Source organism: Chryseobacterium sp. KMC2 (assembly GCF_016756935.1).
GTDB lineage: Bacteria > Bacteroidota > Bacteroidia > Flavobacteriales > Weeksellaceae > Chryseobacterium > Chryseobacterium rhizosphaerae.
The window spans coordinates 57,672-115,342 of record NZ_JAESIT010000013.1 but is presented as its reverse complement, the minus strand read 5'-3'; the positions used below and the strand labels follow the sequence as shown (position 1 = coordinate 115,342).

At 35.5% G+C, this 57,671-nt stretch carries 56 protein-coding genes and 1 other RNA gene (1 of these 57 only partly in view); 14 read left to right on the top strand and 43 right to left on the bottom strand.

Annotated elements, in window-relative coordinates; all coding sequences use genetic code 11:
* From JML65_RS16010 to JML65_RS16000, 3 genes are all read right to left on the bottom strand, one after another.
* On the bottom strand, positions 1 to 516 hold the 5' portion of the coding sequence (locus JML65_RS16010; protein WP_084083972.1) for a leucine-rich repeat domain-containing protein. Its footprint begins 384 nt before the window's first position; only the first 516 of its 900 coding nucleotides appear in the window; its start codon is at positions 514 to 516; its stop codon lies beyond the left edge, outside the window.
* Between the two features lie 50 nt (positions 517 to 566).
* Positions 567 to 2,720, bottom strand: a complete 2,154-nt coding sequence (locus JML65_RS16005) for an alkaline phosphatase PhoX (RefSeq protein WP_084083970.1) — start codon at positions 2,718 to 2,720, stop codon at positions 567 to 569.
* Positions 2,721 to 3,020: 300 nt separating this feature from the next.
* Positions 3,021 to 4,853, bottom strand: coding sequence for a cytochrome-c peroxidase (locus tag JML65_RS16000; protein ID WP_202271396.1), 1,833 nt, complete (start codon positions 4,851 to 4,853; stop codon positions 3,021 to 3,023).
* 229 nt (positions 4,854 to 5,082) lie between these two features.
* Between JML65_RS16000 and JML65_RS15995 the strand changes: the two genes are divergently transcribed.
* Positions 5,083 to 5,544, top strand: coding sequence for a hypothetical protein (locus JML65_RS15995; RefSeq protein WP_202271395.1), 462 nt, complete (start codon positions 5,083 to 5,085; stop codon positions 5,542 to 5,544).
* A gap of 18 nt (positions 5,545 to 5,562) precedes the next feature.
* Positions 5,563 to 6,417: a nucleoside phosphorylase gene (locus JML65_RS15990; RefSeq protein WP_047495721.1), complete on the top strand. Its 855-nt coding sequence runs from the start codon at positions 5,563 to 5,565 to the stop codon at positions 6,415 to 6,417.
* A gap of 127 nt (positions 6,418 to 6,544) precedes the next feature.
* Here the strand turns inward: JML65_RS15990 and JML65_RS15985 are convergent, their stop codons facing one another.
* The 3 genes from JML65_RS15985 to JML65_RS15975 all read right to left on the bottom strand — a co-directional run bounded on the left by JML65_RS15985 (position 6,545) and on the right by JML65_RS15975 (position 12,261).
* Entirely contained in the window at positions 6,545 to 7,075 is a 531-nt protein-coding gene (locus JML65_RS15985) for a DUF1697 domain-containing protein (protein WP_202271394.1), read from the bottom strand.
* A gap of 117 nt (positions 7,076 to 7,192) precedes the next feature.
* Complete coding sequence (locus tag JML65_RS15980; RefSeq protein WP_202271393.1) at positions 7,193 to 8,686, bottom strand: hypothetical protein; 1,494 nt, start codon at positions 8,684 to 8,686, stop codon at positions 7,193 to 7,195.
* An 89-nt stretch (positions 8,687 to 8,775) separates the two neighbouring features.
* Positions 8,776 to 12,261, bottom strand: coding sequence for a DUF2723 domain-containing protein (locus tag JML65_RS15975; RefSeq protein WP_202271392.1), 3,486 nt, complete (start codon positions 12,259 to 12,261; stop codon positions 8,776 to 8,778).
* Between the two features lie 221 nt (positions 12,262 to 12,482).
* Here JML65_RS15975 and JML65_RS15970 point away from each other — a divergent pair, with 221 nt between their 5' ends.
* From JML65_RS15970 to JML65_RS15950, 5 genes are all read left to right on the top strand, one after another.
* Entirely contained in the window at positions 12,483 to 13,520 is a 1,038-nt protein-coding gene (locus JML65_RS15970) for a PLP-dependent cysteine synthase family protein (protein ID WP_047495732.1), read from the top strand.
* 81 nt (positions 13,521 to 13,601) lie between these two features.
* Entirely contained in the window at positions 13,602 to 14,873 is a 1,272-nt protein-coding gene (locus tag JML65_RS15965; RefSeq protein WP_174772376.1) for an aminotransferase class I/II-fold pyridoxal phosphate-dependent enzyme, read from the top strand.
* Positions 14,874 to 14,947: 74 nt separating this feature from the next.
* Positions 14,948 to 15,838, top strand: coding sequence for a DMT family transporter (locus JML65_RS15960; RefSeq protein WP_202271391.1), 891 nt, complete (start codon positions 14,948 to 14,950; stop codon positions 15,836 to 15,838).
* A 344-nt stretch (positions 15,839 to 16,182) separates the two neighbouring features.
* On the top strand, positions 16,183 to 16,794 hold the full coding sequence (locus tag JML65_RS15955) for a hypothetical protein (protein WP_202271390.1): 612 nt from the start codon (positions 16,183 to 16,185) through the stop codon (positions 16,792 to 16,794).
* Positions 16,795 to 16,898: 104 nt separating this feature from the next.
* A complete protein-coding gene (locus JML65_RS15950) occupies positions 16,899 to 19,088 on the top strand; it encodes a B12-binding domain-containing radical SAM protein (protein ID WP_202271389.1) in 2,190 nt (729 codons plus the stop codon).
* Positions 19,089 to 19,426: 338 nt separating this feature from the next.
* Here the strand turns inward: JML65_RS15950 and JML65_RS15945 are convergent, their stop codons facing one another.
* From JML65_RS15945 to atpD, 3 genes are all read right to left on the bottom strand, one after another.
* Entirely contained in the window at positions 19,427 to 20,245 is an 819-nt protein-coding gene (locus JML65_RS15945) for a hypothetical protein (RefSeq protein WP_047495750.1), read from the bottom strand.
* Between the two features lie 81 nt (positions 20,246 to 20,326).
* Positions 20,327 to 20,608 carry a FoF1 ATP synthase subunit delta/epsilon gene (locus JML65_RS15940; RefSeq protein WP_047495753.1) on the bottom strand — a complete coding sequence of 94 codons (282 nt, stop codon included), beginning with the start codon at positions 20,606 to 20,608 and terminating at the stop codon, positions 20,327 to 20,329.
* An 89-nt stretch (positions 20,609 to 20,697) separates the two neighbouring features.
* Entirely contained in the window at positions 20,698 to 22,206 is a 1,509-nt protein-coding gene (atpD, locus tag JML65_RS15935) for a F0F1 ATP synthase subunit beta (protein WP_047495756.1), read from the bottom strand.
* A gap of 205 nt (positions 22,207 to 22,411) precedes the next feature.
* Between atpD and JML65_RS15930 the strand changes: the two genes are divergently transcribed.
* Positions 22,412 to 23,332, top strand: coding sequence for a bifunctional riboflavin kinase/FAD synthetase (locus tag JML65_RS15930; protein ID WP_047495759.1), 921 nt, complete (start codon positions 22,412 to 22,414; stop codon positions 23,330 to 23,332).
* Positions 23,333 to 23,378: 46 nt separating this feature from the next.
* Here the strand turns inward: JML65_RS15930 and JML65_RS15925 are convergent, their stop codons facing one another.
* Together JML65_RS15925 and JML65_RS15920 are read right to left on the bottom strand one after the other, a co-directional pair.
* On the bottom strand, positions 23,379 to 23,882 hold the full coding sequence (locus JML65_RS15925; RefSeq protein ID WP_237390906.1) for a YbaY family lipoprotein: 504 nt from the start codon (positions 23,880 to 23,882) through the stop codon (positions 23,379 to 23,381).
* A 99-nt stretch (positions 23,883 to 23,981) separates the two neighbouring features.
* Entirely contained in the window at positions 23,982 to 24,338 is a 357-nt protein-coding gene (locus JML65_RS15920; RefSeq protein WP_047495765.1) for an MmcQ/YjbR family DNA-binding protein, read from the bottom strand.
* A 140-nt stretch (positions 24,339 to 24,478) separates the two neighbouring features.
* Here JML65_RS15920 and JML65_RS15915 point away from each other — a divergent pair, with 140 nt between their 5' ends.
* Complete coding sequence (locus tag JML65_RS15915; protein WP_202271388.1) at positions 24,479 to 25,135, top strand: NAD(P)H-binding protein; 657 nt, start codon at positions 24,479 to 24,481, stop codon at positions 25,133 to 25,135.
* Positions 25,136 to 25,162: 27 nt separating this feature from the next.
* On the opposite strand, the gene JML65_RS15910 is transcribed toward JML65_RS15915, so the two are convergent.
* The 13 genes from JML65_RS15910 to JML65_RS15850 all read right to left on the bottom strand — a co-directional run bounded on the left by JML65_RS15910 (position 25,163) and on the right by JML65_RS15850 (position 36,765).
* The gene (locus JML65_RS15910) at positions 25,163 to 25,678 is read right to left on the bottom strand and encodes a VOC family protein (RefSeq protein ID WP_317194080.1); all 516 of its coding nucleotides are present in this window, start codon (positions 25,676 to 25,678) and stop codon (positions 25,163 to 25,165) included.
* A gap of 77 nt (positions 25,679 to 25,755) precedes the next feature.
* Entirely contained in the window at positions 25,756 to 26,331 is a 576-nt protein-coding gene (locus JML65_RS15905) for a glutathione peroxidase (protein ID WP_084083954.1), read from the bottom strand.
* Between the two features lie 36 nt (positions 26,332 to 26,367).
* On the bottom strand, positions 26,368 to 27,030 hold the full coding sequence (locus tag JML65_RS15900; RefSeq protein ID WP_202271387.1) for a histidine kinase: 663 nt from the start codon (positions 27,028 to 27,030) through the stop codon (positions 26,368 to 26,370).
* 147 nt (positions 27,031 to 27,177) lie between these two features.
* A complete protein-coding gene (gene kdsB, locus JML65_RS15895; RefSeq protein ID WP_202271386.1) occupies positions 27,178 to 27,900 on the bottom strand; it encodes a 3-deoxy-manno-octulosonate cytidylyltransferase in 723 nt (240 codons plus the stop codon).
* A gap of 138 nt (positions 27,901 to 28,038) precedes the next feature.
* A complete protein-coding gene (locus JML65_RS15890) occupies positions 28,039 to 29,019 on the bottom strand; it encodes a phosphatase PAP2 family protein (protein ID WP_202271385.1) in 981 nt (326 codons plus the stop codon).
* Between the two features lie 204 nt (positions 29,020 to 29,223).
* The gene (locus JML65_RS15885) at positions 29,224 to 29,568 is read right to left on the bottom strand and encodes a four helix bundle protein (RefSeq protein WP_317194081.1); all 345 of its coding nucleotides are present in this window, start codon (positions 29,566 to 29,568) and stop codon (positions 29,224 to 29,226) included.
* Positions 29,569 to 29,597: 29 nt separating this feature from the next.
* The gene (locus tag JML65_RS15880) at positions 29,598 to 30,851 is read right to left on the bottom strand and encodes a pyridoxal phosphate-dependent aminotransferase (protein ID WP_202271384.1); all 1,254 of its coding nucleotides are present in this window, start codon (positions 30,849 to 30,851) and stop codon (positions 29,598 to 29,600) included.
* A 28-nt stretch (positions 30,852 to 30,879) separates the two neighbouring features.
* Complete coding sequence (locus JML65_RS15875; RefSeq protein ID WP_202271383.1) at positions 30,880 to 31,776, bottom strand: hypothetical protein; 897 nt, start codon at positions 31,774 to 31,776, stop codon at positions 30,880 to 30,882.
* Between the two features lie 17 nt (positions 31,777 to 31,793).
* Positions 31,794 to 33,509 carry a phospho-sugar mutase gene (locus JML65_RS15870; RefSeq protein WP_202271382.1) on the bottom strand — a complete coding sequence of 572 codons (1,716 nt, stop codon included), beginning with the start codon at positions 33,507 to 33,509 and terminating at the stop codon, positions 31,794 to 31,796.
* A 194-nt stretch (positions 33,510 to 33,703) separates the two neighbouring features.
* Positions 33,704 to 34,405, bottom strand: a complete 702-nt coding sequence (locus JML65_RS15865) for a GIN domain-containing protein (RefSeq protein WP_047495796.1) — start codon at positions 34,403 to 34,405, stop codon at positions 33,704 to 33,706.
* A gap of 207 nt (positions 34,406 to 34,612) precedes the next feature.
* Positions 34,613 to 35,002 (bottom strand): lipocalin family protein, encoded by a 390-nt coding sequence (locus JML65_RS15860; RefSeq protein WP_202271381.1) that lies wholly within the window; start codon positions 35,000 to 35,002, stop codon positions 34,613 to 34,615.
* A gap of 198 nt (positions 35,003 to 35,200) precedes the next feature.
* Complete coding sequence (locus JML65_RS15855) at positions 35,201 to 36,151, bottom strand: glycosyltransferase family 2 protein (protein WP_047495800.1); 951 nt, start codon at positions 36,149 to 36,151, stop codon at positions 35,201 to 35,203.
* Between the two features lie 17 nt (positions 36,152 to 36,168).
* Positions 36,169 to 36,765, bottom strand: a complete 597-nt coding sequence (locus JML65_RS15850; RefSeq protein ID WP_047495803.1) for a DUF4199 domain-containing protein — start codon at positions 36,763 to 36,765, stop codon at positions 36,169 to 36,171.
* 132 nt (positions 36,766 to 36,897) lie between these two features.
* On the opposite strand from JML65_RS15850, the gene ffs reads away from it, so the two are divergent.
* Positions 36,898 to 36,995, top strand: an RNA gene (gene ffs / locus JML65_RS15845) — signal recognition particle sRNA small type.
* Between the two features lie 99 nt (positions 36,996 to 37,094).
* On the opposite strand, the gene JML65_RS15840 is transcribed toward ffs, so the two are convergent.
* From JML65_RS15840 to gyrA, 8 genes are all read right to left on the bottom strand, one after another.
* A complete protein-coding gene (locus JML65_RS15840) occupies positions 37,095 to 37,781 on the bottom strand; it encodes a metal-dependent hydrolase (RefSeq protein ID WP_202271380.1) in 687 nt (228 codons plus the stop codon).
* A 118-nt stretch (positions 37,782 to 37,899) separates the two neighbouring features.
* On the bottom strand, positions 37,900 to 38,187 hold the full coding sequence (locus JML65_RS15835; protein WP_202271379.1) for a hypothetical protein: 288 nt from the start codon (positions 38,185 to 38,187) through the stop codon (positions 37,900 to 37,902).
* A gap of 5 nt (positions 38,188 to 38,192) precedes the next feature.
* On the bottom strand, positions 38,193 to 38,459 hold the full coding sequence (locus tag JML65_RS23880) for a hypothetical protein (protein WP_237390905.1): 267 nt from the start codon (positions 38,457 to 38,459) through the stop codon (positions 38,193 to 38,195).
* Positions 38,460 to 38,474: 15 nt separating this feature from the next.
* Entirely contained in the window at positions 38,475 to 38,639 is a 165-nt protein-coding gene (locus tag JML65_RS23875; protein ID WP_237390904.1) for a hypothetical protein, read from the bottom strand.
* A gap of 18 nt (positions 38,640 to 38,657) precedes the next feature.
* Positions 38,658 to 39,587 (bottom strand): 1,4-dihydroxy-2-naphthoate octaprenyltransferase, encoded by a 930-nt coding sequence (menA, locus tag JML65_RS15825; RefSeq protein ID WP_047495814.1) that lies wholly within the window; start codon positions 39,585 to 39,587, stop codon positions 38,658 to 38,660.
* An 88-nt stretch (positions 39,588 to 39,675) separates the two neighbouring features.
* Positions 39,676 to 40,512 (bottom strand): 1,4-dihydroxy-2-naphthoyl-CoA synthase, encoded by an 837-nt coding sequence (locus JML65_RS15820; protein WP_047495817.1) that lies wholly within the window; start codon positions 40,510 to 40,512, stop codon positions 39,676 to 39,678.
* A 154-nt stretch (positions 40,513 to 40,666) separates the two neighbouring features.
* Positions 40,667 to 41,692 (bottom strand): tetratricopeptide repeat protein, encoded by a 1,026-nt coding sequence (locus JML65_RS15815; protein ID WP_047495819.1) that lies wholly within the window; start codon positions 41,690 to 41,692, stop codon positions 40,667 to 40,669.
* 28 nt (positions 41,693 to 41,720) lie between these two features.
* Positions 41,721 to 44,306: a DNA gyrase subunit A gene (gyrA, locus tag JML65_RS15810; RefSeq protein ID WP_047495822.1), complete on the bottom strand. Its 2,586-nt coding sequence runs from the start codon at positions 44,304 to 44,306 to the stop codon at positions 41,721 to 41,723.
* A 148-nt stretch (positions 44,307 to 44,454) separates the two neighbouring features.
* Here gyrA and JML65_RS15805 point away from each other — a divergent pair, with 148 nt between their 5' ends.
* Complete coding sequence (locus JML65_RS15805; protein WP_047495825.1) at positions 44,455 to 44,769, top strand: DUF4286 family protein; 315 nt, start codon at positions 44,455 to 44,457, stop codon at positions 44,767 to 44,769.
* Between the two features lie 111 nt (positions 44,770 to 44,880).
* Here JML65_RS15805 and JML65_RS15800 read toward each other — a convergent pair whose 3' ends face one another.
* The 4 genes from JML65_RS15800 to JML65_RS15785 all read right to left on the bottom strand — a co-directional run bounded on the left by JML65_RS15800 (position 44,881) and on the right by JML65_RS15785 (position 46,788).
* Positions 44,881 to 45,108, bottom strand: a complete 228-nt coding sequence (locus JML65_RS15800) for a hypothetical protein (protein ID WP_047495828.1) — start codon at positions 45,106 to 45,108, stop codon at positions 44,881 to 44,883.
* Between the two features lie 132 nt (positions 45,109 to 45,240).
* Entirely contained in the window at positions 45,241 to 45,732 is a 492-nt protein-coding gene (locus JML65_RS15795) for a GNAT family N-acetyltransferase (protein ID WP_047495831.1), read from the bottom strand.
* A gap of 5 nt (positions 45,733 to 45,737) precedes the next feature.
* Positions 45,738 to 46,250 carry a DUF421 domain-containing protein gene (locus JML65_RS15790; RefSeq protein ID WP_047495833.1) on the bottom strand — a complete coding sequence of 171 codons (513 nt, stop codon included), beginning with the start codon at positions 46,248 to 46,250 and terminating at the stop codon, positions 45,738 to 45,740.
* A 118-nt stretch (positions 46,251 to 46,368) separates the two neighbouring features.
* Entirely contained in the window at positions 46,369 to 46,788 is a 420-nt protein-coding gene (locus JML65_RS15785; RefSeq protein WP_202271378.1) for a DUF6640 family protein, read from the bottom strand.
* A 175-nt stretch (positions 46,789 to 46,963) separates the two neighbouring features.
* Here JML65_RS15785 and JML65_RS15780 point away from each other — a divergent pair, with 175 nt between their 5' ends.
* A complete protein-coding gene (locus JML65_RS15780) occupies positions 46,964 to 47,317 on the top strand; it encodes a winged helix-turn-helix transcriptional regulator (RefSeq protein ID WP_237390903.1) in 354 nt (117 codons plus the stop codon).
* 158 nt (positions 47,318 to 47,475) lie between these two features.
* Positions 47,476 to 48,021 carry a DUF3828 domain-containing protein gene (locus tag JML65_RS15775; RefSeq protein ID WP_202271377.1) on the top strand — a complete coding sequence of 182 codons (546 nt, stop codon included), beginning with the start codon at positions 47,476 to 47,478 and terminating at the stop codon, positions 48,019 to 48,021.
* A 33-nt stretch (positions 48,022 to 48,054) separates the two neighbouring features.
* Here JML65_RS15775 and JML65_RS24140 read toward each other — a convergent pair whose 3' ends face one another.
* From JML65_RS24140 to JML65_RS15745, 7 genes are all read right to left on the bottom strand, one after another.
* Entirely contained in the window at positions 48,055 to 48,189 is a 135-nt protein-coding gene (locus JML65_RS24140; RefSeq protein ID WP_081989218.1) for a bacteriocin-like protein, read from the bottom strand.
* Between the two features lie 149 nt (positions 48,190 to 48,338).
* Entirely contained in the window at positions 48,339 to 48,743 is a 405-nt protein-coding gene (locus JML65_RS15770; protein ID WP_047495847.1) for a hypothetical protein, read from the bottom strand.
* A 312-nt stretch (positions 48,744 to 49,055) separates the two neighbouring features.
* A complete protein-coding gene (gene uvrA, locus JML65_RS15765; protein ID WP_202271376.1) occupies positions 49,056 to 51,887 on the bottom strand; it encodes an excinuclease ABC subunit UvrA in 2,832 nt (943 codons plus the stop codon).
* 218 nt (positions 51,888 to 52,105) lie between these two features.
* Complete coding sequence (locus JML65_RS15760) at positions 52,106 to 53,035, bottom strand: DUF6845 domain-containing protein (protein ID WP_202271375.1); 930 nt, start codon at positions 53,033 to 53,035, stop codon at positions 52,106 to 52,108.
* A 22-nt stretch (positions 53,036 to 53,057) separates the two neighbouring features.
* Positions 53,058 to 54,941, bottom strand: a complete 1,884-nt coding sequence (locus tag JML65_RS15755) for a type VI secretion system baseplate subunit TssF (protein WP_047495862.1) — start codon at positions 54,939 to 54,941, stop codon at positions 53,058 to 53,060.
* Between the two features lie 28 nt (positions 54,942 to 54,969).
* A complete protein-coding gene (locus JML65_RS15750; RefSeq protein WP_047495934.1) occupies positions 54,970 to 55,410 on the bottom strand; it encodes a GPW/gp25 family protein in 441 nt (146 codons plus the stop codon).
* 163 nt (positions 55,411 to 55,573) lie between these two features.
* Positions 55,574 to 56,983, bottom strand: coding sequence for an APC family permease (locus JML65_RS15745; protein WP_047495865.1), 1,410 nt, complete (start codon positions 56,981 to 56,983; stop codon positions 55,574 to 55,576).
* 142 nt (positions 56,984 to 57,125) lie between these two features.
* Between JML65_RS15745 and JML65_RS15740 the strand changes: the two genes are divergently transcribed.
* On the top strand, positions 57,126 to 57,626 hold the full coding sequence (locus tag JML65_RS15740) for a DUF4920 domain-containing protein (RefSeq protein WP_047495868.1): 501 nt from the start codon (positions 57,126 to 57,128) through the stop codon (positions 57,624 to 57,626).
* Positions 57,627 to 57,671 lie beyond the last annotated feature (45 nt).

Below are 57,671 nucleotides of genomic sequence, written 5' to 3'. Positions count from 1 at the left end.
ACGGTCTCTAATAAAACTGATCTGATTTCCCTGGAGATTGATTTCTTCTAATGTCGGAATTTCCATCAATGCTTCCGGAAAAACATTCAGGTTATTGGCATCAAGATGAATGGCTTTTAAATTTTGAAGTTTGGCTACATTAGGATTAATGCTTGTCAGGCTATTCAAATTGATAGAAAATGTAGTGAGCTTTGTAAGTTGGCCAATTTCATCCGGAATATATTTAATACTGTTTTCATTAACATTCAAAATCTCCAGTTCTTTGAGTTCAAACAGCTCCTGATCCATTTTTTCAAATTTATTACCCATTATATTCAGAAAAAATATTGAATTCAGTCTGGTAATCTCAGGAGGCAGATTAAATAATCCTTTTTCCCTGAAACTCATACTGTAAACTACTTTTTTGCTATTTAAAGCATCTTCAATATTCGTGAAGGTAGGATATTTAACGGGATCGATCTGGGCCTTTGCCAGAACGAGAGAGAAAATGGAAATAAACAGTATCGATTTTTTCATAGATAAAAATGTCTGCCGGCAATACTACCGGCAGACAAAAGTTTAATAATTTATTTCTTTAAAAGTTTTACCGTCTTCTGGAATCCTCCTTCTGCTTCAATATTTAAAATTAAAACACGGGATGCTTCCAGCTGTGATGTGAAGTCAAGGTCCAATACTTTGTTTAACCCGTTAAACTTCTTTGTATAAACAATTTTTCCGTCCATACTGTAAGCGGTCACGGCAATATCTTTCAATCCTTTTTCAGAGTTTATTTTAACAATTCCTGAAGTAGGGTTTGGAGCTACGTTTACTGTAGTTTCTGCAGTTTTATTCTCTATAGTTCCCAAAGATCCTTCTATTCCTAAGTTTTCTTTAAGTGCAATCACAATTGTTGCAGATTTTCCTTTATAGTTGATTGTATTTCCAGTCGCGTCAATATCTGTAGAAATAGTAGAATCCGGATGCTGGATAGAGAAGAATCCAAATTTGTGATCAGGTGTGAATGTAAGCCCTGTAGGTTCTGAACCAGACGGCATAGAAGCAAAGAGTTTTACTTTAGGATTAGCCTGTGTATGGTCAGGAGCAATAACCCAGATATAGTTTTTCCCACCATCCTGAAGAACCCAAAGGTTTCCAAGCTCATCAAAGGTAAGGTTATCATTTCCGTCTCCCCAAGCTTCAGACATTGTTCCCTGAGCTGTATTGAAAGAATATGATGTAGAAGCTCCTCCTACAAATGTTTCCACCTGAGAAGCTGTAGTTCCGTTATCCTGTAAACGGTATACTTTGTCTAATCCTTTTGCTGTAAAGTAAATCTTACCGTCTAATGGGCTGATATCTACATCTTCCACTCCATTGAATTTTGTTCCTCCATATGTTTGTGCAAGATTATTGGTATTGTTCTGGTCAGCCTTAGTTTTGTTTGGGATCTGAACCCATGTTGCTGTAGTGCCCACAGGGTCTCCCGATGTACTAAGTCCCTGATCTAATTTCAATACATAAAGGTTTCCTGAAGCCAGGTTATTCGGAGTATCCATTACATATTTGTATACCATGTGCGTTCCTCCATCTTCTCCGTAATAAGCAACAGTTCCGGCAGTATTGATCACAACATTTTCATGGTTCATGATTCCCATCTGCCAAAGTTTACCTTTAGTTCCATCCTGATTTTTAGAAATCACCTGAGCTGTGGCAGGATCAATTTCCACAAGCCATCCGTAATCTTTATATCCGTCATTGTTCACATCACTGGAAGTAACAGATTCTTCAGCTGTAACCACTGTTCCCCATGGGGTAATTCCTCCTGAACAGTTTCTGATCGTCTGTACCAGACTAGGATCTGAAAAACTTACAGCTCTGGATTTTGTCAGCTGCCAAAGTTTGGTAGAAGCATTATAGTTGATTTCAGCCATAGTAACTCCTCCCGGATTAGTTTCATGGTTTACTGAAAGATATCCGTTTGTACTGCTTCCGGTTTTTGGAACATAAGCTGTAAAGTCATTCTGTCCTCCTACGAATCCTCCTCCTTCAGTATAATTATCTCCTTCTTTCAGGATAAGCTGGTACTTATGCGCTGTAGGAATAATAAGCTTGTTGGTTTGTGCTGTAGGAACGATAGATGTAAAACAGCTGATATGGGTTCCGTTACAAGTGGTAGCGGCAGGTATTGTCTTTAAATAAGCATCAATTCTAAGATCAGAACTTCCTGTGCTTCTATTGTGTAACTCTACAGAAATTCTGTTCACTCCATTTACAAATTTCGACTTTGGAATAGAGAAAACATTGTATACACTTTCTGCAGCACCATCAACGATTGTACTTGAAAGTGTATTAAAAGTGATAGCACCAGCAGGCATATTATCTCTTACGACTTCTTCACCATTAAGATATACTACAATCCCGTCATCTCTCATTACCCCCAATTCCATATGATCAGAAAGCGTAGATAAATCAACGGTGAAATCTTTGGCAAAATAAGCCGTAGTAAGCCCTGTAGCACCATTATGTATGGTAGTGGTTACAGGATCACCATATCCTAAAGGACCATTTCCTGTGGCCCATGAAGAAATATCATATGTTTTAGTTTTCCATGCATCCGGCTGAGCCTGATCAAGGTCTTTATAGCTCCAGGACGAGTTTTTATTAAAAACAAAAGTCTGGGCCTGAACAGAGGAACCGGCAAGTAAGGCCAAAGCTCCCAATGTGAGTAATTTTCTCTTCATTTTAATTTGATTTATTAGACGTTGCAAAACTATTTTTTTAGAACTACCCTTCTGTTAATAGGACTTTAAATATAGTTCCGTCAATATTAATTAATCAATAACCCAATGTTAAGGGAGTTAAATTATCGTTAAATAATGCGGGAGATGAGTCTCGGGGGAGCGGGTTGCGAGATGCAGGATAAGGGGTTATGGGGTAATCGTTTTGCTAAACCCTATAGGTTTTTGAAACCTATAAGGTTATGGACTGTACTAAATACTAACGATCAAGATCTTACAACTTTTACCCCGAGCTTCAAACCCTTATTCTTTCGCTTTACTCACATCAGTAAGAGCGTTCAGGAAAGCAATAATCTGTTTAATTTCTGTCGGGGTAAGATTCAGTTTATCAGGAGCTAATGTTTGATTTTTCATTTTTAATCCTAAGCCTTCTCCTCCACCTTCGTTATAAAAATCGAGAACTTCTTCCAGCGTACTGAAAGCCCCATTATGGAAATAAGGCTTGGTAAGGGCAATATTTCTTACTGTAACAGTCTTGAATGAATAATCATAAATCCATGATTTCTCTTTTTTCACCGGGCTTTTTCCTCTTCCAAGATCGGAGTCTAATTCTATAGGAAGCTGATTAACATGTTTTGTTGTGATTCCTAATACTTCAGATTCATTTTCATTGAAAAGCGGTGGTACCAATCCTGAAAAATGAGGGGCAAAATGACAGGTCGCACAATTGGCTTTCCCCATAAATAAATTAAAACCTTTTTTAACATCTTCGGAAACCTCTTTTTCATTTCTCATAAAACGGTCAAAATCACTGTCAAAAGAATATAGCGAAGCCACATAAGAGCTTAAGGCTTTTGAGAAATTTTCTTTATTGATTTTACCGTCTTTAAAAGCATTACGGAATTTCTTTTTGTATTCAGGATCTGTTTTTAATTTGCTGATGATATTTTCATAGCTGGTATTAAATTCTTCTTCATTATAAATGACATGTTCAGCCTGCTGTTCAAGATAAAAAGCCCTAAGGTCATAGAAAAATCTTTTGGCAAAAACAGCATTATAAAGAGAGGGTGAATTTCTTAAGACTGTTTTTCCTTCGATATTGCTTGGAGATTTTGCCTTAAGGTCTGTAAACGCATTGTCCTGAAGATGACAGGTGGCACAGCTCATTTTTCCGTTACCACTAAGGTTCTGATCATAGAAAATGGATTTTCCAAGGTTTCTAAGGGAAGGATTGTCTTCCGAAGATTTTAATAAAGTATAGAAATAAGGATCTAAGAAATCACTGCTAAAGAGGTTTTTGTTGCCTACATTCCAGCCTGAGAATTCTTTCAGATCGTCGGGTCTTCCGTCCCATCTTCCCAATTCTTCATATAAAGGCTGTATATATTTTTTGTAAAATTCTATCCTGTCAAAAGTTTCGAAATCTTTATGGGAAGACAGATAGCTGATCCCTTCAGCCAGAATCTGATGGGCTTTCTCTGTATTGTAATTTTTAAAATAGAGATCGTCACTGATATATTTTTTGATTCCCCAAAATGCTGAACGGGCTTCTTCAGAAGTATTTAAAGAACCTGGAGTATCAAATCCGGTCACTCCCAATGTATAAATTCTGATCAGCTCTATACGCAAAGGCAGGGTTTTATTATTTCCTCTGCTAACTCCATTTTTAACGGTACTCAGATAGAAATTTGAGTAGCTATTGTATAAAAAGTCAGTAATGGTTTTGATTTTTACTTTTTCACTCCCAGCATCTTCGGAGAATATAAGTTCATCCAAAACCTGCAGTCCTTCCGGCGGAAGTGTATAAGCCGATGTCCCAGCTGCTTCAATATGGAATAAAGGCGCTGCGTTAAGGTGAGTTTTTGTATATTCAGGGTAATGATAGGCAATATAAAATTCTATTTCTTTGAATGAATTTCTGGTACTGCTCAGAGATTTCTGCAGTTCCTCAAGGGAAATCTTATCTTCTGAAAACCGGTAAACATCTGATTTCAACTGTTCCAGCTTGCCTTTAAAGTCTGTTAAACCTTTATTGATAAATGTATTTTCGTTTTCCTTTCCTTTGTAAACCGGATTAAAAGACATTACTGCAAATCCTATTAAAAGGATCACAACAAGCAATGGGTAAGATCTCATTAATTTTTAACGGCAAAGCTATTAATCAAATATTATCTTAACTTTAATAGGAGATTAAAAAATGTTTATATTTTAGATAACGGATTTTTTACTAATTTTAAACCCCGAAATCAAATTCATTATTCTAAGGAAGACGGTTTATTCTAAAAAACCGGTAAAAAATAATGGTGAAGGTTATTGGGAGAGGATTTTTTAATTTAATTCAACAAATCAAAACTAAAATAATAATATGAAAACAAAGTTATTGTTTGCTTGTATGGCCAGCCTGCTTTCTCTTTCTGCTTTTTCGCAAAAGAAAAAACAACAGGAGATGGCTGTGTATGCAGAGAAGAAAGGTAATGATTATTACCTGGTCCGTCTGGAACAAGGCAAAGATATTCCCAATGTCTATGTTTATTCAAATGGAATCACAAAACCTTATAAAAATTATACTGAACTAAAAGATGTTGTTATGGAATTTCCCGGAATGATGGAAACCAACAACTCAACTAAGGAGGAACTCGTTTCTGTCCTCAAAAAAGATGATCATTTCTATGAGATTACCTCACAAAGGAAAGATCCTAAAAATTTTGAGAAAACAATTATTACGGTATACGAAGTAATTCAGGGGCAAAAAAGAATCGTTGAAGAATATGATACGATCTTCGATCTTGCCGGGTCTCCTTATAAAGACGCAATTTTCATTAATTAAAATATAAAAATATACATTATGCTCAATAAACTTGCTGCCTCAGAACTTGTTCTGAATGAAGACGGAAGTGTATACCACTTGAACCTTTTACCTGAAGATATCGCTGATAAAATCATCCTTGTAGGTGATCCCGACAGAGTAGCGAAGGTTTCAAAATATTTTGACACAGTAGAAATCAAAAAAAATAAGAGAGAATTTTATACGCATACAGGAACTCTTCGCGGAGAAAGAATTACAGTAATGTCTACAGGTATCGGAACTGAAAACATCGATATCGTGATGAACGAACTGGATGCTTTGGTTAATATCGATCTTAAAAATAAAGAGTTCAAAACTGAACACAAAGCTCTTGAATTATTCCGTATGGGAACTTGCGGAAGTGTAAACCCGGATGTGCAGGTTGATAATATGCTGGTTACCCAAAATGTAGTGGGACTAGATGGATTAATGCATTTTTACCAGGATTACAACTTTGAAAATGAGTTTTCTAAAAGCTTCATGGAAAAATTCCCTTATGAAAAAATTAAGCCAATGCTTTATTTCTCAGACTGGGCAGAAGAAATGGGAGACTATTATAAAGATGCCAAATATCACGGAAATACAGCTACATTCCCGGGGTTCTATGCTCCACAGGGAAGACAGCTTCGTTTAAAAGCAGTAGATGACAAATTCCTAGAAACTTTAAATGATCTGGGAATCACGAATTTCGAGATGGAAACTTCTGCCATCTATGCGCTTTCAAAATTATTAGGCCATAAAGCCATTACAGTAAATAACGTAATTGCTAACAGAAGACGTGGAGAATTCTCCGCAGATCACCATGCTTCTGAGAAAAACCTGATTGAATGGGTATTGGAAAGAATCATTAAATAGTTAAGATTATAACTATCATACATACAGAAAGCTATTCTCATTGAGGATAGCTTTTTTATTTTTATCAGGTTTAGGCTAAAGCTTTCTTTGGTAAACGGGCAAAGGTCCGTTTCTATTGAATACACTCTTATCCGTTCATCTTCTTCAGGATTTTTTCAAAAGTATTGGTATTCCTGCTTGTAAACCGGTCTTTAAGGCTTTTTTTGCCTAAAACCTTTCCAAAAGTAGAATCTAAGGTATTTCCTTTTGGAACCTGCCAGTAAAATATACTGTTGATAATTTCTGCCTTTTCATCTTCAGTATGGGAAGCTTTTTGAAATTCTTCCATCAAAACATCTTCCACACCCGAAACGCCCACAAAGGCATAAATATGAAGGTTCTCATTCTTTTCAAAAGGGATACCACTCCAGAATAATTCTACTTCCTCCTTTGCTTTAACAAACAGAAAAGCTTCATAAGAAAAATGTCCGGACATAGCTTTTTCCAGAATTTCCTTTAATTCTTCAACAGCCTTATCTGAAGAGAAAACAATATTTCCGGAAGCAAGTATGGAATTTACCTCTTCCATTTCGGCATCTTTAAAAACCTGGCATACATCAGCCATTTTCATGTTTGTTCCTTTTACATTGACACCACGGAGAAAAGCACAGTATTTCATAGATTAGATTTTAGAGAGTAGGTTGCAGATACTGGGTTGGAGGGTTGGAGAGTCGGAGGGTTTTGGAATTTGAGTACGTCTACCCTTTCAACTTCTTTATTCTTTATTCTTTATTCTTTATTCTACCTTAATATATAAATTATAATCAGTTCCGGAAGGCTTCAGCTTATAGATTTTTTCCAGTATTTTATGGTCACTTTTCAGATGATCTTTCACTCTGAACTCTTTCAAAAGTTTATAGTGAGTCTGATAATACACAGCATTAGCATCATTCCCCTCATATAAATTTTTATAAGAGAGAAGATATTTCGGCTTTCTTGTTTTTACGGTATTGATCCAATAATTCACTTTATCCTTTTTGATTTCTTCCTGAATCTGTTTATCTACCAAACCTACTTCATCAATGGTTTTTAAGCCTGAGAAATAAGGGACATAGCCCGCCGGTTCCAATAAGATCCATTGATTTTTATCTTTTTCATATTGGTTTAAAAATACACCGATTGTTCTGCGGTAATTCCATTCTCCGTTTCCTGTAGCAATAGCATGAATGGTTTGAAAGGCAAGCATGGGAACAATATAAAATATAGTTAATAATGACAGCCACAGGTTTCTTTTCTCTTTCTGCTCTAAAATAAAAATAAGAACAGGTACGAAAAGCAGAAGCTGCGGAACCCAGTAATACCAATCGAATAAACTCTTCTGAGAGATAAAAAGAATCTGTTTTACCCATCCGAAAATAAAGATCATCCACAGGAAATAATTTCTGTTATTTCTCTGTCTGATCAAATAAATAAAACACAGGACTTCAAAAATCAGTACAACAACCGTTACGGGATTAAAATTCCCGGGTACTTTAAGCATTCCCCAGAAATTTCCAAAACTCACAAAGAAATAACTGATGTGCTGCTGCAATGTAAAACTTTGCTCATATAGTAATTTCTTTGCTGTGATGGTATTATTAACAAGTTCACCAAAGTAGAACCAGTTGAAAGCCACAGTAAATAAAACACCCCAAATTCCCCCAAAAACATAAATCCATCTGATTTTTTTATTCCAGAAAAGGTCAACCAGAAAAACAATTCCCAGGAAGATCACCGTGTCTATTCTTGTGAACATGATCAGAACAGGAAGCAGGGCCAATACCCATTTTTTTCCTTTGTAAAAACCATAATACAGTAATGACATCTCCAGAAAAAATAATAATCCATACTCCATTCCAAGGATTGAAATTTTAATGGAAGGAGGAAGAATACCTATTAAAAAGATGAAAATAGCTTTATGCCAGGGATTTTTAAGAACCAAATGAGAAAGAAACAGTGTCCCTATTGTAAATAGCAGGGAATTGAAAATCAAAAGAGGTTCAATAAAGTTTTCTTTTCCAAAAACAAAGTTGAAAATATAGGATACAAAAACATACAGATGAGTGGTAGAAGCTGAGATTTTAGTATCTCCGTTGAAACCGATCACTCCGTAGTCCAGTAAATTCTGGGCAACCCTCCAGGTGATAAATGCATCTTCCTGAATATAGTGCGTTAATAAAAAAAGGAGTTTAAAAAGTACTGTAAAAATTACAGCATAGATGGGGAACCTGCTATTCTTTGTTTCAGACATTCTGTATTTTTAGTTTCACAAATATAATCTTAAAATTCAGGATTCCCAATAATAAAAAAACGGAACCGAAGTTCCGTTTTTAAAATATTTTATTGTGTTACCTTGATAATTGCTGTGGTAATCTGATTTTCTTTTTCTTTCGAATAGGTAGAATCAAAAGGTTCCATGATATCAAATAGGTACTGATAGAATGGAGTGATCTGTTGAACATTTTCAGATTCCTTCATTGCTTTGTCTTTACCCATCTGCTGAAGTTCTTTTACAAAAACATTGAATTTCTTATCAATAGGTTCAATGGATTTTACCAGATAAGCATATGCTTTTTCTTTCTGTCCTATTCTTGTATAAGCATCCGTAACCGCAGAAACTACAAGAGAATATTCCATAGGTTTTGTTCTCATCTGTCTTCTCAGATAGCTCTGATCTGCTTTTGAAAGGCTTAAATAATAATCATATTCTTCAAAAATTCCTTTTTTAAGCACTTCTGCTAACTGAAGACCTTTCTGCTCCTGCCCTGCAATAATGTATCCTGATACAATTGAACTTAGGGAACGGGGATCATTATATTTTTCTGCAGGAATTTCTTTAGCTGCAAGATCCAGAATTTCCAATGCCTTCGCTTTCTGATTGTTCAATGCAAGTGCTGAAGCAGCTCTGCTTGCTGACATTCTGTAGCTGATAATATTGGATGTAGCCGTCTCATCAAAGTGAGCATTTAAGTTTTTAAAGTTCCCCCATCTGAAGTTTTTCACTACGTTATAAAGAGAATTAGGATCTACTCTTCCCATATCTCCATCCGGAGTCTGAGGGGTGTGAATTGGTATTAGCCTGTAGCTGAATCCGTCAAACTGAAGATATTCGTTAAGGTAAAAAATATTTTCACTGTCATAGATTCCTCCTGAAGAGAAGTTAATCGGACGTTTCCAGTCGAAGTTTGCCAATAGATCTAACAGGATCAGATTGTTCTTATAAAGAGTGTTTCCTTTGTAAGTGATCATAATCTGATTCGCTACATTCGGAAGATCTTCCGGATTGATGATTCCTGCTTTCAATGCGTTATCTTTATTGACAGGAAGGATAAATTTGTTAACCGGAAGAATATTATATTTTTCATATTTCTCCTCTCCGAAATACATTTTTAAAAGCTGGTCTTTTTCAGGAGACTTGAATTTAATAAACTCAATAGCCTGCTTCAATGTTAAAGAATCCTGTGTAAGATATTTTCTGAATGACTGGAATTCTGTTTCCGGAGCTCCCTGTTCTTTCAACATAGAGAAAACACCTTCCCAATCTTCTTTCTTCATCATATAGATCTGGTCATTGACACCATCTCTGTAATCATCATGTGTTAACTGACTTGGGATCCCCATTGCATTATACGTTCTTCTTTTCACCTGATCTAAGTTCCATGGTGTAGAAGCCAGGGTAAAGTTAACTACTTTCACATCATCTCTGAATCTCTCCGTTTCCTGAATCGCCCAAACCGGGTAAGTATCATTATCCCCATATACAAAAAGGATATCATTCTTAGGCAGTGATTTTAATACAGAATAAGCATAGTCATACGCGGTATATCTATCGCTTCTGTCGTGAACATTATAGTTCTGGAAGCCCATCATAAATGGTACTCCCAATAAAACAACTCCTAATGCTATATTAGCTCCGTTAGATTTTATTTTGGATTGTAAGAACCACAGAATAGCTCCTGCTCCCAACCCTATCCAGATGGCAAAAGCATAGAATGAACCTACCATGGCATAATCTCTTTCTCTCGGTTCAAAAGGTTTTACTCCTGTATAGAAAACAATTCCTACACTGGTTAAAATAAATAAAGATAACAAAGCATAGAATCTTCCGAAGTCTCTGTTCAACTGGAAAAAGAATCCAATCAATCCTAAAATCAATGGAAGGAAGAAGAATGCTACGGTACTTTCATTTTTAAACTTAGCAGGCATTTTATCCTGATTTCCTACTAATGCATTATCTATAAAAGGAATCCCTGAAATCCAGTTCCCTTTTGTGCTTTCCATATTTCCTTCAAGATCATTCTGTCTTCCCACGAAGTTCCACATCAGGTATCTTACAAAGTAATATCCATTCTGGAAAGAAATGAAATAATCCATATTCTGAAGTAATGAAGGCTTTTGAACATTGATCAGGTTATATGGTTTTACTTTCAGATAATCTGCCGCAGTAATTGATTTGTCTTCATATTTTGTTCTCATCTCATCGAAGATCTGCTTAGCCTGTGGGTTATCAGCAACATCTTCATTTCCGTAATTGAATGTAAAATCAGGAGCTCCGTACATAGCAATATAATTGGCCATTACATCTTTATCCTCACTAAACATTCTCGGCATTAAGCTTATCTGAGACTTATTGAATACATAATTGAACCGGTCTCCGGTTTTTCTATAGGTTCCAGTTTTTTCATCTTTTTCGTAGATTTCACCGGTTTTCGTTGTTTTAAAACTTCCGTCTTCATTTTTCTCAATACCGTTAGCATCAAGAAATGCCGTATAGTTTTGTCCGTAGATCGTTGGCCAGTCACCATACTGCTCTCTGTTATAATAATCCAACATACCAATAGCGGTATCAGGATCATTAAGGTTCATCGGCGGATTGGCATTTGCTCTGATGGGAATAACCATCCAGCAAGAAAACCCTATCATCATAAAAACCACAGATAAAGCTACCGTCTGGTATACGTTTTTCTTTGCTCTTCTTGCATATTTAATAATAAAATAGCAGATCGCTACCATTATGATAAATGCAACAATAGTTCCTGAGTGGAAAGGAAGTCCAAGCCCATTTACGAAGAAAATCTCCAGTCTTCCGAACATTGTCATGATCAAAGGGAAAATAATTTTGAAAACAATAATCAAAATTCCCAGGGTAATAAGGTTTGCCCAGATAAAGTTTTTCCAGGTAAACTTATAATTTCGTGCATAGTATACAAGACATACTGCAGGAATCGCCAGCATACACATCATGTGTACCCCAACAGAAAGTCCTAAAATAAAGAAAATAAGGATAATCCATCTCTCACTGTCAGCTGCTTTATACTCATTTTCCCATTTTGTGATCAACCAAACCAGAAGTGCGATAAACATAGAAGCCATTGAATACACCTCTCCCTCTACTGCAGAAAACCAAAAGGTATCTGAGAAAGTAAAGCAAAGTGCTCCTATTGCTCCAGCAAATAAAATAGAGATTTCCTGATGTTTAGTAATCTCTTCAAAGTCTTTGTTTAACAGTCTTCTTACAAAATGTGTAATGGTCCAAAACAAAAATAAAATAGTCAGCGCACTGAACAATGCAGACATCGCATTAATTACGATAGAATAATTTTCGCCTTTTCCTAATGCAAAAATGGCTGCCACGGCACCCACAATCTGGAATAAAGCCGCTCCCGGAGCGTGCGTTACTTCAAGTTTTACTGCAGAAGAAATGTACTCCCCACAATCCCAAAAACTAAAATTGGGTTCTATCGTGGACAAGTACGTAAAAAACGCAATGACGAAAATCACCCATCCTAAAGCGGTGTTCCATTGCCTAAAAGTCCAATTTTTCATAGTATTAAATCAATTATGCGAAAATAAGGCTTTTATATTATTTTATATTGTTTTTAACAAAATTTAAAAATTTGGCGTGGAATTTGCGATCGTACTCCTGCTAAAACTGTAAATAAGAAAATAGGTTTTCTAAAATAGACTCCTAGAATTCAAACAAAAGTTTAGTAATTATTTATTTTTTTGTATTTTTGCAGTCAGATTTTTATTGAAAATAACAAGTAATGAGTAATGTTTACGATAATATTCTTGGCCTGATAGGACATACTCCTATGGTGAAGCTAAATACCGTCACAAAAGATATTCCAGCAACCGTTTATGCCAAGTTAGAATCATATAATCCTGGACATTCCACCAAAGATAGAATTGCACTACATATTATAGAAAATGCAGAGCAGAGAGGTTTATTAAAAGAAGATTCTGTAGTTGTAGAAACTACTTCCGGAAATACCGGATTTTCTATTGCAATGGTATGTATCATCAAAGGATATAAATGTATTCTCGCAGTAAGCGACAAAACGAAGCCTGAAAAAATTGCTTATCTAAAAGCTTTAGGAGCAACGGTATATATATGTCCGGCCAATGTAGCAGCGGATGATCCAAGATCATACTATGAAGTAGCTAAAAGAATCGCTCAGGAAACCCCTAATTCCATTTATATCAATCAGTACTTTAATGAACTGAATATTGATGCCCATTATCAGACTACAGGTCCTGAGATTTGGGAGCAGACAGAAGGTAAGATCACTCACCTTTTTGCATGTACAGGAACAGGTGGTACCCTATCAGGTTCCGCGAAATTTTTGAAAGAGAAAAATCCGGATATTAAAATTATTGGGGTGGATGCTGATGGATCTATATTAAAAAGCTATCATGAGACGGGAGAAATCCATAAGGAAGATGTACATCCTTATCAGATTGAAGGTATGGGAAAAAATTTAATTCCTTCTGCCCTTCTTTTCGATAAAGTAGATGAGTTTGTAAGAGTAAATGATGAGATGGCCGCGTACAGAACCCGCGAAATTGCTTTAAAAGAAGCCATTATGGGTGGTTATACTACAGGAGCTGTAACGCAGGGATTAATTCAATATGCCCAATCTCACAACCTTACTGAAAATGACGTCATTGTTTTAATCTATCCTGACCACGGTTCAAGATATATTACTAAGGTATACAGTGATAAATGGATGGCTGAGCAAGGATTTGTTAATAATTGTGTTCACAATTATGATGAAGTCTTCAAGACAGAGTTTATCAAATAATAATATATAATCACAATATAAATTAAGCCTTTTGCGTGTTCTACAACAAAGGCTTTTTTACTTAAAAATTACGATATAATGTTGGATATTTTTGAAAGAATAAAAGAAAATCCAGGACCTCTTGGACAATTTGCAGATTATGGTGAAGGATATTTTATTTTCCCAAGGTTGGAGGGCCCAATTGGTCCGAGAATGCAGTTTCAGGGTAGAGAAGTAATTTTCTGGAGTGCCAATGACTATTTAGGTCTTTGTAATCATCCTGAAGTGAAAGAAGCGGATGCCAATGCAGCTGCAGAATATGGAATGTTTTATCCAATGGGTGCAAGGGCAATGTCCGGAGAGACAGATCAGCACCTTCAGCTGGAGAGAGAATTAGCAGACTTCGTACAAAAGGAATCAGCATATTTATTAAACTTCGGTTACCAAGGAATGGTGTCTACTATTGATGCTTTGGTCAACAGAAATGACGTTATTGTTTATGATGTAGACTCTCATGCCTGCATCGTGGATGGAGTAAGACTTCATTCGGGTAAAAGATTTACCTACAGACATAACGATATGGAGAGTCTTGAAAAAAACCTTCAGAGAGCTACCAAAGTTGCTGAAGAAACAGGAGGCGGTATTTTGGTAATTACCGAAGGAGTTTTCGGGATGAGAGGACAGCAGGGAAAAATTAAAGAGATCTGTGACCTTAAATCAAAATATAGCTTCAGACTTTTAGTAGATGATGCACACGGATTTGGAACACTAGGTACAACAGGTGCCGGAGCAGGTGAAGAACAAGGCTGTCAGGATCAGATTGATGTATACTTCTCCACTTTTGCCAAATCAATGGCTGGTTTCGGAGCATTCCTTGCGGGGGACAAAGAAATTATCAGATACCTGAAATTCAACCTGAGATCTCAGATCTTTGCCAAGTCTCTGACTATGCCAATGGTTATAGGAGGATTGAAAAGATTGGAGCTTTTAAGATCGAAACCTGAGATCAAAGCTAAACTTTGGGAAAATACCCACAAATTACAGAACGGATTAAGAGAAAGAGGATTCAACATCGGTGATACCAATACTTGTGTAACTCCGGTAATGATGCAGGGAACTCCGGTAGAAGCTACCCTTCTTGTAAAAGATTTAAGAGAGAATTACGGTATCTTTACATCAGTGGTGGTATACCCTGTAATTCCAAAAGGAATGATTCTATTAAGGTTAATTCCTACTGCCTCTCATACGGATGCAGAGATTAATGAAACTCTGACCGCATTTGAAGCTATTCATGATAAATTAGTAAGTGGTTACTATAAAGAGCAGGAACAGCTATTACTGCAGGAACAAGGATTAAGTTTTAAACCGATTTAATCATCAACATAAAAAAACCACTGAATTACTTCAGTGGTTTTTTATTTAAAAACTATAAAAGCTATAAAAACGAAATGAAACTCAAAGGATATATGTTAGGAACACTGTCAGCTGTTTCCTATGGATTGATTCCTATTTTTATTCTGCCCATCAAACAAGCGCATTTTTCAGTAGATGTAACCTTATTTTACAGGTTCTTCTTTTCTGCTTTACTGGTAGGTGGATATCTCCTTTACTCCAATGAGAGTTTCAAAATCAATAAGAAAGAAACACTTGTATTAGCTGTACTGGGAATCTGCTATGCATTATCTTCAGAATTTTTATTCTTAGGCTATGACTTTCTTACTCCGGGTATTGCTTCTACTGTTTTATTCATTTATCCTGTTATTGTAGCTTTGATTATGTTCTTTTTTTATAAAGAAAAACTCAATAGACTGTCTATAGTATCCTTACTTTTTGCCTTTGCAGGAGTTATTGTTTTATGTTTAAAAGGAAGTGGCCTGGAAATCAATTTTACGGGGTTGGGGATCGTGATGCTAAGTTCTCTTTTTTATGCATTATATATGGTTATTGTCAACAAATCAGATCTTAAGATTTCCGGATTTAAGCTGTCTTTTTATTCCATGCTTTTTACATCCCTGTTTTTTATGACAAAGACAGGTCTGGAGGGACAGTCTTTAACGATACCTTCCCTGTCTCTATTTTTTAATTTTCTCATTTTTGCTTTTCTGACTACTGTTATTTCCAGCTTATGCCTGGTATATGCCATTAAATATATAGGATCTACCCCCACAGCAATACTTGGAGCTTTGGAACCTGTAGTTGCCGTAATGGTAAGTGTGTTAATGTTCCATGAAAAGTTCACCCCCAATCTGTTCATTGGTATTACGCTAATTCTTTTAGGGGTTACGCTTAATGTGATTGCAGACAACAGGAAGGCGAAACTTAATCAATGCACAAGCTAGAAATAGCCGACTAATCCTTAGTAGTTCATAACAAAATTTTTATACTATATTTACCCAACAAATTGATGGGTACATATAATATGCAAATTATTCCAAAGATCATTTTTTCTCTTATTACAAGAATCTTCTTATGTCTAGTTTTATTGTTCTCAGAACCGGTATCATGGCAATTTAGATTTCTATGTGTGATTATTTTTTGTATTCCCTGGATCAGATTTTTCATGAATGACAGCGACAGGAAAAATATCGATCAGTCTATTTATTACAAGCTTTTATCTCTTACCACACCTATATTATATATTTTTATAGTTTGGAAAATCTTTGAACTGTATCATTTCAGTTTAATGACGCAGTTAGTTTTATTCTCTTTACCGGTAATAGCAGGACTTGTTATAGAATCGAAAGATAAAGATATGTCAATCAACACTCAACATATCTTACAGACCATGAGTTTCTATTCTATCCTTTTCTTTTTAGCGGTTAATGCATCTTTTGATTTTTCCAAGCCATTATCCAAAGGATATTTAATTACCGATAAAGCCATTTCTACAGAAGAAAAAATGGATTCGGATGGTTACTCTGAAATTACAAACTATCAGTTTAAGACAATTCCCAAGGAAAAAATGAACCCGGTTCCATTTTGGAAGCAAATATCAGCAGCGGAACATGCGGACATATATCCAAAGGCAGATCGTTACAATCCCTCCAAAGTATTTCTTAACATTCAAAATAAGAAATATGAAATTCTTGCCAGAAAATTTAAAATTATCCGGGATAAAAATAATGATGGATATTTACGCTTATACTATCTCAAAGAATATACAAAGCCTGATGTAATGAATGTAAGCCGCAAAACTTATAATCAATTTGGAAAAGGAGATTATCTCGATATTGAAACTTATTCCGGATTATTTGGTTTGGAATGGACCTACAATCACTGGAAACATAATCATTGATATGAATAAGGTATAAAAAAATACTTTTGAAGTTTTCGTCAAATAATCAGTAAAAATCTTTGCTCTTTTAGATTTAAAACTTATAACTTTGCAAAAATTTTCTGTTGAAAGATCTGCTTCTTATCACCCCACCTTTTACCCAACTCAATACTCCTTATCCCGCAACAGCTTATATCAAAGGATTTTTGAATACCAAAAATATTTCCAGTTATCAGCTTGATCTGGGAATTGATGTTATTTTAGAATTATTTTCAAGAGACGGGCTTCAAAAGGTTTTTGATAAAAAGATTGACCTTCCGACGACTACTGAAAATACACAGAGAATATTTGCTTTAAGAGAAGAATATTTAAAAACCATCGATCAGGTAATTTCTTTTTTACAGGGCAAAAATCCAACGTTAGCCAGACAGATCTGCAGCATGAATTTTCTGCCTGAAGCTTCCCGTTTCAACCAACTGGATGATATGGATTTTGCTTTCGGAAATATGGGTTTACAGGATAAAGCTAAACATTTGGCTACCTTATATCTGGAAGATATCTCAGACTATATTATCGAAAATAATGATGCTGATTTCGGGTTTAGCAGATATGCGGAACGCCTGGGGAAAAGTGCGAATTCTTTTGACGAGCTCTATTCAAAATTAGCAGGCCCACAAACATTTATCGATGATTTTACATTAAAAATTCTTCAGGATAAAATAGAAAATATACAACCTAAACTGGTTTGTTTTTCAATACCTTTTCCCGGAAATTTATACTCTGCTTTTAAGTGCGCTCAGTTTATAAAAAAGAACTTTCCTCACATCAAAATCGCCATGGGAGGTGGATTTCCCAATACAGAATTAAGAGAGGTCAAAGACCAGAGAGTTTTTGAATTTTTTGATTTTATCACCTTAGATGATGGTGAACTTCCTATTGAGTTACTATGTCAAAGTGTATTGTATCCCACAGATGAATTGGAATACAAAAGAACTTTTTTACTTGAAAATCAAGAAGTTGTTTATAAAAATAATTCTAAAAGACATGATTATAAGCAGGCTGAAATTGGTACTCCGGATTATACCGATTTAAAATTAGATCAGTATATTTCCGTTATTGAAATCGCCAATCCCATGCACAGTTTATGGAGTGACGGGAGATGGAACAAACTGACAATGGCTCATGGATGCTACTGGGGTAAATGTACTTTCTGTGATATTTCTTTAGATTATATTAAAATCTATGAACCCATCTCTGCCAAAATTTTGGTAGACAGAATGGAAGAGCTCATCAAAACAACCGGCGAAACCGGTTTTCATTTTGTAGATGAAGCAGCTCCTCCAGCTTTGATGCGGGAAGTTGCCCTGGAAATTCTCAGAAGAAATCTTGTTGTAACATGGTGGACCAATATCCGTTTTGAGAAAAGTTTCACCAGTGATTTATGCTATCTCTTAAAATTATCCGGATGCGTTGCCGTTTCAGGAGGTCTTGAAGTCGCCAGTGATCGTTTGTTAAAATTAATTGATAAAGGAGTTTCTGTAGAGCAGGTTGCCAAAGTAACAAAAAATTTTACTGAAGCAGGAATCATGGTTCATGCCTATCTGATGTATGGCTACCCTACCCAAACTGTTCAGGAAACAATAGACTCACTGGAGATGATTCGTCAAATGTTTGAAATGGGAATTCTTCAAAGTGGATTCTGGCACCAGTTTGCAATGACTGCCCATTCACCTGTAGGAATCAATCCCGAAGATTTCGGAGTTATTCCGGTGAAACAGGAAATTCTATTCGCAAACAATGACATCGACTTTAAAGATAAAACAGGAATCGATCATAATAAATTCAGCTTCGGATTAAAAAAATCCCTCTTCAATTATATGCATGGAATTAATTTTGAAATTCCCCTTCAGGAATGGTTCGATTTTAAAATTCCAAGAACAACAATTCATCCTGACCATATTCATGACTGTCTTTTAGAAGATGACGCATTTGCTTTTAAAGGAAACTCAAAAATTGTATTTTTAACCAAAAATGTAATCGCTGAGAATCGCGTAAAAACAAAAAAGAAATATTCTGGTACGTACACTTTAATTACATTCCATTTAAAAACCAATATTGTGAAGATCGAGCTGGAGCAAGATAAAGCAAACTGGTTACTGAATGTATTGGAGCAGAACTCTATAGAAAATCCGAAAAAGATTACAGCTCAACAACTTAAGAATCATTTCGAAGAAAATTTTGAGGATTTTGAACTATTCTGGTTTTCAAAACCTATGCAGCAACTAAAGGAAAATGGGGTGATTTTAAGTTTATAAAAATTTTTAGTTTTTTCTCAGGGATTTTAAAAATTCCACAGATTTTCCAATTGTCAATTAATTTTTGAAATTATTAACGAACGAACTACATTCCTATTGAATACAACTTTTGCAGATCAAGCAGTTTTTTTATTACATCATAAAAACGCTTAGTTTGTCATTCCGGAGGAATCCAGATTTTTTTTTATAATGACGTTGAGATTCCTACAAAATGACAAAGGCTCCGGTAGGTTTTGGAAGAAGTTCAATTTTTACTGAAGATAATATGCTCGCAAATTTTGCGGAGCATGCTGATCTTTTTTATTATACGATAAAAACCTGTTTCTATTGAACGTTTTCTAATTAGATGTATCTTTTACAACAGGGCCAACAGATACTTTTTCCTGAGTTTTAATAAAATTGGGATCCATAATAGCCATGCGTTCTGCAAGTGCTTTATAAGTTGGGAATTTTAAAATAGAGGCTCTGCCAGACATTTCTCGGTAAATCGTAAAAGATTTACCGCCAGCACTTTTCAATTGCTTTGTAGTTGTAATATACCGTCCGATATATTTACTTTTGGCATCGTAGATTTCGATATCTATAAAAGTTTTATCCATGATGGTATCATCCGACCCGAAACTTACTGGCAAATTAGTAAAATACCCCACCGGAACACCATTACTTAGGATCTCGCCTACTTTATTGACCTCAATATTCAGCTTATCAATCTTTTTTCTGATGGCATAAGCTTCTTTTGTCTTACTGTCCAGCTTTCTTTTCGGCATGTTCGAAAACAGCTCATCGAGATTCTTTACATTGATCCCTTTGTTATCAATTATTTTAAGACCATTCACGGAAGTATAAACGGCAGATTTTTCTTCCCCGGAAAATGCCGATGGTGAAATATAATCCAGTTCTATTACTTTATCCCTGTTATATACTCTATTAATTTCTATATAGCTGTCTCTCACAGAATCAACAATACTTTTATCTATAAATTTTATAGTATATAATGGTGTCTCCTTTAAATCCATAAAAGTATAATTACTGGATTTATTGGAGAGTTTTGCTACCGGGATTCCGTCTAAGTTGATAATTCCTCTTTTGGTCTTAATATTCTGGGCATTGAGGAAAACTCCCAGAAGTGTAAAGAATATAATAATACTTTTCTTCATAGAACCAGCCTTTTACATAAAATAAAAAAAGTGTAACACAAAGTTACACTTTCTTGAAAATATATTTAGCTTTTCATTTAATTATTCACAAAGGATAATTCCTTTATTATGATTAAATTCTACAACACCGCTTTTGATAGAATAAGAAAAAACAGAGTCTTTCTCATTTTCTTTAGCAAAGTTTTTAGCAAAAGCATCATCAATTGAATTAGCAAAAAGCTTTACTTTACCACCGACTAAAGAAGAAACAATTCCTGCGTGGTTTTGCATGATGTGAAATTCACCATTTTTTCCAGGCAACAATACTGAGTTTACTTCTCCTTCAAAAACTACGTATTCTGGTGTTAAAATTTTTATATTCATTTTAATTTAGATTTGAAGATTTCAGATTTCAGATTTCAGACAACCTTAAAGTCTCATGTCTAGTATCTGATATCTTTATGTCTAATTTATTAAGCGTTTTCAGCTAACATTTTTTGTCCTGCTTCGATAGCTTCTTCGATTGTTCCTTTCAAGTTGAAAGCAGCTTCTGGTAAGTGATCTAATTCACCATCCATAATCATGTTGAAACCTTTGATAGTATCTTTGATATCTACCAATGATCCAGGAATACCTGTAAACTGTTCTGCTACGTGGAAAGGCTGAGATAAGAATCTCTGAACTTTTCTTGCACGGTATACTACAGATTTATCTTCTTCAGAAAGTTCTTCCATACCAAGGATTGCAATGATATCTTGAAGCGCTTTATATCTTTGAAGAATTTCTTTTACTCTTTGAGCACAGTCATAATGTTCGTGACCGATAACTTCCGGAGCAAGGATTCTTGAAGTAGAAGCTAGAGGATCTACCGCTGGATAAATACCTAATGAAGCAATCTTTCTGTCAAGTACCGTTGTTGCATCTAAGTGAGCAAACGTTGTTGCAGGAGCCGGGTCAGTTAAGTCATCCGCAGGTACGTATACCGCCTGTACTGAAGTAATTGAACCATTTTTAGTTGAAGTAATTCTTTCCTGCATCGCTCCCATCTCAGAAGCAAGAGTTGGTTGGTAACCTACCGCTGATGGCATACGACCAAGAAGTGCAGATACCTCAGAACCAGCCTGTGTAAAACGGAAGATGTTGTCTACGAAGAAAAGTACATCTCTACCTTGTCCGCTTTCACCACCATCTCTATAATACTCAGCCAATGTAAGACCAGAAAGCGCTACTCTAGCTCTTGCACCTGGCGGCTCGTTCATTTGTCCGAAAACGAATGCTGCTTTAGAATCTTTCATAGCTTCTAAGTCTACTTTAGAAAGATCCCAACCTCCGTTTTCCATAGAGTGCATGAAATCATCACCATACTTGATAATTCCTGATTCCAACATCTCTCTTAAAAGGTCATTTCCTTCTCTCGTTCTTTCACCTACTCCAGCAAAAACTGAAAGACCTCCGTGTCCTTTTGCAATATTGTTAATCAACTCCTGGATCAATACTGTTTTACCTACACCGGCACCACCGAACAAACCAATTTTACCTCCTTTTGCGTAAGGTTCAACTAAGTCGATTACTTTAATACCTGTAAATAAAACTTCTGCAGAAGTTGAAAGTTGATCAAATTTTGGAGCTTCTCTGTGAATTGGAAGTCCTCCCTCTTTAGAAATATTCTGAAGTCCGTCGATAGCATCACCAACAACGTTGAATAGTCTTCCGTTTACAGCCTCTCCGATTGGCATAGTAATAGGATTTCCGTATCCAATTACTTCTTGACCTCTCTTAAGACCATCAGTAGCGTCCATTGCGATACATCTTACTGTATCTTCGCCAATATGTTGTTCTACCTCTAAAACTACTTTTTCACCGTTTTCTTTTGTAATTTCTAACGCGTCATAGATGCTAGGAACAGATTCCACATCTGTGAAGACAACGTCGATTACCGGACCAATAATTTGAGAAATTTTACCTTTAATTTGGTTTGCCATTGCTAAATTTTTTCTTGGTGCAAATATAGTGATTCTTCATAAACCTACAATTGGTAAAAAAAAGATTTTTATCATGCTTTTTTCAGTCATGTAGCAATATAACATTTTAGCAATGTAACAATATTTATCATTGAAATTATTGATACACTGTTATATTGATAGATTGGCACATTATTTCTATATTTGCAGTCAAAATTTTTCCGTTTTGAAAGTTTTCAAAAATTTTACAGATTATTCTTCTCAAAAGCCTTTAGCATTGTCTTTAGGTATGTTTGACGGGGTACATCTTGGGCATAAAAGCATCATTGATGAATTGATAACAATAGGTACAGAAAACAATCTGGAAACAGCGATTCTTACTTTTTGGCCACATCCCAGGTTTATTTTTAATCCTAATGAAGATCTAAAGCTTCTGAATACATTAGAAGAAAAGAAGCAGCTTATTGAAAAATATGGTATTGCTCATTTATTCCTGAAAGAATTTGATGAAGAGTTCAGAAATTTAACCGGCGAAGAATTTGTGCGTCAGATTTTAATTGACAAACTCAATGTTAAGTACCTGATTATAGGTTATGACCATTCTTTCGGAAAAAATAAAAGCGGAAATTTTGAATTGCTTCAAAAATTATCCAAAGAACTTGATTTTGAGGTTGAACAAATGGAAGCAATCAATATTCACGAAAATAATATCAGTTCAACGAAAGTACGTAATGCTCTTTTAACCGGACACATTAAAGAAGCCAATGAAATGCTGGGGTACTCCTACTCTGTTTCCGGAACTGTAGTTCACGGAAAAAAGATCGGAAGAACCATTGGTTATCCCACAGCCAATATCGACACAGAATCAATCAAGCTATTACCTAAAAAAGGAGCTTATATTGTTGAAGTTGAAGTAAAAGGAAATCAATATAAAGGGATGTTGAGCGTTGGAACCAACCCAACGGTAAACGGAGAAAAGTTAACTGTTGAAGTGTATATCCTTGACTTTGACGGAGATATTTATGATGAGAAAATTACAGTCAGGTTCAGAGACTTCCTTCATGATGAAATAAAATTTGAAGGACTGGAAAAACTGATTGAAAGACTGGATGAGGATAAAAGATTAACCGAAGAATTTAATTTTTAAAATAAAAACTGTTTCATACAATGTGCATGAAACAGCTTAATAATTTTTATTTTAGTATTTTTAAATAGACCTTTTGTGGTTCACCGTTCAATTTCACATTGGGGAATTCTTTATCATGGTCTATATAGATATCTCTTTTTTCACCTGCTTTACCGTTTCCGTCAGAATCCCATTCTATTGAGACATAATATTTCATACCTTCTGCAGCTTTGGGGTCAATACGGCTTGCAGCATCTTTAGGTATTGGCAGGTCAATAGTGAAAGGAACTGATGTTTGCTCATACTCTTTTTCTGTAATTAATGTAGCGGGAGCATCAGCTAAAAGTGGATCATGGGCATATAAACTCACCTTCAATTTTGGGTTTTTTATGGTAAAATGATCTGTACCCGTAAATTCTAATTTTAAGTTTTCCTGATTATCAGACGGATTTGATTTTTCAGATTTTGCCTCAGTATTCTCAGAAAGAGGTTTCTTATCACTCTTATTACAACTGAATAGTGTAACGGATAATACTCCTGCAGCCATTAGTAATGTAAGATTTTTTTTCATTTAAATTTTATTTTGTGAATATGATTTTCAACTATTTACTGGGAAGCAGACAACAAAATGCATGCCTTAAAAAGAATATTGGACACCTTATTCTCCGTCTTATAAAGACTCATTAATTGCATTCTGAGCCTTCTTGGTTAAAGATTTAAATACCAATTCATAGGAATGATCTATTAACTTTAAGATGAGTTCTCTCTTTAAGCCATCTAGTGAAACGGAATTCCAATGGGTTTTATTCATATGATAAGCCCCTGTAATCTGAGGATATTGCTCACGAAGCTCTGCACTCCACTCAGGATCTGTTTTCACATTAATGGCTAATGGCTGTCTTTCAAGTCCCATAAGCAAAAACATTTTAGTGTCCACTTTCATCACAAGAGTTTCGTTATCAAAGGGAAAACTTTCCGTAACTGCTTTTTTGGCAAGACAATAGTCTAAAATTTCGTTGGCATCCATGTTTTTCGTTTATAGGTAGCAATATAATAAAAATGATGATGTTCTGAGATGTTGTTTAATAACAGAAAAAATATATAAACTTTAAATCAAATTTAGTAAATTTAAGAAAGGAAAATACCATCACCTCAAAATAGATTGTTATGAAAGCTCTAGTAATCGGTGCTACAGGCGCTACAGGAAAAGATTTAGTCAATCAGTTACTCAATGACAAGGATTTTGAGGAAGTGGATATTTTTGTGAGAAAACCTGTTGATATTGAAAATGAAAGGCTTAAAGTTCATGTTGTCAATTTTGAAAAACCTGAGGAATGGAAAGAAATGGTGAAAGGAGATGTTGCATTTTCCTGCCTGGGAACTACTTTAAAGGATGCAGGAAGCAAAGAAGCCCAGAAAAAGGTAGATTTTGATTATCAGTATGAATTTGCCAAGGCAGCCAAAGAAAATAATGTAGAGGATTATATTTTGGTTTCTGCTTATGGAGCTAGTCCTAAGTCTAAAATCTTCTATTCCAAAATGAAAGGAGAGCTCGAAGAAGCTGTAAGGCAATTACATTTCAATAAAATTACCATTTTTAAACCCGGAATGCTTGAAAGAAAAAACTCTGGAAGAACGGGAGAAGTTTTGGGCAGCAGAATTATAAAGTTCGCTAATAAACTTGGATTATTGGAAAGTCAAAAGCCCTTGCCTACGGATATTCTGGCAAAGGCAATGATTAATTCTTCAAAGATTAAAAGTAATGGGTACTCTAGTATAAAACTGGGCAATATTTTTTGTTTCGCAGAGAAAACTAATGAATAGCGATTGTTAATTGAGGAGTCTTACGCATTACTTTGTCGTTTTACTCTTCATCTTTTGCCCCAATTTTTCATATTCAATGTCGTTAGGTTCCCAAAGTTCTATTTTATTTCCTTCAGGATCCATGATATGAACAAACTTACCGTATTCATAGGTCTCCATCTTATCGACGATTGTTACATTTTCTTTTTGAAGCTCTTCCACGAGTTTTTCAAGATTTTCTACCCTGTAATTAATCATAAAGTCTTTTTCCGAAGGTTGAAAATAGTTAGTTTTTTCATTGAAAGGACTCCATTGGCTAAATCCTTTTTTAGAGTTATCAGCTCCCTGATACCACTCAAAAACAGTTCCATATTCATTGGTTTCAAAACCCAAATGATCTTTGTACCAGTCTCTCATTTTTTTAGGATCTTTGGATTTAAAAAAGATTCCGCCGATACCGGTCACTCTTTTCATATGATCAGATGTATTTTCTGTACCTGCTTTAAATGCAAATCCTAACATAAAGGAAGCCAGGATAGAAATGATAAAGATTATTTTTTTCATGGAAGTATAAATTTATTTTAAAATAAAAAAAGTGGATGTTAACTAAACATCCACTTTGTAAATATACTTTTTTATCTTTATTTCAGATACTTTGTAATAGCATCATCTGTAGGTTTTGTAGTACTTACAAAAGTATCTACTAACTTTCCATTTTCATCAATTAAGAATTTTGTGAAGTTCCAGAGAATACTTGTATTTTTCACTCCATTTAATTCTTTTTCTGTCAAATATTTAAAGATAGGCGCCGTATCATCTCCTTTTACAGAAACTTTTGCTGCCAATGGAAAAGTTACTCCATAATTTTTCTGGCAGAAAGCACCGATTTCCGTATTGGTTCCCGGTTCCTGACCACCAAAATTATTGGCAGGAAAACCTACGATTACCAATTTATCTTTGTACTGCTCATATACTTTTTCCAGATCCGCATACTGTGGGGTAAAACCACATTCTGAAGCTGTATTGACAATAAGGATTTTTTTTCCTTTGAAATCTGCAAAATTAATTTCTTTGCCATCCAGACTTTCTACTTTGAAGTCATATATTGTTTTTCCCATAAGTTCTTTGGTTTTAGCTTGAGAAAGTTCGCTTTTTTGATTCGTGCAGCTTTGCAGAAATGCTATAAAAGAAAGCATTAGTAAAAAAATATTTTTCATTTTTTATAGATTTTTTTGCAGCTAAACTGCGTTAATTTAAAACTTAAAAATATTAGCAGGAAAAACTTTGTTGATATCAATTTTATTAAGCAACATCACATAATCTCCATCTTTTTTAGAACTTGAAGATTCTATTTTGAATGGCATTGTAAGATTTCCTACTTTTTTATAATCTGAATACACCATCGTTTCATCTTTTTTAACTTCTTTTAGAAGCATATAAGTTTTTGCATCAAAATAATACATATTCTTATTGACATTCTTTGTAAGCTCAACTTTATGACAGTAGATCTCTCCTACTTTTTCTTTTCCAAGGTATTTAGCATCAAAACCTTTGCTTTCCCAATCAATGAAATCATTATCAAAACTTTCAGAAACATATTCAGGATATTCCTGAAGTTTGTTGGTCGCATAGTTCATTGCATACCCTTTATTCCCATCAAACCCTTCTATTGCCGTATCTTTTCCGTTGATGGTAATCACTGTTTTGGTGAGATTTGGGCGCTGTTGATAAATCTTTATAGCATATTCATCTTTAATTCCCAAAACTACTTTTCCCTGAAGCAACACTGAGTTTAAAAGTTTCCAATTGGTTAATCCTCCGGACAATTCAATGTTTTTATCTATAATTTCTTTTGCGGTCTGCGCAAAAGTAAAATGCGAGAATATCAGGGCAAATACAAAAAGTAATTTCTTCATTAATTTTATTTATAAATTCAAATATAAGGGGATTTGACCGAAAAAGCAAGAAGCCCAATAAAGCAGAGAAAGTGAATCAACTCATTGGGAATTTACTAATCCGCTGGTTTTCTTTATTCACTTTTAAAATGACTCGATTCTCAAATTTTAAATTAATTTTCTCGCTTTTTCCAAATCTTCAGGAGTATCAATGCCTACTCCAATGAAGTTGGTTTCTATCATTTTAATCTTCATTCCGTATTCAAGATAACGGATACATTCAATTTTTTCTGATATTTCAAGAGGTTTCATCTCCAGTTTTGAAAACTGCAACAGCGCTTCTTTCCGGAATGCATATACTCCGATATGTTTAAAATAATCTACGTGATAAGAAGTTTCTCTGTGAAAAGGAATTACAGATCGGCTGAAATACAAAGCAAAACCTTTATTGTCTGTAATTACCTTTACATTATTGGGATTTTCAATTTCCTCTTTTTCCAGTAATTTTATTTTTAAAGATGCTAATGAGATTTCATGCTGATCATCATTTTTAAAGACCTCGATCAATTGCTGTAAAGGTTCCAGTTTTAGGAAAGGTTCATCACCCTGGACATTGATTACAATATCGCAATCAATAGTCTGTACTGCTTCTGCAATACGGTCGCTTCCCGTCTCATGCTGTCCTGTCATTACAGCTTTTCCTCCATTTTTTACAATTTCATCAAGGATAATTTGAGAATCAGTTGCTACAAATACCTCATCAAACAGACCTGTCTCCACAACATTCTGATAGGTTGTGATAATAACGGTTTTCTCTCCTAAATTCTGCATTAATTTTCCCGGAAAGCGGCTTGCTTCATATCGGGCAGGAATGACAGCGATTATTTTCATTAAGTAAACAATTAAGTATTATTAAGAAGTTACGATCTCCCTTCTCAAGGAGGAAGAATAATAGTTTATATTCTGATCAAAAGTAATAAAAAACTTTCTTATGGCACTGTTTTTATGCAATAACTCAGCTTTATTAAATCAAAAAGAAACTTTCACTCCTACCATATTATATTCCCATTGGCGGGATGCAAGAAAATCGAGTTTATATCTTGTATTTTTAGCATGAGGATCCGAAACTGTAAATCTGCTTCTTGAAATTGTTTTTCCGATGAAATACCCCATCAATAAGGCTAAAGGATAATCTGAGGCCCAGTGAACCTTACTCTGCATCATTTGAAAACATAATGCTCCTGCTAAAGTATATCCTACAGGCTTTATCCATTTTGCATCGGGATAATTGTCTGCAATAACCGTTAACCCGGCCATAAATGTCGTTAAATGCCCGGATGGCATTGCATCGTAGTTTGAGGTATTTTTTCCAAATGCTGAAAAACTTGGAAAAGGATTCCAGGCACCTCCTTTATTGCCATTTGCTTCTGCTATAAAGGGGCTTTCTCTTCCGGTAACTCTTTTGATCGTTTGGGTAAAGACTCCTGAGAGGATTAAACTTTCCATTAACCCGCTTGCCGTAGCCTGAGCCCGGTAATCATTTTTGATTACACCATAAACTCCAAAACCAATCCCGGCCAATACTACCGTAGACCCATTTCCTATCAGATATAAGGTAGATCCAATATCTTTAGGAATTTTAAAAACACCCCCTACTTTGCTGTAGGTATTATCTTCGCTCATCCCCCATTTCTCGGCAATTTCTCTCGAATTATCCGTTAATTTCTGATCCACAGGTATCAGAATCAGGGTTGCTGCAAGTGCCCCCCCTAAATAATAGGCATGATCTTTTGCGACAAAGTCTTTATTGGTATTGAGAAAATTTCGGGGTAATTTGGTTACAAAATCCAGCAGTTTAGGCTTTGGATAGGTTCTGACAGAACCGTCTTTTAAAGTATACGTTTGAACTTTTGGCTGTTCTTCAGGCAATTCCTGAATTTTTAAAGTATCAACCTCTTGTGAGCACACCCATATTGACGCCGGTAATAGCAGAAATCTCAGTTTTTTCATCTTTGTTTTTTTCAGGCCTATTTTATTCTTATAAAGCCCCCCAAAGGTAATTCCAAGTTCGTTTTAAGCAAAATGTTTACTTAATTTTTAATATTTATTTAATTTTTTTTCTATAAAATAATAATCGATATTAATTCATATATTTAATCAAATAAATAATTCCGTACATCCATGAGACGTACGGAATTATTTTTTAGTTATGGGTTATAAATTTTTACTTTTTGTTGTCAATATAATACTTCGTATTATTTTTAAAATTTCTGAAGCCTGATTTCTTACATCTTCAAATTCTTCTTTAGAAATATACTCTGTAGTAAATAAGAGCTCCAACCAATATATTGTTTCATCACATTCCTTTTGAGAAATTGAGAGATTATGAATAAAATCCCTTTTACTCTGACCATTCAAAGCTTCTCTAATATTTGCTCCAACAGGAGTTTCTGAGCGCAATATTTGTTTGGAAAGAACAAATTCTTTTTTATCAGCAACAAGCTTTTTATAAATTGTAATAATATTTACTGCCAGCTCAAAACTCTTTTTCCCAACAATACTTTCACTTATAACTTATAACTTATAACTTATTTTAAGGCATTCAATGCATTTTCCAGTTTTGGAAGCATCACTTTAATTTCATCAATGGCAAGCCCTCCTACAGAAGCACGGAACCAAGGTTCAGATTTTTCTTCTCCAAATGCTGAGAATGGTACCAAGGCAACCCCGGCATCATTGATTAGGTAGAATACAAGATCAGAAGAGTTTTCAATAACTTCTCCATCCGGTTTTGTTCTTCCGATATAATCTAATTTAATGGTAAGATAAAGTGCTCCCATCGGCTCAATACTGTCTACAGCCAGTCCTTTTCCTTTTAAATCCTGGATTCCCCCATGAAGAACTTTTAAGCTGTTTTCAAGCTTCCCTTTGAAATCTTCCACGAAAACATTTACATTTTCCGGGTTTTCATAGAATTTAGCGGTCGCTTCCTGTTCTGGTTTTGGTGCCCAGGCTCCCACGTGTGTAAGAAGTGCTTTCATTTTATCAATAATATGAGCTGGTCCGAATCCCCATCCCACACGTACTCCTGTTGCAGCAAGGCATTTAGAGATACCATCGATATAGATTGTATATTCTTTCAATTCCGGGAAAAGAGAAACTGGATCTACATGCTCAGCTCCAAAAGTAAGGTTAGAATAGATTTGGTCATACATCAGGTATAACGGTTTTTCATCTGCTCCTCTCTTCTTGTTTTCAGCAATCACCAATTCACAGATCTCTGAAAGCTGCTCTCTTGTAAACATTGTTCCGGTAGGATTCAATGGCGAGCAAAGTGCCAGTAAAACAGCTCCATCCAAATGAGGTTTTAAATCCTCTGCAGTAGGAAGGAAGTTGGTTTCAGGTTTTGTTTTTACCTCCACAGCATTGGCAGAAGTAAGATACGCATAATGGTTGTTGTTCCATGAAGGAGTTGGATAAACGATTTTATCACCTTCATCCACAATGGTTTTGTAAACGGCATAGATCAACGGTCTTGAACCTGCGGTGATCAAAATATCGTTGGGCGCATAATCCAGATTCCATCTGGTTTTCAAATCTTTGGAAACTTCTTTTCTTAAAGATAAAAGTCCGTTTGCAGGTGGATAATTCGTCAGATTATTCTGATAGGCTTTCTGAATTTCTTCCTTCAGCAATGCTGGAATAGGATAGATATTAGAATTCAGGTCACCAATAGTAAGATTGGCAATTTCTGCTCCTTTTGCTTTTAGATCATTTACTTCGTTACCAATTTTTACAATTTCAGAACCGATCAGGTTCGCTGCTAATTTTGAAACTTTCACTTTTATTCTTATTTAAAATTTACTAATATTATCTTCTTAAATTGAGCTTCTCACCTATCTGATCCTCAGGGGTATGAGCATCATAAGCGGCTATTAGTTCTTTAGTTTTTTTTGCGGTCCTGGAATTAGGGTATTTTTTGATAATTCTGTTGTATTCTTCCATTTTGTCATCAAAAATTTTTCCTTCTTCACTGTCATAAATCAAATCACTATCCATTCCCAGAAGATAATCTGATAAATAACTATAATAATTATCTGTTATTGATTTGATTAATTGACTTTTAGGATATTTATTCATTAAATTTTCCCAAACGATCAACCGGTCTCCCAATTCTTCCCAGGTTATCATCAGACCTCCGTTTATAGCGTAATTTTCCTTGTTATCTTTCGCCATCTGCGAAATATAAGCACTATAATCAGGGGTTACTTTATTCTTAAAAACAGACTCATAATATCCTGGCAATGAATGAATTTCGGTAAACCCTTCTCCCATTTCACGGAACTCAAGACCTGCTTTATTCAGTTCGGCAGCCATTTTCTTTATATTATCCGGCAGATTATAGGTATCCGGTCCTGTATGATAATCAATATACTTATCGAGTATCTCAGTTTGAGAATCATTAAAACAATCCGTGTATTTGTCTCTGATTTTCACATAATCTTCATACACTTTATTGTTCTGCTCCGGACTGTTTCCTGCAATCTCTTTGTCTATTTTAGTACGATACCATTGTAAAGCTGTAATATAATCCTCAGTCTTATTTTCTGAAGAACATGCTGTATCAATCGGTTTATACTGATCTGCGGGGGCTTCGTTTTTTGCAATAGAATCGTTTACCGGCTTTATGTCAGAAACTGCAGTCTCTTTCTTACAGGAAACTACAGCTGCCGACACCAAGCAAACTGCTATAATTTTTCTTATCATTTGCTGTCAATGGGATATTAATCCAGTTTTAAATCTGTTTTAACGGCTCCAATTTTAGCTTCTAATGATGTTAATTTGTCTCTGAAATCTGCTTCTGAAGTAACAGAATCTTTTACTGAAACATAAAACTTGATCTTCGGTTCTGTACCTGAAGGTCTTACGCATACTTTTGTTCCATCCTGGGTGTAATAGATCAGTACGTTAGACTTTGGAATATCATTCATCACCGTTTTCTCATTCTTTGAAACGTTAAAACTGGTCTGCTCCTTAAAGTCTTTAACTTCTTCCACTAATGAACCTGCCAATTCTTTTGGAGGATTTTCACGGAAGTTTTTCATCATATTCTGAATCTCTTCAGCTCCTTCTTTTCCTTTTCTTACGATGTTTACCAACCCTTCATAGTACATTCCAAGATCCTGATAAATCTCAATCATGTATTGATACATTGTTTTTCCATTCGCTTTGCACCATGCAGCAATTTCACAGGCTACAAGGATACTTCCACAAGAATCTTTATCACGTACGAAATCTCCTGTCATGAATCCGAAACTTTCTTCACCACCACACACAAATTTCTGTGTTCCTTCTGCTTCACGGATCATTTTTCCGATCCATTTGAATCCTGTAAGACCTACTTTGCATTCTACACCGAATTTCTGAGCGATATCAAAGAAGATATCCGAAGTTACAATGGTAGACCCGATGAATTCTTTCCCGGTAATTCTTCCCTGTTTTCTCCATTCATTTAAGATATAGTAAGTAAGGATTGTATTGGTTTGGTTTCCATTCAGCAACTGCATTTCAGCGTCAAGGTTCCTCACGGCAATTCCAAGTCTGTCACCATCCGGGTCTGTTCCGATCACAATATCAGCATTGGTAATTCTCGCCAGATCCATTGCCATTTCCAAAGCAGCCGGTTCTTCAGGGTTTGGAGAATCTACGGTTGGGAAATTAGGGCTTGGAATCATCTGCTCTTTAACAAGATCTATTTTTTTAAATCCTGCTTTTTCCAAAGCTTTTGGAACGGTGGTATATGTTGTTCCGTGGATAGAAGTGAAAACAATATTTAAATTTTCTTTTCCCACGTTCTGATACGTAGAGTTTTCAATACATGCATCGATATAAACATCATCCTGCTCCTCACCGATCCACTCGATCAGATCATCATTTCCATTGAATTTAATTTCGTCAAACTTCACAGAATATACTTCATTGATAATAGCTTCATCATGTGGCGGAACAATCTGCGCTCCGTCATTCCAGTATACTTTATACCCATTATATTCTGGTGGGTTATGAGATGCTGTCAGCACAATTCCCCCATTACAGTTTTTATCACGAACAGTGAAAGATAATTCCGGAGTAGGTCTGTGATCTTTGAAAAGCAGGACTTTAATTCCATTGGCAGTCAAAACATCAGCAACCAATTTTCCGAATTCTTTTGAATTGTGACGAACATCATAAGCAATTGCCACTTTAATTTCCTCTCCTTTGAACTGCTTCAGCATATAGTTGGCAAGCCCTTGAGTAGCCTGTCCCAGGGTATATTTATTTAAGCGGTTGGTTCCTACCCCCATAATGCCACGCATTCCTCCTGTTCCAAATTCCAGCTCTCTGTAAAAAGAGTCTTCAAGATCAGGCGAATTGCTATCAATCAGTGATTGTACTGCATCTCTTGTTTCTTTATCGAATGTATCATTTAACCAAAGTTGCGCTTTTTCTAATGTTGTCATATTTATGTCTAATTTTTTTAAGCTAGAAGAGGGAAGCTGGAGGCAGGAAGTTATATTGTGCCTGGCTTCAAAATTCCGGCTTTGTTTTTATTTTTTAAATTTTTATGCTTGGAGGAAAAATTTTAATACGGAAAACAAGAAGTTTAAAAAAATACCATTACTCCCATCTTCCAGCTTCTGCCCTCCAGCTACAATTACTCTAATTTTTTATTCTCAACTTTCGTTGTCTTATCAATTTTAAAGGCTCTGATCGGATCGTTATAATAGATGAATTTTGCAGTATTCTGCACATGTCCTTTTAAAGAATCTTTTACATTCACTTCAGCATAATTTCCATTTTTAGAATCAATATTCAGATTGGTAATTTTCCAGTAAGGAGCAATTAAACTTGCTGTATCTGAAATTTTAATCACCGCTTCTTTGGTCAATCCTAAAAAGTTGGCTCTGCTTCTGTTATGCATTTCCACTTCAGCCCTTCTTGTATTGACAGATCCCATAAAAGTAGCATTATTTTTCATGCTAAGTCTGAAATTATCTGTCTTTATTTCACTTGAAATATTCATTTCTACAGAATCAGAAACAGCTACTTTTTCAAGATTGTATTTTGAATAAATGGTCACATTATAAAAATCTACACCTTTTGTACCTCTCTTTTCTTTGATGGTAAGTGTTTTATTGTTTACATCCACATCAAGATTACTGGCTACATTGGGATAGGTTTCTATTTCTACAAAATTTTTCGGGCCTCTGGCATAAAACACCCTGAATTTTCCTTCCAAATCCAGATTGACAAACTCTGAAACCTCCACATCCTTCTTCTCAATATTTCCTTTTGGAGAAACTTTCCCACAGGAAACTACTGCTACCAGCATCAATGTGTACAATACTTTCTTCATATTTATTTTTAAAATATTCTATATATTAATGGTAATGATCAGGCATGATCATTCTTACTGAAATTTCCTGAGGTTATTTTCATACCCAATTCAGGAACTCACAATAATATTATGTAACAAAAATAGGATTAAAATTTTTAAAAAACTTTGTCATTTGACAATAAAATACCTGATAATTTTCAATTTTTTGACTTTTTTGGAGTCCACCTATTCTTCAGCCCTTTTTTGATTCAGTTTTTTATACAGCCAGGTTTTAGGATTTTTAGTCATTGAGAATAGAAGCAGGTAATCGTGGTTGATATAAGTAATCTTCATTTGTGCTGTATCTTTTAAGTCATTATATTTCATTTTCAATATATTATTTCTCTTTTGGTATACCCCACTATCATCCATTGAAGAAAAAGACCTGTTTTTGTGAAAAGTAAGAACCGCTGTTTCATGTTGAGAAGTCTTTTCTTTTTGAATCAATGGACTTACCTCCTGCTTTTCGCCATCATAAACATCTACAAATTGCCATGAACCAATGAGTTGGTTAGACGAACAGGAAAACATAAGAAACAGGGGAAAGAAAACGGAAAGAAGTCTGAATTTCAGCATTTGATTATTAATTTCTGTAAAAATAAAAAATACCTCAGAAAATTTCTGAGGTATTGTATTGTTTTATTGAGATAGAATATATATTGGACCACCCCGTCAAATCTACGATTTGCCATCTCTCCAAAGAAATGGAATGGTCATGTATCAGATGATTGTTTTAATAAACATTATAATTACACATCATCAAATATATTATCCTTATATCACATCATCAATATTATAATTCTTATGTTCACGGTTGGTTCTGATGATCATTTCTCCCAAGAACCCTGCCACAAACAGTAACGTTCCCATGATCATCATTGTTAATGCAATATAGAACCAGGGATTATTGGTAATTAAATGTCCATAAATTCCTCTGGCCACATCAATCAGCTTTGAAACTCCCAGCCACAATGCTGAAAGAAAACCGAAAATGAACATTACCGTTCCTACGGCACCAAAGAAATGCATAGGTCTTCCTCCAAAACGACTTACAAACCAAAGGGTTACTAAGTCCAGGAAACCTCTGATAAATCTTTCTGTTCCAAATTTGGAAGTTCCGTAAGGTCTTGCCTGGTGCTTTACTTCTTTTTCTGTAATTCTTCGGAATCCTGCATTGGCAGCCAATACCGGAATATAACGATGCATATCTCCATATACGTCGATGGATTTTACCACTTGTCTTTTGTAGGCTTTCAAACCACAATTGAAATCATGAAGTTCAACTCCGGAAACTTTTCTTGCTGCCGCATTAAACAGTTTTGATGGGATATTTTTTGTCATCACATTATCAAAACGCTTCTTCTTCCAACCGGAAACAATATCATAATTATCATTAATTACCATATTGTAGAGTTCCGGAATTTCTTCGGGAAAGTCCTGTAAATCGGCATCCATGGTGATCACCACATCTCCGTTTGTTCTTTCAAAAGCAGCATGAAGTGCCTGTGATTTTCCGTAATTTCTGGAAAATTTAATTGCGTGGATCTGAGGATATTGTACTTTTAAATTCTCAATAATACTCCACGATAAATCCGTACTTCCATCATCTACAAACCAGATCTCATAAGATAGATTACCGGTTGTGCAGACCTTATCAATTCTTGAAAAAAGCTCTTCCAAAGAGTCTTCTTCGTTCAGTAACGGAATAACTATAGATAAATTCATTTAATTTTTAATAAAAATTAGGCTTGATTTGTTTCTTCTGGCTGAATTGTCTTTGTTCTGAAAAACGCACCGAAAAACACCGACAAAACTACGTAAAATATAAGAATTGCTGCAAAATATCCTGAAAAATGACTTGCGGTAAGCATATCTTTTCCTTTTACAGCCTCTGGAGTGAAGCTTTGTAACCTCTCTTTGTATTTCTGATCCAGCTCATCAATGTCTTTTTGATGTTTTAAAATCTTTCTTGCAGAAGTATATTCTGTATCCAATTCTGATTTTTGTCTTTGGACATATTGGTAATTCAGCAGCTTTTTAGCATCCGTATCTGCAAAATTTAAGAAAGCATAAATACTGAAAATAGAAAGGATTCCTCCGATAAACATCGGAACAAATGCTCTCTTGAAAGCTTCTCTAAAACCCATTTTATGGTTATTCCAATATGATTTTACAGACCAGAATGCTGTAGCAGCATAGATGACAGGCAACACGAAAGCATTGGCTTTCAGTGATATATCAAAATAATTGATTCCTGAGAAAAATGAATACACTACAAAGAAAATGATCATTGTAGCGATAAAAAGTATAATTCCTAATGTTGATGGACTTTTCGTCATATTTAATTTTTTAAGAAAAAAGTTGAAAAATTATTCTCCTAGATGTCAGCTGTTTAGCTCTACCACTGCATTTTTTCAACAAATTTTCTTTGATAAAGTTTTGAAGTTTATAAATTATTCCTACCTTTGCAACGGCAAGTCCTAAACAACCAGCTCCTGAGAATCCTCCAGGGTGGGAACGCAGCAAAGGTAATCGGTCGTAGCGGTGTGATTTAGGTAGCTTGCCATTTTTTTTTGGTTTAAGTTGAGAGAGGTAATTTGATAATTATCTTTTTTTGTTTTTAATACCTTACACATCATTTTCTAATTTTCAGATTACCCCAATTTTTTTAAAATTCGAACTCCTCTCCCAATTTTGGTAAAACAAGTTCTACATTTCTGTCTGCAAAATGCTTTAATGCACTTTCATGATTAATTTCAATTGCAGGGAAAGTATCAAAGTGGCAACCGATTACTTTTGGTGTCTTTAATAATTCTGCTGCTGCAAAAGAAGCTTTTCTCGGACACATCGTGTAGTGGCTCCCAATAGGAAGTATGGAAAGATCTATATTCCCGTATAACCTTGGAAACAGCTCCATATCAGCCATTACTCCTGTATCACCAGCCAAATAGATGTTTTTACCCTCAGGAAGTCTGAAGATATACCCTACAGGAACCCCTCCATAGCTCCCATCCGGAAAAGAACTTGTATGGTGAGCCGGAACCATGGAAATTTTAAGATCGTCGATTTTTGCCGATCCTCCTAAGTTGACATCGTCTGTATTCTTTGCTGATTTAAAATAACCACATACTTCAGGAACTCCAATTATGGTAGCTTCCGGATAATGTTGCAACACTTCACCCACATCAGCGATATGATCACCATGAGCATGTGTCAACAGAATATAGTCGATTTTTTGAGCAGTAATGTCAAATCCTGACTCCGCTCTTTTGTAATTGTAGAAAGGGTCACTCAAAATTGTTTTGTCCTTATAGGTGAACAAGAAGCAATTTTGCCCTAAGAATTGTATTTTCATTTTCAATTTAATTTTCAATTATTATTCAACACAAATGACTCAAATGATTTTCACAAATAGCACAATATTATGCTAGTGACCTTTGTAAAAATATTCTTGTCATCTGCGTCTTTTTAATTTAAGAACATCCCATTGGTGATTTCAAAAAAAACTCATAAATCAACAGGCATGTTGGTATTATTATTAAAATCTGGAGCACCAATAATGGTTTCATTGGTTGTAATTTTCCAACTAATACATAAAACCCTAAAACGGCATTAGAAATAATTATCAAGGTAATCAAGGCGGGAATAAAATCAATTTCAAGAATTGACATACCTCCCCTTAGCTCTTGAATTAAATAATAAACAAGAGATAAGGCTAAAGCAATAGATATACAAGAAGTTACTTTTAAAGCGGTCTTCATATTGTCTATTTTTGAGGAAATTTATCCTCAATCAGCCTCAGGTTGATTCCATGTTCCAGGTAAGCTTTACAGCCATCTAAAACCGTTGTAAAACCACCTGTATTATCATTGATTATTTTTAAAAGATCTTCGCCGGTTTGGCTGAATCCATAGCTTTTAATAACAACAAGGGTTCCTTTTTCCATTGCTCTGAATTCATAATCTACATGCGTTGAAGGCTCTCCCCATTCCGTTTTAATCAGTTGGTTAGGAATAATCTGATGAACTTTCACCTCGGATTTTACGCCCTACATTTCCCATTCCCAGATTATGGTTTTACCCTCTTCTAATTTTCCGGTAGATTTTGTAAACCAAAAATTAGTCGTCAATTCAGGATTGATGAATGCTTCAAAAACATCTTCAATCGATTTTCTGATAAGCATTTGCGCTTCAACATAGATTGTAGAACTCATGATAATATATTTTTAGATTTAGTGAAATAAATTAAGCCCTGCTGCCGTAAGGATTGCCATAATGAAAGTCATGATACCCACCTGCTTCAGATACTGATCTAATTCTTTAGGTTCTTTTACCGACATTATACTTCTCCTTAATTTTGCAAGCGGAAACAACAGGATCATTACAATAAATACATAATAGTTCTGAGCCTGTATAAACCCGTTAACTCCTAAAAATATAAGGATCAATACCAAAGGAAGTTGTAAAAGGATCATTTCATAGATCATTGCATTTTTAAACCCGATCCTTAAGGCAAAACTATTTTTTCCTGATAGTTTATCGCTTTCAATATCCCTCATATTGTTAAGGTTTAAAACAGCCATACTCATCATCCCTACTGCCGTTCCCGGCAACAGCATATCCCAGCTGAATGTTTTGGTAAACAGGAAATAGCTTCCGCATACAGAAACCAGCCCAAAAAAGATAAATACGAAGATGTCTCCCAATCCCATATATCCGTAAGGTTTTTTACCTACTGTATATCCAATAGCAGCTAAAATACTTGCGACTCCCAGTCCTATGAAAATATAGAATTCGTTCATATAGTTTGGAATGAAAGCTACATACAGCAAAGCGACTGTAGCAATGAAAGACAGTGCTGCAAAAAGAATGACTGCATTTTTCATCTGCTTGGCCGTAATTTTTCCTGAGGCAACAGCTCTTGATTCAGCTTCATTGATTCTCCTGGCATCTGTTCCTTTTACTCCATCGCCATAATCATTGGCATAATTTGACAAAATCTGATATAAAAGTGTTACCAGAAGTGCCAATGCAAAAATTTTCCAGTCCCAGGTTCCCCCTTCTCTGTAAAGCCTCCATTTTGCAATAAAAGCTCCCATAATAATTCCGCTTAAAGAAAGCGGCAGTGTTCTTAGCCTTGCGGCTTTTATCCAATCAGTCATAATTTGTATAATGTAAAATGTATGATGTACAAAGTAAAAGTCTAATGTATTGAATCATTAATACATTTTACTTTGTACTTTTTACAGTTTATGATATCCATTGATCTTCTCCGAAGTTCGGTTTTCTTTTTTCAAGGAAGGCATTTCTTCCTTCTTTTGCTTCTTCCGTCATATAGGCAAGACGTGTAGCTTCACCGGCAAAAACCTGCTGCCCAACCATACCATCGTCAGTAAGGTTCATTGCAAATTTCAGCATTCTGATAGAGGTTGGAGATTTCTCTAATATTTCCTGTGCCCATTCATAGGCAGTATCTTCTAATTCCGCATGTGGAACTACTTTATTAACCATTCCCATTTCAAGAGCTTCCTGAGCAGAGTAATTTCTTCCTAAAAAGAAGATTTCACGAGCTTTCTTCTGTCCTACCATTTTAGCAAGGTAAGCAGATCCGTACCCGCCGTCAAAACTTGTTACATCAGCATCTGTCTGCTTAAAAATTGCATGTTCTTCACTTGCTAAAGTTAAGTCACATACTACGTGAAGAGAGTGGCCTCCACCAACAGCCCATCCTGGAACAACCGCGATAACTACTTTCGGCATAAAACGGATCAAACGCTGAACTTCAAGAATATTCAAACGATGTCTCCCGTCTTCTCCCACATATCCCTGGTGTCCTCTTGCTTTTTGGTCTCCACCACTACAAAAAGCCCAGCCTCCATCTTTCGGGCTTGGTCCTTCTCCTGAAAGCAATACCACCCCTATAGAAGGATCTTCATAGACGTCATAAAAAGCATCATATAATTCTGAAGTTGTTTTAGGTCTGAAAGCGTTACGTACTTCCGGTCTGTTGAAAGCAATTCTTGCTACTCCATTACATTTTTTATAGGTAATATCTTCGTATTCTTTGACGGTTTTCCACTCAATCATCTTATAAAAATTTTTCTCAAAGATACGGAATTACAGAGAATTTTTGGGGTGAAATTTATCGATCTCTGCTACAAAAAATAAGGACTTTGTGGTCCTAAAAAAATAAAGCCGGAACATTTCTGTTCCGGCTTTATCATTATTTTCTTTACAGCTATTATTTCGCTTTAGCACTAAGCTCAGTTTCTTTAGCTTTCATTTCTTTTACTTTATCTATATTCTTTGTAACAACATAGATTTCTTTTAGTGCAGAAACGGCATCCAGACTTTGAGGTGCTGCTTTGTACCATGCTTCAGCATAAGGTAAAGCTTTAGCAAATCTCTCTTTTCTAGCATCAATCAATTTAGTAGCTTCATCCGGCTTATCTTTTCTCAAAGCATTGATCTCAGTTACAATCTTAGAATCATCCCCAATAGTAGTATACACAAGGTTTTGGTGTGCTTCTGCCATAGTAGGTTTAACCTCTATTGCTTTTTTGAATGATTCAATGGCATCTGCTGTTGTTGCTGGATTCTTAGACTGCATTACCCCAAGGTTATACCAGTTTGTAGCATCAGCAGGGTTTTTAGCCAACTGTTCTTTTAGAGTCCCAATAAACTTTTCAGTATTTCCAGACTGGAAATAAGCAGTACTTTGAGCTTCTTTAAGCTTAGCATTATTAGGATATTTAGCCAATCCTTTTTCTATAACAACAAGAGCTTCATCTGTTTTCTTTGCACTAAGAAGTAATGAAGTTAAAGTTTCATACAGATCCGGCTCTATACTTTTTGACTGCTCAGTTTTAAAATCTGAATAATCAGTATTTTTTTTCATTAGCTCCCAAGTAGCCTTATCTAAATTAACAACCTGTCCGGATTTCTTATCTTTTGCAGTATAAGTAGTCTCTACTCCAGTAAATCCGGAATTGATAAGATCATTATATATTTTAATTGCAGGATCAGTATTGTTTGCCAGTGCATGACTAAGCCCTGCATAATACATATAGATCTTATTATCCTGACCGTTAGCCTTCAATAAGTCATAAACTTCTACAAACTTAGGGGCAGCAGCTGCATAATTTTTTGCATTATAGGCATCCATAGCAGCTGTATTAGCCGCCTGTAGCTGAGCGTTTACATCTTTTTTCTGTCCAAAAGCAAAAGAAGATGCTACGATAGCCATACCTAAAATAAGTTTCTTCATAATAACTATTTTATATTAATTGTACAATTTATTCTTCAGAATCAGAATTCTCATTTTCCTCTGCTGTATTTTCTTTTTCAGCCTGAGGTGCTCCATCATTTTCCTGGTTATCAGTTACAATTTCTATCCCTTCTTCTCCCTCTTCAATTTCTTCTTCTACATCTTTATCCATTTCTACTTTTGCAATTGCTGCAATTTCGTCATTCTTCTTAAGGTTGATTACTTTTACTCCCTGTGTATTTCTACCCATTACTCTCATTTCATCCATCCCCATTCTGATAGCAACTCCGGATTTATTGATGATCATCAATCCATCTTCATCTGTTACATTCTGAATAGCAATCAGGTTTCCTGTTTTCTCGGTAATGTTTAGGGTAATAACTCCTTTTCCTCCTCTGTTTGTAATTCTGTAGTCTTCTACTGCAGTTCTTTTTCCGTATCCTTTTTCAGATACCACAAGTACTGTTTCGTTCTCCACATCATTCACAACAATCATACCAATTGCTTCGTCACCTTCTTCAAGAGCAATTCCTCTCACCCCGATAGATCCTCTACCTACTTCTCTTACTTTTTCTTCAGGGAAACGGATACACTTACCATTTTTGGTAGCAATCATAATCTGGGAAGTACCATTTGTAAGGTAAGCTCCTAATAATTGGTCATTATCTCTGATCTCAATAGCGTTAACCCCATTAACCCTTGGTCTTGAATAAGCTTCAAGTGACGTTTTCTTAATGGTACCGTTTTTAGTTACCATCACTACGCTCATTTGGTTTACATATTCGGAATCTTTCAGGTTGTTGGTTCTGATATACGCTTTGATTTTATCATCCGGTTCAATGTTGATAAGATTTTGTACCGCTCTTCCTTTTGAAGTTTTAGAACCTTCAGGAATTTCAAATACTCTTAACCAATAACATCTTCCTTTTTCTGTAAAGAACAGCATATACTGGTGGTTGGTAGCAGAAACAATGTACTCCAGGAAGTCTTCATCCCTTGTCGTTGCTGCTCTGTTTCCTACACCTCCTCTACTTTGAATTTTGTATTCTGAAAGTGAAGTTCTCTTAACATATCCCGCATGCGAAATAGTAAGAACGACAGACTCATTTGGAATAATATCTTCAATAGACATTTCTCCTCCTGAATAATCTATCTCCGTTCTTCTCTCGTCACCATATTTTTCTTTGATCTCAAGTAATTCTTCTTTGATAATTTCGAATCTTCTTGGCTCATTCGCTAAGATATCTTCCAAATTCTGAATCTCTTTCATAATGGCATCATACTCATCACGGATTTTATCAAGCTCCATTCCTGTTAAACGGGCTAATCTAAGATCCAGAATCGCCTGAGCCTGAATTTCTGAAAGCTCAAATGCCTCGATTAGGCCTTCTTTTGCTCCCTGAGGATTGGCACTATGACGGATAATAGAAATTGCTCTGTCCAGAGCATCCTGAGTTCCGATCACCTTCATGAATCCTTCCAAGATATGAGCTCTTTCTTTCGCTTTTTTAAGCTCAAACTGAGTTCTTCTTACAATTACTTCATGTCTGTGCTCTACGAAGTGGTGAATGATATCTTTAAGATTCAGCTGTTCCGGTCTTCCGTGTACCAAAGCAATATTGTTAACACTGAAAGAAGTCTGAAGTGCTGTATATTTGTACAGTAAGTTCAGGACAACATTCGGAATAGCGTCATTCTTCAATTCATAAACAACACGAAGTCCGTTTCTGTCTGATTCATCTCTGATCTCATAGATACCCGGGATTTTATCATCTTTAACGAGTTCAGCAGTTCTGGCAATCATTTCCGCCTTGTTCACCTGATAAGGGATCTCAGTTACAATAATTGCATTTCTGTTTCCAATTTCATCAAAGCTTACTTTAGCTCTCAAAACAACTCTACCTCTTCCTGTATGGAAAGCATCTCTTACCCCGTCATATCCATAGATAATTCCACCTGTAGGAAAATCCGGAGCAATGATATGCTGCATCAGCTCATCAATTGTTATTTCTCTGTTATCAATATAGGCACAGATAGCATCTATAGATTCTGATAAGTTATGAGGTGCCATATTGGTGGCCATACCTACTGCAATCCCTGAAGTTCCGTTTACCAAAAGGTTGGGAACTTTAGTTGGCATTACTGTTGGCTCCTGCAAACTGTCATCAAAGTTATTCTGAAAATCAACTGTTTCTTTATCAAGGTCTGAAAGAATCTCATCAGAGATCTTCTTTAATCTTGCCTCAGTATAACGCATTGCTGCTGGTGGGTCACCATCCATTGAACCGAAGTTACCCTGGCCATCCACCTGAGGATAACGCAAGCTCCAGTTCTGAGCCATTCTCACCATTGCATCATATACAGAGGAGTCTCCGTGCGGGTGATATTTACCTAAAACATCCCCAACAATTCTTGCAGATTTTAAATATTTTCTATTAGAAAAAACCCCTAATCCATACATACCGTAAAGTACTCTTCTATGAACGGGTTTCAAACCGTCTCTTACATCCGGTAACGCTCTTGAGACGATAACAGACATCGAATAATCGATATAAGACGATTTCATTTCATCAACGATGTTGATAGGAATCAGTCTTTCTCCTTCTTTTTGCATAAACAAATTTTATTATAATGATAGCCAGACCTTTAGCTGTATGTCTGAAAATTATTTATTTCGAATTTTTATTAACGGGCTAATTTACGAAAAAATTGCCGATTTTTGTGGTAGAATTTATCCAAAAAATCTTAAAAATTCATAAAATATGAGCATATTAAGTATAACTTTCCATTGCACGAAAAATAATCTAGAAGAATGGGAAAATTATATTGATGAAACACTGGTTGTAATGACTGAAAACTTAATGGATGTAAACAAATATATCCTTTCTGAAGTACACAGTGATTATATTGAAGATGGAAAAAATTACAATCTTCTTTTGGTCTTCGATAATGATGAACTCAGAAATGATTTTATTGAAAGTGAATTAAAAAATATTGCTGAACGTGTCGAAACAAAATTCGGACAGGAAGTTATCATCTTCAATACTTTTTTGAATCCTAAGAAATCCAGATTTTAATATCAATAAAATGGACAGAGGCTGTTCACCAGCCTGATATGAATCTATAATATATTTTATAGTCAGAACATAAAAAAAGAGGTTATTATTTTAACCTCTTTTTTTTATTCATTATCTGTGATGGCCATGACCACGACCTTTATGATGACGACCGCGACCTCCATCTTCATAAATATATACTTTTTTTACCTGGCCGGGAGCATAATATCTTGCGCTTCCTCCATACATCTTCTTTGCCTGTCCCGGCGGAAGCCTTCTTCCGTGGTGTTCATGGACCACACAAGACGTTAACATCAGCATGACCGCACCTGCTCCCATGATTTTAAACATACTTTTCATTATTTTCACTTTTTCAAACTTAGTTGCCAAAAGATAACAAGGTTAATGCCAAATTGTTTAAAATTCCAGATTCCGGATATAAAGCGTAAAGTCTATAATGGATAAAACGGTTTTATCAGTGTTGATATTTTGTTAAATTATTTCACTTCTTTTTTCAAACATTATAAGATCTTTCCATTCTCCGTTGAGCTTTCCTATTTTCTTGCGAACTCCCACTATTCTGAAGCCGTTTTTCTGATGGAATTTGATAGACATCTCATTTTCAGGAAAGATATTGGTCTGTAAAGTCCAGAATCCGTGATCCTCGCTATCCAAAATCATCTTTTTAAGCAATACCGACCCCAATCCCTTACCCTGGTAATCTTTATCGAAATAAATGCTTACTTCTGCAACTCCTTTATAACATTCTCTTTTACTCACCAGTTTCAAGGCACACCATCCTACGATTTCGTTATTCTCATTTTCCAATACCCAGCGACAGGCGTTGAAGTATTCCATATCCCAGGCTTCTACAGTAGGAACTTCTGTTTCAAAAGTGGCGATACCACTATCAACTCCCTGCCTGAAAATCTCAAGTACCCGAGCCCCATCATTGGGAAGCATTTCTCTTAATTCGTAATTCATTCTATTTAATGGTATTTTCTTTTATTTTTTCTTTTGATTCTCGTATAATGAGTCTGTTTGCTTTTCTCATCTTCAGAAACCACACTGATGTTTCCGTCAACTTCCAGCACAGACAGCTTTACCTTCTCTATTTTATCAATGCCATGTTCTCTGATTGCTTCCTCCAGTTCACTTTCAGTAATCTTCACTCTGTTCAAGGCGATCTGATCTACAATTCCATCTTTGATAAGAACTACCGGATCATCTTCCATAAATGTTTCAAAGGAGTGATTGGAAAACATCAGTCTTTTTAAAATGAAGTTAGCCAAAAACAGGACCAATGCAGCAATAAGGCCTCCCTGCAAAGAAGTATCCTGTCCCACCATTGCATTCTGAACAGCATTGGAGATCAGCAGCAACAAAACAATATCTCCTGCATTAAGCTGGGATAATTGGTTTTTCCCAAATAAACGAATGGCAATCACCATGAAAAGGTAAACGCAAAGGGAACGAACTACAACATTAAGAATAGGATCCACGGCTATTTTTTATCTATTCAAATGTATTAATTTTTATCATTCCTTATTATAATTGAGTTGATTTTTTACCAATCCCTGAAAGAACAATAATCAGATTCCCTGTATTTTTAAGAATGCATTATTTTACTTTATCTAAGTGTTTTGATTCTAAAATATAGGCCATTATAAGCAGCAGAAACATAACCCCGTCTAATATGAACTGTACAGGCCACTGACCAGGATAAGAAAACTCCGGATCAAACAAGGCAGTTCCCGGAAATAAAATAGACATTGCCTGCGTTATCCAATAAAGACTGGCAAAGATGATTGAGAGCCTAAAAACGACCCATCTATCCCCTTTCTGGACCCAAAGAAACCACAATGACAAAAGTCCAAGCACAGCACCGAAGAGCATGGTCTGTGCGTTATGAAATTTTGCATGTGGAGGCCAGCGGGGATTGAAAATATGGGTATGATTCCAATCAGCGATATATGCTCCAAAAAGAGTGACTAAGGCAACTAAGGTTACGAGTACCTTCCCTGTTGTTATTGATTTCATTTTTAGTAAATTATTTTTGTTAGGATTAAATTATAGGATCTTATTATTTGAAAAAAGACGGTTTGAATACCCTCAGCTTTTCATATAATAAAGTTAGTTACTTTTGTATATGCTTTATTAGCTGGTTACCAAAAGGTAATCCGGATGACAGTTTAACTACAAAATTTATGGAGCGATGAACGGTAAAAAAGAAACACATAAGGATTGTGAAGCAGGAATGCTTTATTTACAGGACACACTGGAAGCAATCCATGGAAAATGGAAAACATTGGTCTTATTTTCTATTATGAATGGTAACAAACGCTTCAAAGAAATAAAGAATAGTATTCCTAAGATCAATGGAAAAGTTTTAGCCAAGGAATTAAGAGATCTCGAACAGAATAAACTTATCAACAGAACGGTTCACGATGATTTACTTACGATTATTGAATACACCCCCACTCAACATACCGCCACATTACAATCTGTATTTAAATCTATGATCGATTGGGGAAAAATTCACAGAAAGAAAATCATTGAAGATTGGTAGGCTTTATTGTTATCTTTTTATTTCGCTGAGCAGTAATCTACATCTTTGATAAAGCAATAAGATCATCTTTGATAAACATTTATTCTCCTTAACATCAGCTCACTGCATTACTGATTATTGGTATAAGATTTGGTTGTTTAGCTAAAACCAACATTAAAATGGTGAAACAACTATTCCTATACATAAGCGTCCTACTATTTTTTATAGGCTGTAAAGACCGTAAAACACAAAGTACCCTATCTCCCAATACGGCAATTGCTATAAAAGTAAATGAACTCTATACAAAGTATGGAAAATCCAATGAAGCTGTATATAACCAGCCTATTCCGGATGATTTATTTTCCCCGGACCTAAAAAAGACTTTGCAAAATGCCATAAATGCTTCAAAAGCAGATATCGAAAAAGTAAAAAAAAGTGATCATCCGGATGAGAAACCCCTGATATTTGAAGGGGCTATTTTTTCAAGTTTGTATGAAGGCTATACTGCTTACAAGATCCAATCTATGGACATTCACAATGCTTCAGCCCAGGTGCTCGTCCATTTTGAGTACAATATGACCTATCCTACAGTATCATGGACAGATACCATACATTTGGTGGAACGTGATGGGAGCTGGAAAATTGATAATATCACCTTTGATTCTATCGGAAATTCTAAAGATCTTAAAACAAGAATGAAAGAGTTTGTACAAAGTACCCGTTAAAAGAAAAACCGCTTTTACAAGCGGTTTTTCTTTTTATGGACATTGAACGATTGGAATCTCACTGCAAAAAACTTTATTTGCCCATTCGCAATACGTACAATATTGTTTTGGCTCTCCTCCGTACACTGATTTCAAATCTAATTTAGTCAGTTTCTTTAAATTTTTCATATCGTTTTAATTTTATGGTTGAGCAAAATTAAACGAATCTTAGTAATTGATATTACAATTTAATATTCAAAATTTTCATTATTTACATCTTTTTTAGATGAAAATCAGAAAAGAGTCTGCCTTGTTTTATTTACAATAGGCTGTGAGTACTATCTGTTATTAATTTCTACGGTTACAGGCATTACATACGTATAGGCAACCATATTGTCACTTATTTTTTTGCGGTCTACTCTATAATCAAGTTCGCTTAGAACAGACTCAATTTCCTTGCTTACGCTTTTGCAATCGCCACTGGAATGAACATTCACAATTTTTCCGTTTTTTGCAATATCAAATTTTACTACTGAATTCACTGTTCCTTGTTTATATTCAGGATTGGTAAGATCAAAATTAGCGATCAGCTGAGTCCTGATGTCATTAAAAGTTTCGCTTTTATTCAATTGAATTTCCTGGATTGTATTATGATCTGTCGTTTGTGCCTGAGCAATATTCACTACCGCAGAAAATCCAACAACGAAAAGTAAAGCGGTCAATATTTGAATTTTATTTCTCATAACTGTTTGGTTTTAAAGATTATATTTGGATTTATTCTCTATCTCTTACTCAAAGTTATTAAAATAATTCATACTAATTTCACATTGAGTTAACATTGAGTTAACATTGAAATATAAACAATTGATTTACAGTGATATAAATTTTAAAATATGTGAAAATTTAATATTGGAAGGTAGATTATAGCATTAAATCCTTATTATTTAGCATTATTTCTTTGATCTTATAATTTTTCTTCAGCCTGAAATACCCATATTTAAATAAAAAAAGAATCTGCTTTTGCAGATTCTTTTGTATGATTAAATTGTTTTTTATTATTCAAGTTCCCTTTTCAAAAATTTCCCTGTCAGACTTTTCTTAGACTTTACAATTTCTTCAGGAGTTCCCTGAGCTACGATCTGTCCTCCATATTTTCCTCCTTCAGGTCCTACATCGATAATATGGTCTGCCAATTTAATCACATCCATATTATGTTCGATGATGATAAATGAGTTTCCTAATTCCACTAATTTATTAATGGCTTCCATCAGGATTTTTACGTCTTCAAAATGCAGTCCGGTAGTAGGTTCATCCAGGATATAAAGGGTGTTTCCAGTTTGTCTTTTTGCCAGTTCCGTTGCTAACTTGATACGCTGTGCTTCTCCTCCGGAAAGGGTTGTTGACTGCTGTCCCAAGGTAATATATCCTAATCCTACATCCTGTAATGTTTTTACTTTTGCAAAAATCTTAGGAATGGGCTGGAAGAAATCTACCGCTTCATCAATGGTCATATCCAGTACATCGGAAATGGATTTTCCTTTGTAGCGGACTTCCAGGGTTTCTCTGTTGAAACGTTTTCCGTTACAGGTTTCACAATGAACATATACATCCGGAAGGAAGTTCATTTCAATTACTTTTAATCCTCCACCCTGGCAGGTTTCACATCTTCCACCTTTTACATTGAAAGAGAATCTTCCCGGTTTGTACCCACGGATCTTACTCTCAGGTAATTCTGCAAAAAGATTTCTGATGTCTGTAAACATTCCTGTATAGGTTGCAGGATTGGAACGTGGCGTTCTTCCAATCGGAGTCTGGTCTACATCTACAATTTTATCAATATTATCCAGACCTTCAATTTTTTTATAAGGTAAAGGTTCCTGAACTGCTCTGTAAAAATGTTTATTAAGGATTGGGTATAATGTTCCGTTGATCAGTGAAGATTTTCCGCTTCCTGAAATTCCGGTTACCACAACCAGTTTTCCCAGAGGAACGTCCAGGGTTACATTTTTAAGATTATTTCCTGTAGCTCCTTTTAACAGTATATTTTTTCCGCTTCCTGCTCTTCTTTCCTCAGGAATGGCGATTTTTCTTTTTCCATTGATATACTGAGCGGTTATGGTATCCGCTTCCAATAAATCTTTAGGTTTCCCCTGCCAAAGAATCTCTCCTCCGAATTTTCCGGCTTTAGGACCAATATCCAGCACCTCATCGGCTTCAAGAATCATATCTTTATCGTGCTCAACCACCAGTACAGAGTTTCCTATATCTCTAAGGTTCTTTAATGAGTGAATCAGCCTTTCATTATCTCTCTGGTGAAGACCAATACTTGGCTCATCCAGAATATACAATACATTAACCAGCTGGGATCCTATCTGTGTTGCCAGACGTATCCTTTGGGATTCTCCTCCGGAAAGGGTTTTCGAACTTCTGCTCAAACTTAGATAATCCAAACCAACATCCAGCAAGAACTGAAGCCTGGTTTCAATTTCCTTTAAAATTTCGTGAGCGATAATTTTATTTTTTTCTGAGAATTTATCTTTTACATCAATTAACCAATCTTTTAAATCGGCTAAGCTTAACCCATTGACCTCAGCAATATTTTTACCATCTATTTTAAAGCTTAAGCTTGAAGGCTGAAGACGGCTTCCATTACATTCAGGACAGGTTTCTTCCGTAGTAAAATGTCTTTCCAGCAAGATCGCCTCATAAGATTCTCTTTCGTCAATAATTTCTTCCATAAACGGAATCAAACCATCAAAGCTGATTTTTATTTTTTTGGTAATTCCTGCATATTTAAGATCTTTATTAAATTCTTTGTGGCAGCCATTGTAGATATAATTCAAAGCTTCTTCCGGAATATCCTGCAAAGGTGTTGTCAATCCCAGTCCGAAGATCTCAAGGATATTTTTAATCTGCGCAAGAATCCATTTATTTGATTTGATATCTTCCAGAGGTAATAATCCACCCTGATTGATTGATAATTTTGGATTGTCTGTAAAATAATCTGTATTGATCTTTTTGATCATCCCCAGTCCTTTACAGTTTGGGCAGCTTCCTTTCGGAGAGTTGAAGGAAAAAGTATTAGGTTCCGGTAATGCTAAGGAATGTCCTGTTTCAGCATCCATTAAATTTTTGGAAAAATATTCAATATCTGTACTTCCCAACTTCTGGATTCCGATGATTCCCTCACCCATTTCCATTGCTGTGCGCAATGATTTTTCCATTCTTGTCTCTGACGCACTTTCCCCAATAATCCAACGGTCAATAACGATATCAATATCATGGGTTTTATAACGGTCAAGCTTTAAATCATATTCAATATCCTGTAATTCTCCATCAATTCTAGCCTGTCCATAGCCCTTTTTCGCCATCTGTACGAAAAGCTCATGGTAATGTCCTTTTCTGGATCGTACTACGGGTGCCAGCAGCATTATTTTTTCTCCTTTATAGTTTTCCTTGATGGTTTCAAGAATCTGATCTTCCGTATAGCTTACCAGCTTTTGCCCGGTAGACAAAGAGTAAGCATCAGAAACCCTTGCATATAAAAGACGCAGAAAATCATACAACTCTGTAACGGTTCCTACGGTAGAACGTGGGTTTTTATTGGTTGTTTTCTGTTCAATAGCAATGACAGGAGAAAGCCCTTCTATTTTATCTACATCCGGACGCTCCAGCCCACCCAGAAACTGGCGTGCATAGGCAGAGAATGTTTCGATATAACGACGCTGGCCTTCTGCAAAGATGGTATCAAAAGCCAGTGAAGATTTTCCACTTCCGGAAAGCCCGGTAATTACCACCAGCTCGTTTCGCGGAATTTTAACGTTAATATTCTTTAGATTGTGCTCACGTGCTCCGTAAACTTCTATATATTCTGTTGATTTGCTCATAATTCAGAGTGACTTTGCCTGAAAATCACAACGTGCAAAATTACGGAATTTTATGGAAATTTATTAACCGTAAAAGGTATAAAAGTTTAATCTTTATTAAATTGAGTGATACAGAAGTACTCAGGGAAATCTATAAAAGATTTTGTGGATTCTTTCAGAAAAATAAAAAAGACCAATACAGGTTATATTGGTCTTTTTATCATTTACAGTGTGTATTATTATTTTACAAATGAATTGTATGAACTTAATACAGATTCATAAGATGAGTCAATTTGCTGGATATTGCTATCCGGTATTTTACCTGCTGCTTTAGAATCCCTGATTAATTTTCTGTACGAGTCTAAAAAGTTTGAAGCATTTTTATTGAAACTTTCAAACTGAGATTTTTTATAAGCATACTGGGGATCTTTCACATCGAAAATCAATTTTGAATTGGCTTCCACAGCTTTAGCAAATTCATCATACTTTTTCTGTGCATCAGCTTCATTAAATTTTCCGGTATATTGCTTACCAAGCAATTCTACCACAGAATCTAAAGAATTCATCACACTTTTGGAAGATATGATATAGTCTTTCAACGGATGATCTTTAAGAATTACTTCTTCAGCGGCATCTGTTGCAGGCTTAATCTTCATCATAATATTCTCCCCTGATAAATAGAGAGCATTAGCTTCAGTTTCAAGCTCTTTTCTTAAGCTCTCCGCTTTGGCGCCTTTATCATCTTTATAATCTTCGGAATTCATATAAGATTTAAACTCCTCAAACTTCTTTTCTATTGTTTCTTTTTTCGTTTTGTAAATATTGAAATCTGATTCAATAGCAGCTTTATCTTTTTCAAATCCGGAAGGAACACCTTTGATTTTTGAAAAGCTATAATCCATCGAGCTTATTACAATAGGCATTATGAGGACTTCTTCCCCTTTGGATTTCGAGACAGCAGCATCTGCATACTTTAAGATCCCTTCTATATGTTTAGAAGTGCTTTTATAGGAGTCTAAAAAGTTATTATTAAAATCAATAATAGCATTTGCGTCCTGTTCTCCACCCAGATTCAAAACAGCATTCCCCAGCTTATCAGCTCCCTTTTTACAGCTTATATTTACTACTGTCAGGGATAAAGCCATGGCCAGTATTATTATCTTTCTCATATTTTTTGGTGTTCGTTTAGTTTTACATATCCTGAAATTCAACATCCTCATTGGTGATTTTCACCAGATATTCAATACCGTCTATGGCTTTGGCAATAATTTGATTTCTAAGAATATTAGACATATTTTCCCAATATGCTCTTCCATAGAAGGAATAGTTTTGTGGAACAATCTCCACTTCTACTGTTCTTACAAAACCTTCTTTAGGTCTGTTGCTGACCATCGTTCCCCTTCTTACCCTTACGTCTCTCATTTCATCTTTCAGAACCATCCTGCAGTAATTCTTAACGTCTTCAAGTGAAATGATCTTATCTCTTGTTGTCAATGCATATTTATAAGCCTGGATGCTGTCTGTTCCTTTTTGTTCTTCCGCTCCTCCCAGAGTTTCAGCAAGCAAAACAATAGTTTGAGATTTCAGCTGATTAGACAGCTCTGTTCCGGGACGCATATGATTAGCTAAAGTACAGTGGGTTACCCAGAAAGAAGCATACGTATGATCTGTTTTTTCTACAGGCTCCATAATGACATAATTCAGTTCCTGTCTGATATTTCTTTTGGCATTATTCACTTTCTGTACCATAGATTTCATCTTATCAGACATTTCACTCAATACTCCTTTTACATTATCTCTGTTGAGAAGAGAAAAAGCAGCAATCTCATCCCGGGTCAGCTCCAGAACATTGGCAATCATATCTACAGCATTCCTGCTGGTGAAACGTTCCATTCCTCCTTTTCTTACCGTATATAAACCTTTTTTAAGGTCATCTGCCGGTGTAAAAGGAATTTCTGTATATTTTCTTCCGTCTCCGTCCTGAACATCATCTACATATAGGAAATGCTCTCCTTCGTCAGTAACCAGAGGAATATTATTTCCCATGATATCTAAACTGTATTCTGTTTTCTTCCAACCTCTGTTGTAGATGGGAAACGCATTCAGTACAAATGAAAAGTTATCCAGGATTTCAGCTGAAAACTGGGGTGGAAATTCAAAAGTTAGCCATAGAAACTTTTTATTCTCCATATATTTCACAATTTCTTCTTTTCCGTGAAGGAATTCAAGATTTTGCGGAAGTTTTCCGGGCTCTGAAAATAAACTGTTGGAAATTCCTGTAACCTCAATAAATTTATGACGGTAGATACTTTTAATATCTTCAATCACTTTATTTCGGATAGACTGCTCTCTGAACATCTGTTCGTAACCGTCCGGCTGGTTTTCCGTAAGATAACTCAGCCCCTCTCTTACAAACAATGGATTACCATTACTGGTAACACTGATGTAAGGTAATAATTTATAGACAAAGTCTAAATGCTCAAAAGCAGGATTGGAGCAAAAGATGCTTAAATATTTAGGGAAATTTTCGTTCGTATATTTACTGACATCAATCCCTACTGTAATTTTTCTATAGTCTTCGGGTTTTCCCGGAAATCTGGCAATAGGAATTTTATTGAACCGGTCATCTATACTGTAACATGTATTTCCTACAAACATGATTGAAGTATGAACTTTATTAATCCTGACATTTCCTACCGGAGTAAAGGGAATATTCAACTGCTTGTCTGATTCCGACTTTATGGTAGAAGTCATCTGTTTACGGAAGAAAAACTCCGTATGTTCCAATAAAACTTCGGAAGACTCATAAGGTTGTGTAAAAGCTACAGAATGAGCCGGAATAGGATGTGTATAAATGGATGGCGTAAGAAGTTTTGCCAGTTTTTCTAAAATACGGGCATTAACCGTCTGAATTTCGTTATTAGCCTTAAAGACCTCTGTACTGAATGCATCTATCAGTAGTTTTACAAAAGGATCTAAAGATTGAGGGCTTTTGAGTCCCCATACTTTAGTTGCATTCTGAAGCATTCTGGCTTTTACAGATTCTTTGGAATATATATTCTGATCTAAATTCATAAATTTTTGGTGCTGTTAAAAAAAACATTTAATCAATAGACATAGGGCTTAGAAACAATTCTGTTGAAAAACTGAAACGTTCTCCCGTTGCTTCCATTTTTGCATTGATGGCAATTCTTACTTTCTTTTTGATTTCTGTGTGCTCTTTGGTATCGTAGCTGTGTTCTACAAATTGTATATTGGCATCTACCTGTGGCTGTACAATTCGGGGTTCGTACTCCTGAATCTGTCTTTTAAGACTCTTAACAAAAACATTTTCCCAGATCGCGCTGGTGACTCCGTTATCGAACTCAAGGTTCCAAACGTCATTACCATAATTTTCATCATATCTGTTCTCCCCTTTTTTAGTGGTAATCAGCAACATGATATTGTGGGCAATACTTTCCCCCATATCGCAGGTATCAATGCTTCCGCCTTCAGTCATTAAAGTTGAAGGTACAAAAGGCATTCTGTAATTTGGTGTATCCATAATCAACTTCTTATTTTTACTTCATGGTTAGGTTTACTTAAAAACGAAATACCAAAATACACATTTTCACTAAATAAATGTTTAATAATTTAAAATATTATTCAAAAACAAAGGCCTTCAAATTGAATTGAAAGCCCTGCTGCTATTATATCTTATTATGATATCAGTTTGTTTTTTTCCGGTTGATAAAATAATAGACCGGAAGTCCCAGGACAACCATGATCAACCCCGGCCACGTATATTGCTGTTTATATATTAAAAGCAGAATACAGAATCCCGTTCCAATCACTAAATAAATAATTGGAGTAACCGGATACAGCCATGTTTTATAAGGTCTTTCAAGGGCTGGTTGCTTGATTCTTAAATAGATCACTCCGAAAACGGTAATCATATAAAATAAAACGATTACAAAAGAGATCATATCCAACAGATTTCCATACTGTCCGCTCAAACAAAGAAGTGAAGCCCAGACTCCCTGCATCCATAAGGCATTTTCAGGAACCTCATTGTTGTTATTTTTTTCTGCTGATTTAAAGAACATTCCATCTTTTGCCATAGTCTGAAAAACTCTTGCCCCGGCTAAGATTAATCCGTTATTACATCCAAATGTAGAAATCATAACCAGCAAAGCAATAATAATTGTTCCGGCGCTTCCAAAAATATTCTGTGATGCCGCTACTGCTACCCTGTCATTGGTCGCAAAAGCAATTCCTTCTCTGTCTAATGCGTTTAAATACACAAAATTCACAGCAATATAAAGGAGCATTACAGCAGAAGTTCCATAGATCATAGACTTTACTACGTTTCTCTTCGGATTGTCAATTTCTCCGGAAACAAAGGTTACACTTTCCCAGGCTACAGAACTAAAGACAGAACCTACCATAGCGGCAGCAATACCCCCCAGCAAAGTCATCCCGCTAATGGGTTCCCAACCTTCTTTAAGGAAGTTGCCACTAAAGTCTTTTTTTAGATTATTAAATGAGTCCGTACCTAGGCTGAAGTTTTCAGCCATATGCGAAAAATCAACCAGTATAAATCCGGCTGCAATCAATCCCAGTAAAGCAATAATTTTAGAACCTGTAAATATATTCTGAAGCACTTTTCCACTTTGTACGCCTCTTGTATTGATATAGGTAAGCAGGAGAATGACAGCAATCGCTAAAATCTGTATCCAGGTAATTTTAAATTCTCCACTTTGAAAAATAGGTGCAGCATCATTAAGTGACGGAATAAGGTAGGCTGTAAATTTACCAAAAGCCATTGCCACCGCTGCAATAGTTCCGGTTTGTATTACCGTAAATAGTCCCCATCCATAAAGGAATCCCATCTTTTTTCCGAAAATCTCCTTCAAGTATGTGTATTGGCCTCCAGCTTTTGGAAACAGGGCGGAAAGCTCTCCATAGCTTATGGCAGCAGCAACAGTCATCACTCCTGTTATAATCCAGACAACAATCAGCCAGTATCCGGATCCCAGATTACGCATCATATCAGCGCTTACAATGAAGATCCCACTTCCAATCATAGAGCCCATTACCAGCATAATGGCGTCCCATAGTTTCAATTTTTTTTGCATAGTCAAGTATAGGCGTCAAATATAAACAAATCTGCCTTTTATTTTAAATTTTATTGCAAATTCGATAATGCACATGTTTTATATCAACTTTTAATTGATTTTTGATTCAATATTAATTAGTACTTTTGGGAAAAATAATAAAATGAAATTCAAGACAATCATATTTGCAGCTGCTATAAGTGCTTCTTCACTGGCTTTTGCACAGGAAGTGGGACCTCCGGCAGGGAACGCTTTAGTAGGTGATACTTATGGAGCAAGCGTAGCATCAGGAGCTGAATCTAAAGCTGTTACTGTAGACCAACTGGGTAAACAGCTTAAAAAAGAAAACAAAAAGCTGGAAAACGTAGCTATCAAAGGTAAAGTAACTGATGTATGTGATAAAAAAGGATGCTGGCTTACTATTCAGACTGAGGATAATTCTAAATTTTTTGTAAAAATGAAAGATTATGCATTCTTTGTACCTACAGCTTTAAAAGGTAAAAACGTTGTATTGGAAGGCAATGCAGAAAGAAAAGTAACTTCTGTAAATGAGCAGAAACATTATGCGGAAGATGCTAAGAAACCGCAGTCAGAAATTGACGCCATCACTCAGCCTAAAGAGGAAATCAGATTTGTAGCTAACGGAATAAAAGTCGTTAACTAAGCCTTCTGTATATAAAAACTAAATACGGCAATCTCTTGATTGCCG

What these genes read in the sequence shown, in the direction of transcription:
- JML65_RS15860 (WP_202271381.1), bottom strand. Translation starts at nt 35,002, where the DNA reads ATGCTGAAATTCAGACTTCTTTCCGTTTTCTTTCCCCTGTTTCTTATG.
- JML65_RS15795 (WP_047495831.1), bottom strand. Translation starts at nt 45,732, where the DNA reads ATGAATTACGAATTAAGAGAAATGCTTCCCAATGATGGGGCTCGGGTA.
- JML65_RS15990 (WP_047495721.1), top strand. Translation starts at nt 5,563, where the DNA reads ATGCTCAATAAACTTGCTGCCTCAGAACTTGTTCTGAATGAAGACGGA.
- JML65_RS15955 (WP_202271390.1), top strand. Translation starts at nt 16,183, where the DNA reads ATGACGCAGTTAGTTTTATTCTCTTTACCGGTAATAGCAGGACTTGTT.
- JML65_RS15980 (WP_202271393.1), bottom strand. Translation starts at nt 8,686, where the DNA reads ATGTCTGAAACAAAGAATAGCAGGTTCCCCATCTATGCTGTAATTTTT.
- gyrA (WP_047495822.1), bottom strand. Translation starts at nt 44,306, where the DNA reads ATGCAAAAAGAAGGAGAAAGACTGATTCCTATCAACATCGTTGATGAA.
- JML65_RS15755 (WP_047495862.1), bottom strand. Translation starts at nt 54,941, where the DNA reads ATGAATTTAGATCAGAATATATATTCCAAAGAATCTGTAAAAGCCAGA.
- JML65_RS15915 (WP_202271388.1), top strand. Translation starts at nt 24,479, where the DNA reads ATGAAAGCTCTAGTAATCGGTGCTACAGGCGCTACAGGAAAAGATTTA.
- JML65_RS15890 (WP_202271385.1), bottom strand. Translation starts at nt 29,019, where the DNA reads ATGAAAAAACTGAGATTTCTGCTATTACCGGCGTCAATATGGGTGTGC.
- JML65_RS15985 (WP_202271394.1), bottom strand. Translation starts at nt 7,075, where the DNA reads ATGAAATACTGTGCTTTTCTCCGTGGTGTCAATGTAAAAGGAACAAAC.
- JML65_RS15875 (WP_202271383.1), bottom strand. Translation starts at nt 31,776, where the DNA reads ATGATAAGAAAAATTATAGCAGTTTGCTTGGTGTCGGCAGCTGTAGTT.
- JML65_RS15920 (WP_047495765.1), bottom strand. Translation starts at nt 24,338, where the DNA reads ATGGATGCCAACGAAATTTTAGACTATTGTCTTGCCAAAAAAGCAGTT.
- atpD (WP_047495756.1), bottom strand. Translation starts at nt 22,206, where the DNA reads ATGGCAAACCAAATTAAAGGTAAAATTTCTCAAATTATTGGTCCGGTA.
- JML65_RS15805 (WP_047495825.1), top strand. Translation starts at nt 44,455, where the DNA reads ATGAGCATATTAAGTATAACTTTCCATTGCACGAAAAATAATCTAGAA.
- JML65_RS15740 (WP_047495868.1), top strand. Translation starts at nt 57,126, where the DNA reads ATGAAATTCAAGACAATCATATTTGCAGCTGCTATAAGTGCTTCTTCA.
- JML65_RS15865 (WP_047495796.1), bottom strand. Translation starts at nt 34,405, where the DNA reads ATGAAGAAAGTATTGTACACATTGATGCTGGTAGCAGTAGTTTCCTGT.
- JML65_RS15760 (WP_202271375.1), bottom strand. Translation starts at nt 53,035, where the DNA reads ATGAGAAAGATAATAATACTGGCCATGGCTTTATCCCTGACAGTAGTA.
- JML65_RS15750 (WP_047495934.1), bottom strand. Translation starts at nt 55,410, where the DNA reads ATGGATACACCAAATTACAGAATGCCTTTTGTACCTTCAACTTTAATG.
- JML65_RS15815 (WP_047495819.1), bottom strand. Translation starts at nt 41,692, where the DNA reads ATGAAGAAACTTATTTTAGGTATGGCTATCGTAGCATCTTCTTTTGCT.
- JML65_RS15905 (WP_084083954.1), bottom strand. Translation starts at nt 26,331, where the DNA reads ATGAAAAATATTTTTTTACTAATGCTTTCTTTTATAGCATTTCTGCAA.
- JML65_RS15855 (WP_047495800.1), bottom strand. Translation starts at nt 36,151, where the DNA reads ATGAATTTATCTATAGTTATTCCGTTACTGAACGAAGAAGACTCTTTG.
- JML65_RS15780 (WP_237390903.1), top strand. Translation starts at nt 46,964, where the DNA reads ATGAACGGTAAAAAAGAAACACATAAGGATTGTGAAGCAGGAATGCTT.
- JML65_RS15900 (WP_202271387.1), bottom strand. Translation starts at nt 27,030, where the DNA reads ATGAAGAAATTACTTTTTGTATTTGCCCTGATATTCTCGCATTTTACT.
- JML65_RS15840 (WP_202271380.1), bottom strand. Translation starts at nt 37,781, where the DNA reads ATGAAAATACAATTCTTAGGGCAAAATTGCTTCTTGTTCACCTATAAG.
- JML65_RS15945 (WP_047495750.1), bottom strand. Translation starts at nt 20,245, where the DNA reads ATGAAGAAAAGTATTATTATATTCTTTACACTTCTGGGAGTTTTCCTC.
- JML65_RS15975 (WP_202271392.1), bottom strand. Translation starts at nt 12,261, where the DNA reads ATGAAAAATTGGACTTTTAGGCAATGGAACACCGCTTTAGGATGGGTG.
- JML65_RS15770 (WP_047495847.1), bottom strand. Translation starts at nt 48,743, where the DNA reads ATGAGAAATAAAATTCAAATATTGACCGCTTTACTTTTCGTTGTTGGA.
- JML65_RS15835 (WP_202271379.1), bottom strand. Translation starts at nt 38,187, where the DNA reads ATGAAGACCGCTTTAAAAGTAACTTCTTGTATATCTATTGCTTTAGCC.
- JML65_RS15910 (WP_317194080.1), bottom strand. Translation starts at nt 25,678, where the DNA reads ATGAAAAAAATAATCTTTATCATTTCTATCCTGGCTTCCTTTATGTTA.
- JML65_RS16000 (WP_202271396.1), bottom strand. Translation starts at nt 4,853, where the DNA reads ATGAGATCTTACCCATTGCTTGTTGTGATCCTTTTAATAGGATTTGCA.
- JML65_RS15940 (WP_047495753.1), bottom strand. Translation starts at nt 20,608, where the DNA reads ATGAATATAAAAATTTTAACACCAGAATACGTAGTTTTTGAAGGAGAA.
- menA (WP_047495814.1), bottom strand. Translation starts at nt 39,587, where the DNA reads ATGACTGATTGGATAAAAGCCGCAAGGCTAAGAACACTGCCGCTTTCT.
- JML65_RS15925 (WP_237390906.1), bottom strand. Translation starts at nt 23,882, where the DNA reads ATGAAAAAAAATCTTACATTACTAATGGCTGCAGGAGTATTATCCGTT.
- kdsB (WP_202271386.1), bottom strand. Translation starts at nt 27,900, where the DNA reads ATGAAAATAATCGCTGTCATTCCTGCCCGATATGAAGCAAGCCGCTTT.
- JML65_RS15870 (WP_202271382.1), bottom strand. Translation starts at nt 33,509, where the DNA reads ATGACAACATTAGAAAAAGCGCAACTTTGGTTAAATGATACATTCGAT.
- JML65_RS24140 (WP_081989218.1), bottom strand. Translation starts at nt 48,189, where the DNA reads ATGAAAAATTTAAAGAAACTGACTAAATTAGATTTGAAATCAGTGTAC.
- JML65_RS15800 (WP_047495828.1), bottom strand. Translation starts at nt 45,108, where the DNA reads ATGAAAAGTATGTTTAAAATCATGGGAGCAGGTGCGGTCATGCTGATG.
- JML65_RS15960 (WP_202271391.1), top strand. Translation starts at nt 14,948, where the DNA reads ATGAAACTCAAAGGATATATGTTAGGAACACTGTCAGCTGTTTCCTAT.
- JML65_RS15745 (WP_047495865.1), bottom strand. Translation starts at nt 56,983, where the DNA reads ATGCAAAAAAAATTGAAACTATGGGACGCCATTATGCTGGTAATGGGC.
- uvrA (WP_202271376.1), bottom strand. Translation starts at nt 51,887, where the DNA reads ATGAGCAAATCAACAGAATATATAGAAGTTTACGGAGCACGTGAGCAC.
- JML65_RS15785 (WP_202271378.1), bottom strand. Translation starts at nt 46,788, where the DNA reads ATGAAATCAATAACAACAGGGAAGGTACTCGTAACCTTAGTTGCCTTA.
- JML65_RS15995 (WP_202271395.1), top strand. Translation starts at nt 5,083, where the DNA reads ATGAAAACAAAGTTATTGTTTGCTTGTATGGCCAGCCTGCTTTCTCTT.
- JML65_RS15775 (WP_202271377.1), top strand. Translation starts at nt 47,476, where the DNA reads ATGGTGAAACAACTATTCCTATACATAAGCGTCCTACTATTTTTTATA.
- JML65_RS16005 (WP_084083970.1), bottom strand. Translation starts at nt 2,720, where the DNA reads ATGAAGAGAAAATTACTCACATTGGGAGCTTTGGCCTTACTTGCCGGT.
- JML65_RS15850 (WP_047495803.1), bottom strand. Translation starts at nt 36,765, where the DNA reads ATGACGAAAAGTCCATCAACATTAGGAATTATACTTTTTATCGCTACA.
- JML65_RS15820 (WP_047495817.1), bottom strand. Translation starts at nt 40,512, where the DNA reads ATGATTGAGTGGAAAACCGTCAAAGAATACGAAGATATTACCTATAAA.
- JML65_RS23875 (WP_237390904.1), bottom strand. Translation starts at nt 38,639, where the DNA reads ATGAGTTCTACAATCTATGTTGAAGCGCAAATGCTTATCAGAAAATCG.
- JML65_RS15970 (WP_047495732.1), top strand. Translation starts at nt 12,483, where the DNA reads ATGAGTAATGTTTACGATAATATTCTTGGCCTGATAGGACATACTCCT.